Source organism: Achromobacter sp. 1011791174 (assembly GCF_059760925.1).
Window position 1 is genome coordinate 55471 of the sequence record NZ_JCBANH010000011.1, and the last position, 46474, is coordinate 101944.

Genomic DNA, 46474 nt, shown 5'->3' on the forward strand with positions numbered 1-46474 from the left:
GCAGGATCCCTGCCGTGGCCAGCGCCTTCGAGCATGCTGCCGCCGAGGCGAGGTGCCTGGAGCTTGGCAAGTCCGACGAAGCCAGTATCGACAGGGAAATTCGTGCTGCACTGAAGGGGCAGGAAACCTGGGTGCTGATCGGCGGCCCGCCCTGCCAGGCGTATTCGCTGGCGGGGCGCTCCAGACGCGCCAACGACAAGGACTTTCACAAGGATGAAAAGCACTTCCTCTACAGGGAGTACCTGAGAATCATCCAGGTGCACAAGCCCACCATCTTCGTGATGGAGAATGTCAAGGGTCTGCTTTCCTCAAAGCACTCCGGCGACCCGATGTTCGAGAAGATCATTGCGGATCTTTCGATGCCGACCGAGGGGCTCGAATATGAGATCCGATCCTTCACCAAGAAGGGCGACGGCAGTTCGCTGGAACCCACCGACTACCTTATCCATTCTGAGCGCCATGGGATCCCGCAAAGCAGGCATCGCGTGATTCTGCTCGGAGTGAGAAAGGGGCTGGACATGCCTCAACACCAGTTGCTGGCACCAGTAGCAAGGCCTGTCACGGTCAAACAGGCCATTGACGATCTTCCCCGAATCCGCAGCAAGCTGTCGCGTGGCGATTCAGTGGAGGCATGGCGCAAGGCTGTTCAGGCTGCCCCCTCTTACGTCAAGGGATGGAGGACAGAAAACGAGTCCGTCATGATCGGGACAATGCGTGCCTTTGCCGCTGCGGCAACCAGCACCACGACCGGTGGCGCCTTCATTTCACGAGGCTATAGAAGGCCGAAGAAGCCGACCGAGCTTCAGCAATGGCTTCACGACCGAAGCCTGGGTGGTGTCTGTCAGCATGAAGCGCGCGCGCACATGGCATCCGATCTTGCTCGCTATCTTTTCTCGGCCAGCTTCGCTCATTTATGGGGATATTGCCCACGGCTGGATGTGTTCCCTCCCAAGCTGCTTCCCGATCACATCAATGTGCATGTCGATCGGGAATCCGAAGCGATCCCGTTCAAGGATCGGTTCCGCGTGCAGTGCAGGAACGAACCGTCCACCACGGTGGTGGCTCACATTGCCAAGGACGGGCACTACTACATCCACTACGACCCCTCCCAATGCAGAAGTCTCACGGTCAGGGAAGCAGCACGGCTCCAGACGTTTCCCGACAACTACGTCTTCGCGGGCAACCGCACGGAGCAGTACACCCAGGTCGGCAATGCGGTGCCTCCGTTGCTTGCCCACAAACTGGCCAAGATCGTTCGTAGTCTTCTGAACGAGATGAGCAGGAGGAGGCGGAGGCAGGCTGGTGATGCCGTACAGAAGAGGCCGGCGGGAAGCGTGCCGCGAAACCTGCCAGAACAGCTTCCGGTGCTTGCCGAAGCGGGCTAGTCAATGCTCTGACCAATCACCAGGACATCTTCATCGCCATGCAGCCACTCCTCAACCGCTTGCGCAGTCTCCTCGACCGAGTGCTTCAAGGCGCACTCCCAGACGACCGCCACGCGCCAGCCGAGAGCATGGAGCATCTCCGCATGGCGCCTGTCGCGAGCGACATTTCCCTGGAATTTCTGCCGCCAGAAATCTTCATTGGTCCTGGGAGTGGTTGTGTAGCGGCAGCCTTCATGTCGGTGCCAGAAGCAGCCATGGACGAACACCACTGCTCTGCGCTTCGGGAACACAAGGTCGGGGGAGCCGGGCAGCCCCCGCACATGAAGTCGATATCGAAAACCCCTGGCGAAAAGGAGGGAGCGAAGTATCCGTTCCGGCCGGGTGTTCTTTCCGCGAATGCTCGACATCATGCGGCTGCGCTGCGGAGTGGTAGGAACGCGCATGGTCTTGAGCATCTTCCGCCTGAATGTCTGCAGAAATGGCAGCTCCGCGCTTCCGCTTGGCAATGCGAACGGATGAAGACGACACCCGAAGCAGCAATTCGGAGCTTACCATGCACGTGACTCACGAGAAGACGCAAGAGGAAGCCGATGGCTCGTGATCGCAGTCATCCGCCGAGCGCGGCCTGCCTTTCCGAATCGATGCGGGACCTTGGGTACTCGCTCGAAACTGCGATTGCCGATCTGATCGACAACAGCATTTCCGCTGGCGCGGACACCATCGACATCATTTGCGATGTGTCCGGTGAGCATCCTGTGATGGTCATCCTCGACAACGGCAGGGGGATGACGGAAGACGAGCTGCTCGATGCGATGCGTCATGGGACCGGCAACCCCAGGCAGCATCGGTCGCCGAAGGATCTTGGGCGCTTCGGCCTTGGCCTGAAGACAGCCTCGTTTTCCCAATGTCGCTCGCTGACCGTTGTGAGCACGCGCGATGGAACTGTCTGCGGAGCCGAATGGAATCTGGATCGCATCGATGCTGCCGACGACTGGATTCTTTCCATCCTGGACGATGCGGACATCCATGGGTTGCCTTATGTCGAACGGCTCGGCGCCCGGGGCACGGCCGTTATCTGGCGAGAGCTCGACCGATTGATGGAGGACGAGGCCGGGGATCGTCGAGACGAGATCGTCAATGAGAAGCTTGAGGCGGTGGGCAGACATCTGTCACTTGTCTTCCACCGGTTTCTCTCGGGTGAGATCAAGGGACATGCCAGGATTTCTCTCACCGTCAATGGTCGTCCGATTACGGCATTCGACCCCTTCTGCAGGAAGAATCCTGCCACCCAGGTGCTTCCGGAGGAGATCGTCCGCATCGGCGAGGCCGAGGTGCGCCTGCAGCCTTACGTGCTTCCACACCACAGTCGTCTGTCCGCGTCCGAGTACGACTACTACCAGGATCGCAGTGACTTCATCTCCAATCAGGGGGGCTACGTCTATCGAAACGGCCGCCTGATGGCCTGGGGCGACTGGTTCAGACTCGTGCCGAAGGGTGAGGCCACCAAGTTGGCGCGGGTACAGATCGACTTTCCCAACAGTCTGGACGAAGCCTGGACCATCGACATCAAGAAATCGCGTGCCCGCCCGCCGCATGCGGTGCGGGAGCGCCTGCGTCAGATCATCAACAGGATCACTGCCCGCAGCGTGACGGTGCATCGGGGACGCGGGCAGAGGCTTTTTCAGGAAAGCCAGGCCCCGTTCTGGGAGCGCTACGCCGATCACGGCGGCATCCGTTTCGCAATCAACGAGCAGCACCCGCTCATCGCATCCCTGGGCACAAGACTCTCGCCCGAGAATGCGGATCTGCTTCGTGTCCTGCTGGATTCGATTGCCGCCTCCCTGCCGGTGGAGATGATCTATTCCGATTACTCGACCCATCCGCGCGAGTTCAACCAGAGGGCGGTGGATGAAAGTCAGACTTTGGAGCGCCTGAAGAGTCTCAGGAAGGTGCTCTACGGCGACGGGCCGGGCGATCCGAATGCCTTTCTCCAGATCGTGCGCTCGACGCACCTTTTCGATGGCCAGATCGAACTGGCCGAAAAATTCATCAGCGAGACCTTTGCATGAGCCTCACAGTCATCACGGAAGAACGGAACATCGCCAACGCGCTCATCTCGGGCCTTGCCAACATGGCCGAGACGCCGACGCGCGAGCAGGTGGAGGAGAAGGCGAGACAGATCGCCGCGATCTTCGGCTATACGGGTGATCTCCGCAATATCGTCACCGAGGCGATGATCTCGGTCGACACGCGCATGGGTGCCGGTGTTTCGCTGGTGGATGTCACTGCGAAGCATGATGATCAGTGGGTCCACAAGCGTGAGGATGTCGCCTGGACCTATGCGGAATCCTATGGAAACTTTCTTCTCAAGGAAGGTTGGCCACCGCAGATGGTCCAGTCGCTGAGCGATGTGACGACCCGCATTCTCGGCCACCTGCAGGACCCGTTGAGCGAGGGCACAACTTGGAACCGTCGCGGACTTGTCATCGGTCATGTGCAGTCGGGCAAGACGGCCAACTACACCGGCCTGATAGCACGCGCCGCCGACGCTGGCTACAAGTTCATCATCGTCGTCGCCGGCATTCACAACAATCTGCGCAAGCAGACGCAGCAGCGCATCGATGAGGCTTTCATCGGCCGATCCAGCGATCCCGAGGATCGTCGCAACATCGGTGTCGGCCTCGCGCCGGGCTATCCGCATCCGGCCACCCTCACCAACATCAACGAGGACTTCAACAAGAACACGGCGGAAAAGAGCGGCTGGAAGATCAACGACTTCAGCAAGCCGATCATTCTGGTCATCAAGAAGAACGTCACGACGCTCACGGCTCTTCACAAGTGGCTGAAGGAGCTGAACGCCGAGGGCGATGGCCGGATTTCCGACGTGCCGATGCTGCTGATTGACGACGAGGCCGACAACGCGTCGATCAACACGAACAAGGAGGATCTGGATCCGACCCGAACGAATGCGATGATCCGGCGCATCCTCGGGCTGTTCGCGAAATCGTGCTATGTCGGCTACACGGCGACACCGTTCGCCAACATCTTCATCAACCCCGACGCCTATGGCGATGATGTGCGTGAGGAGCTGTTCCCGCGCGACTTCATCTATTGCCTGGACGCGCCAACGACGTACTTCGGTGCCGAGAAGGTGTTCCTCGACGAGGCGACCAGTCAATCGATCGTGAGGCCGATCGACGATTGCGAGGATCTCATCCCGTACGCCCACAAGCGTGACGATCCCGTCCACGAGTTGCCCCCCAGCCTCTATCGCGCACTCGACGAATTCATCGTCGCCCGCGCCATCCGGAACCTGCGTGGGCAGACCAGCAAGCATTGCTCAATGATGGTCAATGTGTCGCGCTTCGTGCCCGTTCAGAAGGCCGTGCGTGACTTCCTGAGTCTCAGGGAGAAGAAGATCAGGGAAGCGGTTCTCGCCAACTACGCGATGCCGGAAGAGGTTTCCTCAAGAAACGCGTACATGCAGGGCCTGAAGCATGCCTTCGATGCCGAGTATGCCGATGCTGGGTTTACCTGGGCGGAAGTGAAGACTGCCCTCAGCGGCGTCTTCGAGCACCTCCACCTCTATGTCATCAACAGCAAGAGTGACGAGGTGCTCGACTACGCCCGCTACGCGAAGGAAGGAGTCGGGTTGACCGCGGTCGCGGTCGGTGGTCTGAGCCTCTCCCGAGGCTTGACCATCGAGGGGTTGACCGTCAGCTACATGTACCGCAATACGAAGATGTACGACACCCTCATGCAGATGGGCCGCTGGTTCGGCTACCGGCCGGGCTTCGAGGACCTCTGCCGCGTCCATCTCTCGCGCGACTCGATCAACTGGTACTCCCACATCGCCGATGCCGCCGAAGAGCTTGTACAGCAGGTCAAGCGCATGCGGCGCGATCGCCTCAGCCCGAAGGATTTTGGCCTGTACGTCCGCTCGCATCCGGACAGCCTGCTGATCACGGCGGCGAACAAGATGCGATCGGGCCAGGAGGTCACGGTCGAGCAGAGTTTCAGTGGACGACTGCGGGAGAGCTACATTGTCTCCACCGACCCTGACGTGAATGCCAGGAACCTTGCGCTGATCGGCGATCACTGGCGAAGTGGATTCGGCGGGCGACCGGAGGAGTCCACCGAAAAGGGCGTCATCTTCAGGGACGTGCCTGTCGAGGTGATCGACGACTTCCTCACCCGGTTCGAATGCCATTCGACCTTTGCCGGACAGAAGTCGGACGTGGTGAGCTATCTCGAACGGATTGCGACGAAGCGCCCGCTGGCCGATGTTCTGCTGATTTCCCCTTCGGGTGGCTCAGGCGGTGAAAACCCGTTCACCCTGAGGAATCAGGTGCGCGTCGTCGGGAAGGATCAGCCGAACGGCACTTCGTGGCGCCTGAACAAGGACAGGGTTGCCTCGCGTGGCGACGAGAAGCTCGGGCTCAGCGACGTACAACGCAATGAGGCCAGGACGCTGGCTGGCGGCGAAGATGGCTCAGGAGCGGTATCCGACACACATTACCGTATGGTCCGGAACAAGCCGCTCCTCATGATTCACAGCCTGGAGCCCAAGGGCGAGGCCGTGACGGGACCGATCGCCGCCTTCGGCGTCAGTTTTCCCTACGGGGACTATTCGACGACCATCAATGTCGTCGTGAACAAGGTCTGGCTCCAGCAGATGCAGGGTTACGCCGACGATCCTGACGAGGAGGATGACTACGATGCCTGAGTCCTCTCCGTGGGATGACATCGCCGTTCCGGGAGCGGACTTCAATGTCCGCCAGGTTGCGGTGGGAACGGCCGTGCCCTGTTTCTGGGGACGCGATGCCAGTGGCGCCTGCCTGTTCATCGTGGAGCTTCAGGGCGACCACGCAGCCCAGTACCGGAAGAACGCGGTCACGGTGAACGGCATCGATGTCGATCTTCGTGCCGGAGATCAGGGACAGCAGCACTTGGTCCTCGCCCTTGAAAGGCAGGTCGACCGCGATCTCTTCGAAGGACTGTGCCGCACCCTTGCATCCTCGCTGGAGCACGCCACCGACTCGGCGAGTTCTCTCGCGATCTCTCTGGCACACATCCGCCGTTGGAAGACCTTCCTGTCAGGCCGGAGTCAGCACCTGTCCATCGAGGAAGTCCGCGGTCTCTTCGCCGAAATCGTCTTTCTGACGGAACTGATCGATCGGCAGATGTCGAGCAGTGACGCCGTCGAGGCCTGGCTCGGTCCGGAACGATCACATCAGGATTTCATCTTTGGCAACACAGCCGTCGAGGTCAAATCGCTCTCTGGCGCAGAGCGGAGCAGCGTCCGCATTTCATCGGAAGACCAGCTCGAATCCCTGAACGATGCGCTGTTCCTGCGCGTGTACCGGCTGAGCAGTCTGGCCGACGCGGCAGGAGCTCGATCGCTCAACGAGATCGTCACTGCAGTCCAGGCACGGCTCGGCGAGGCGGACGCCGTCGAGGCCTTTGACCGGAAGCTGGTTGCGCACGGCTACGCGCCGCTCCCTGACTACGATGAGCCTCGCTTTGTCGTCAGCGACGTGCGCAGCTATCGTGTTGGTGACGGATTTCCGCGTCTGATGCGGTCGCAACTGCCGCCAGGGATTGCCAACGTGGCCTACGACATCAGGCTGGAAACGATTGCTCCGTACAAGTGTGACGAAGCATCCATCTTCGGGGAGGATTGATGGAGCAGACCGACGAAGAGTTCTTCCACGACTTCCGACAGGAACTTTTGGCGGGCGCCGAGGCCAATGGCAGCTTCCAGCTCTCCGAATTCATGGAGGCCATCGCGAACGACCTTGTCGAGACAGGCTTCACGGAAGGGTTCGAACTCTGCCATTTCCGGGCGCAGCGTGGTATGCGCGTGGACGGCTACTGGTTCAATGACGAAGGAGTTCTGGACCTCTTCATCGCGGACTTCGACTCCCGAAACGAGCTAGCATCGCTCACCAGAACGGAAGTGGCCGCGGCATTCAAGCGTGTTGCCAACTTCTTCGAGGCCAGCGCCAACAAGGGCCTGGCCGGCGAACTGGAGGTCACATCGCCGGAGTACGGCCTTGCCAGGCAGATTGCGGATCGCAAGGACGCCATTCGGCAGGTCAACCTGGTTCTCTTCTCCGAGCGCACGCTCAGCGAGAAAATCCAGGCCCTTCCCGATACGGAAGTGGCAGGTGTTCCGGTTGCTCACCACATCTGGGACATCTCACGACTTCATCGTCAGCGAAGCTCCCGCAGCCACAAGGAGCCACTCGACCTCGACTTCGAGCAGATGTTCGGCAAGGGCATCGCCTGCCTTCCCGCACACCTGGGGACCGATGCCTATCAATCCTATCTCATGGTCATGCCTGCCGAGGTGCTGGCGACCCTGTACGAAAGATTCGGAGCGCGGTTGCTTGAGCAGAACGTCCGTACGTTCCTGCAGGCGCGCGGCAATGTGAACCAGGGAATAAGGGCGACGATCCTGAACGAACCTGGGATGTTCTTTGCCTACAACAACGGGATTACGGCTACTGCACAGAGTGTCGAGACAGGGATGACGGATTCCGGTCTGGCGATCACGAGGGTTGTCGATCTCCAGATCGTCAATGGTGGCCAGACCACGGCATCGCTGTTCCACACACGGAAGCGGGACAAGGCCGATCTTTCCCAGATATTCGTCCAGTTGAAGCTGTCCGTCATCGACAGCCTGCAGAGCGAAACGGTCGTTCCAAGGATATCGGAGTATGCGAACACCCAGAATCGGGTGAATGCCGCCGACTTCTTCTCGAACCACCCGTTCCATGTGCGGATGGAAGGGTTTTCCCGACGGATCTGGGCACCCGCGCAGAAGGGCGCCCCGCGCGAGACGAGGTGGTTCTATGAGCGCGCGCGCGGCCAGTATGCCGATGCACAGTCGAAGCTCACACCCGCGGAGCAGCGTCGCTTCAAGGCGGAGCATCCCAAGCCACAGATGTTCACGAAGACGGACCTCGCGAAGTTCGAGAATGTCTGGGATGACCACCCCAGGTGGGTGAATCTTGGCTCCCAGAAGAACTTTGCGCGCTACGCCGCCCGAATCGGCAGCGAGTGGGAGAAATCATCCGACGCGTTCAACGAGTTCTATTTCAAGAGGGCTGTCGCACGTGGTCTGATCTTCCGCGCCACGGAGCGCATCGTTTCTGCGCAGCCTTGGTACAACGGCGGGTACCGAGCAAACATCGTGGCCTACACGCTGGCGGTACTCGGTGACATCACGAAGCGCAGGAAGGAGAGCATCGACTTTCTGGGCATCTGGAATGCACAGAAGGTCGATCCGGTGCTCGAAAGTGCCATCGCTGTCGTGTCGGGGGTCGTGAACGACGACATCATCAGACCACCGCAAGGCATTTCCAACATTTCCGAGTGGTGCAAGAAGGAGGCGTGCTGGACGAGGATACAGGCTCGTACCGACGCCATTGCCAATCTCCTCCCGCCCGAGTTCTACGATCGACTTGTTCCGCAGGATGATCAGGCAGCGATCGTGAAGACTGCGAAGCAGACGCAGAGGATCGACAACGGCATCGAGGCGCAGCGAAAAGTGCTGGCTGTTCCCGCTGCGGAATGGGCTCGCATCCATCAGTCGCTGCTTGAGAAGGATCTGCTCACGCCGAAGGAAGACGGCGTGCTTAGGGTCGCCATGCAGATTCCCTCCAAGCTCCCGACAGAAAAGCAGAGTGTGGTGTTGCTGGATATTCTCGACAAGGGGCGTCTCGAAGGCGTGGTTGTGAGCGAACCCTGAGCGCCCAAGATTGGCGGTCACAAGTTCTTGAAGCGCCCCGCCGAGAAGTTCGATTCGGACACCGAGCGGCGCTTTGCCATCATCCTGGAGCGCGACGGAGGAACAAGAAATGCAGAAACCCGCCGCACAGCAAAAGACCGTCCTGGAAACGATTCTGGACTGGTCAAAGGATCGTCCACTCTGGCAGCGTGACGCCCTGCGCCGCATCATCGCAAACGGCCGTCTGACGGACGCCGATATCGGCGAACTCGTGGACCTTTGCAAACAGGGCAAAGGTGCCCCCGTAGGCGCGCTGAAAGCGGTACCGCTGGAGAAGGCCCACCTTCCGGCCAACCCCGGTCAGACCGCCGCGGTATCGCTTCTGTCGATCGCCGACGTGACCGGCGTGAACAACCTTGCCGCCGGTCAGACCCTCGGCTTCGAGCCGAATGGAATAACGATCATCTACGGCGACAACGGTGCGGGCAAGTCCGGCTACGCACGCATCCTGAAGCGCGCATGTCGTGCAAGGCATGCCGGAAAAATCGAACCCAATGTGTATGCCGATCAGCCCCCGAAGCGCGTCGGCGCGAACATCGCGTACGGGGTCGGCGGTGTGCCGCAGCCGGTCGAGCAGTGGCAGAACGGCGCAAATCCGCATGCAACGCTGTCTGCAGTGAGCGTGTTCGATAGCGACTGCGCCTCCGTGCATATCCGCGAGAAGAACGAAGTTGCATTCCGGCCCTTTGGTCTGGACGTACCGGATGAGCTTGCTGCAGCCTGTCAGGCGGTGAAGGATGCCCTCGCAGCTGAACAGAAGCAGCTTGAGAAGGCCCGCAATCCGATCTTTGCGGCGCCGACCTGGAAGGCCACCACGGCCGTGGGGAAGACGCTTGCCGCGCTGAACGCCAATACTGACGCAAAGAAGATCGAAACCCTGGCGGCGCTCTCGGCAGACGAAAGCGCCCGTCTTGAGCGTCTGCGGGCAGACCTGTCGAAGAATCCGACCAAGGCAGCGGCGGAACAGACCGTCAAAGCCGACAACGTCATGCGGCTGATTACCGCGGTGAACAGCGTTGTAGCCAGAACCACCGATGAGGAACTGCTGGCAGCCGCTGCCCTCGCCAGGGACGCACGGTCGAAACGGGACGCCGCACGTCTTGCCGCGGAGAAGGCCTTCACGGGGGAACCCCTTGCCGGCGTCGGCGGCGAGACATGGCGGGCGCTTTGGGATTCCGCCCGACGCTACTCGACGGAGATCGCATACCCCGGACAGCCGTTTCCGCCGTCGGCCGAAGACGCGCATTGCATGCTTTGCCAGCAGCCATTGGAAGCTGAGGCACGTGCACGGATGGCACGCTTCGAGGACTTCATCCAGAAGGATACGGAACAGTTGGCACGCGAGGCAGAGAAGGCAGCTCAGACCGCACGGCAGACCATAGCTGTCGGGGCAATCGGCACGCGGGCGGTGAAGGCCAGTCTTGACGAGCTGGGCCTCCAGAATGAAGCGCTGCAGCAGCAGACGCGCCGCTTCATCGCCGCAGCCCGGCTGCGGCGCCACGTTCTGCTCAAAGCCCTGGGCGGAAACGGCGAGCTACAGCTTCCGCCCGTTCCACCGTCGCCGCTGCCTGATCTCGGCCAGCTTCAGACCACGATCCGCAACTACGCCGCCGAGCTGCGCAAGTCCGCTGACGCGGATGAACGCAAGAAGCTCGAAGCCGATTTCGCCGAGCTGAGCGACCGGGCGCTGCTCGCCGGCATGCTGCCGGTCGTCACTGACGAAATCCAGCGGCTGAAGACAATCCAGTTTCTGACCGAGTGTGCGGGCGACACGGCGACGAACACCATCACCAAGATGGGCAACGACATTGCCGACACCGTGATTACGCCTCGGCTGCGCGACAGATTTCAGGAAGAGATTGTCAGGCTTGCGGCCTCCAAGGTTCGCGTCGAAATCGTGCGCTCCGGCGGCAAGTACGGCTCACCGCAATATCAGGTACGCCTCTTCGCCAAGCCGGATGCCAAGGTCCACGAAATCCTGAGCGAAGGGGAAAAGACCTGCGTGGCGCTGGCCGCCTTCATGACCGAGCTTGCCACCGCGATGCACCGCTCTGCTCTGGTCTTCGATGACCCGGTGTCCTCGTTGGACCATCGCTGGCGTGGGCGGGTGGCCAAGCGTCTCGTGGAAGAAGCGGAGAACCGTCAGGTCATCGTCTTCACGCATGATCTGGTGTTCGTGAACGATCTGAATGACCACGCGACGAAGACCGGGCGGGCAGTGCGGCTTACGACGCTCAGTCGTGGCGCCGCGGGAGCCGGTATGGTGGCCGACGGCCTGCCCTGGAAGGCCCAGAGCGTCGAAGATCGCATCGACAAGTTGGAGAAGGCAGCGCGTGCGGCAAAGCTGCTGCATGACAACAACCAGGAAGACGAGTACGCGGTCGAGGTGGCAAAGCTCTACAACGCGCTGCGCGCCACATGGGAGCGCGGCCTGGAGGACATCGCTTTCGTCCGCGTTATTCAACGCCACAGGGACTACATCAACGCCAAGGACCTGAAGAAGGTCAGTGCGCTCACCGAGGCTGACTGCGATGCTTTCGCCGCCGGATTCAAGAAGTGCTGCGACATTGTTGACGCACACGATCCATCCAGCGGCAGGAATGCCGCGCCGCCACCACCTGCTGATCTCTTTCAGGACATTCAGGCTTTGAAGGACTGGGCCGCGTCTCTGCGAGACAGGCAAAAGAAGATTGCTTGAAACGTATTTGCCATGGCTTCGTTCATCTGACCTGGCGCAGGGCAGCTACAGATACTTCTTGAACGTCGCCGCCGCAATGCACACCGCCACGCCGAGCAACGCGGCGCTGGGCAGCAGGATCAGCAGCGGGTTCACGCTGACCGGCAGTGCCAGGTAAGTCACCCACGGCAGCACGGCCAGCGGGATCAGGCTGGCCCTGGCGCGGTGATAGATGAACCCCGACTCGCGTCCCGCGCCGAAGCGGCGGATGTCCCGGCGCACCAGCCCGTCCACGAGTCCGACGAAGGCGGCCATCAGGAACAGCGGCAGGGTCAGGCAAAGCACCAGCAGCCGCACGAGGAAGACCAGCGTCGTGTAGGCCGCCGCGATCAGGTAGCTCTCCACGTTCACGTAGACCAAGCCAAGGTAGTAGTGGAAATCCCTGGTCGGGCGATGGCTGCCGGCGCTGGCCTGCGCCGAGGCGTCGCGTATCCAGTCCAGCAGACCGCTTTTCACGAACAGCCAGTCGTAGCCCTGCTCGACCAGCCGGTGCGCGGTGCGCCCCGGCTCCTGCACCAGCGCGCTGCGGGTGAAATGCGTGGAGAGCTGATCCAGCTCGTAGTGCAGCATGCCCTGCGCGTGGCGCCAGCCCTGCTCGGGCCAGAAGAAGTGCATGCCGACGCATTCGATCAGGATGCACAGCAGCAGCGCGCCGCACAGCACGCCGAAGAAGCGGAACGGCAGCGTGACCAGGCTGGCGATCAGGCCCTGCTGTCGTTGCTGCTGGCGCTGTGCCGCGACGGCCGGATCGCTCATGCTTCGGCCTCTTCAGCCGCGGCCATCTGCTTGAAGTCGTCCAGCAGGTCGTCGGGCAGCGCCTTGTCCTGCAGGCCGGGGATGCCTTGGTTCTCCCACCAGTCTCCTGCCTCGACGTAGTGCTGTCGCATGTAGCCGGCCAGCTCCTGCAGATCCTTCGGCATGGCTTCGTCGGGGTCGGGTGCCGGCAGCGGCATGCGGACTTTCCAGAGGTTGCCGCCCTCGGTCAGCGCGAAGCACTGCCCCTTGGGCAGCGCCACCACATGCGCCGGCTCGATCAACGGCACGCTGTTGCTGCTGATGCGGTCCTGGGTGTTGGACGTGAACGCGGTATTGCCGTGCGGATCGGAGCTGTCGGTGGCGCCGCTCATCAGCGCCGTGGCGTACACCTCGACCTTGGGCAGTTGTCGCGTCAGCAGCTCGGCGGTGGCGGTCTCGCGCACGCGCAGCATGAACAGGTTGTTGAAGTTGCCGACCACCTGGCCGGCCTTGGCACGATTGCCGATGCGGGCCTCGATGTCGCTCAAGGTCTGCGTGTAGGCCGTCACCTGCACGCCGGCACCGCCGCCCTTGTTGACCATCGGAATGAACTCGTCGCCCATGAGTTCGTTGAATTCGTCGGCGTGGACGTTGATCGGAATCTTGGTGCCCGCCGCGGCGCCGGGTAGCCCGTCGTCGATGCCGAACTTGTAGATGTGGCCGGCGACCGAGACCAGATCGCTGAACATCGAGTTGCCCACCGCCGCCGCGACTTCGGCGTCGGACAGCGCATCCAGCCCCACGTAGACCACCGCGCGTTTGCGGATGACCTGCATCCAGTCGAAGATCGGTCGCGGGTCGGACAGGTCGGAATAGTTCGGTGCGAGCAGTTGCGCGATCTTGCCGGTGGTGAGCTTCTCCAGCAGCGGCAGCAGCGAAGCGACGATCTTGTCGAAGTAGGTCCGGTCGTAGCGCACGGCGCTGCGCAGGCCGTCGAGCACCGGGTCATAGATGCGCACTTGGGACAGGTACTGTTCGAGGGCCACCACGCGCTTCTCGCGCCCGATCATGTTGCGCGGGATGTTCTTCTCGTTCAGCTTCGCTTCGAGCTGGACGATGACCTCCCAGGCCTTCGGCTCGTTCTTGGCGAAGTAGTGCTGGGCGTACTCGATGAACAGCGCGTCGATGTTGATGACGTGGCGCTGGATCAGCAGGTAGTCCGGCCGCTGCCCCAGCTCGACCAGGGCGCGCGCGATGATGTTGACGAAGCGCCAGGCGAATTCGCGGAACGCGGCGCTGTTGCCTTCGCCCGAGAGCTGTCCGGCGATGCGCGTGGCCACCTCGGAGATCCGCCCGAACCGGCCGACGGCGTTGTAGCGCGCCGAGATGTCCGGCCAGCCCAGATGGAACACGTAGAACTCGCCTTCGCGCCCGGCGCGCTTGGCCTCGACGTACATGCGCTTCAACAGGTCCGCATCGCCCTTGGGGTCGAAGACGATCACTACCTCGTGCTCGCCGCGGACCTTGCGGCGGATGTCCTGGGTGATGAACAACTCGGCCAGCCGCGTCTTGCCCACGCGCGTGGTGCCCAGCACCAGGGTGTGGCCGACACGCTCGCCCAGCGGCAGGGTGACGTCGACCTCGTGCGGCTCGATGCCATGCAGGCGCGGCAGTCCGCCGACCGGCGGCAGCGGCCGCGCCGGGTTGAGCGGGCTGTCCCAGGCCAGCGCGCGCGCCAGCGTCGAGACGGGAAACGGCGCGAACTCAAGCCGCTCCTCCAGCCGCCGGGCGGCCCGGTAGGTCGCCGTCGGCTCGACATAGCGGCGGAACTCCGGCCGGTAGGTCTGCATCAGCCGGTGCGTGTGCCGCTGCTCCCAGCGAAAGCCCCGGCCGACGAACAGCCGTTGCTGACTCACCGGCACGTCGCGACTTGTCATCACGTAGCGCGGCAGGCGGCGGATGTTGCGGCGATAGCGCAGGATCGCCCAGGCATCGCGCAGGCGAATCGCGCCGAAGGTCAGGAAGGCCAGCGCCGAGCCCAGGCCGAGCAGCGGGTTCAGCGCGAGCGACCACGGTGCCACCAGGCACAGAATCGCGGCGCCGGTGCAGACCGCCACGGTATAAAGCTCCACCGCTGGCCGCAGCAAGACCTCGACCGCATGCGGTTGGGCCATTTGCGCACCTACTGCTCGACACCGGTGGCCGTGATGAGCACCGGGTAGTGGCGCAGGCCCAGGCGCTGGGCCAGGTCATCGCCGGAGGCCGGCGACAGGATCAGGCCGGGCGCCAGCCTGCGCAGCGCCGTCAGCGCAGCCATCGACTCCACGTTGACCACCAGGCCCACGGCCTGCAGCTCTCGCAGCGCCGCCTGCCGCTGCCGCAGCCAGGCGCGCGACCGCTCGTCGTCGCCGATCAGGAACAGCGCCGTCAGGCCCGGCGCCCGGATGACGCGGCGCTGCACCTCGCCCGGCGACAGTTGCGCCGAGCGCACCGGCAGCATGGCGGCTTCGGCGTCGGCTGCGTTACCCACGCGAGGGGCCGGCATCGGGGCCGGCGGTGTGGCCTGATCCGGCTGAGGATTCAGCGACCGGTAGTACGGCAGCGCGGAGTCGCCGCCGCGGTCTTCGACGACGATCAACGGCGCGGAGGCGGTCTGCGCGAAGACGGTGGTCGTGGGCAGCAGCCCGATGGCGGCGATAAGGACGATGTGGTTCATGGCGTGGTGGCCTGGAGGGTTGGAACGGGAACGCCGGCGTCGAGCACGCGGGTCAGGTGCCGATGCACACTGCGCCGGTAGCGCGCCGCGGGTGCTCCGCCGGCGGGCCGGTGATAGCGGCCGATGGCAAGCAGCCAGTCCTCGCCCGGCGTGTGCTGTTCGCGCAGGATTTCCGCAGCGATGGCGAGGTTGCGGTACGGGTCCAGCAGCTCGCAGGGCTGCGTGTAGCGATGCGTGTGGTAGCCGAGATTGACCTGGCCGAGGCCGGCGTCGATGCGATTGGCCGGCGTGTGGGCGAGCGCACGGTGCAGCCCCGCGCAGGCCTCGACGCGGGTGGCGTAGCGCTGTGGCGAGCCAGCGACGTTGAGCGTCCACGGCCAGGGGATCAGGCGCCCGCGCAGCATGGCGCCGCTCTCCTGCAAGGCCACCGCGTACAGCACGGCCGCCGGCACGTCTGCACGATGCGCCGCCAGTTGATAGGCCGGCGGCGGCACTTCCCGCGCCAGGGCGGCCAGCGCCCAGCCGCCGGTGGTGAGCAGCATGGCGCTGGCGCAGCGGATGGCGATGCGGGACGGCCGACGCTCCCGGCCCGGAGCACCTATTGCCGCTGCCATTGGCCGTTCACCTCGCGCACCACGGCTGGCAGCTCGCCGGGCAGGCCCAGCGACAGCCAGCGCCCGGCATCGTGGTTGAGCGTGATGGTGCGGGCGCGCACCCTGGCCGGGTCGATGCCCGCCTGGGTGGCCCACTGCCGGATGCGCGCGTCGTCCTGACGGCTGCCGACCATGTAGAGATCGAAGGCCGTGCCGGCCGCCTGCAACTGCTGCACGCGCTGCGCGCACGGTGCGCAGTCGGCCTTGACGAAGACCGCCAGGCGCCCGGAGCCGGTGTTGCCGGCACCCTGCGCCTTGGCGCCGGGCAGGCTCACGCGCGGCTGGCCGGGAAACAGGCGCTGCCACGCCGCGTCGTAGGCCCGCTGGTAGGCCAGCGTCTTGCCGACGCGCTGGGCCTCGGCCTGCACCTGCAACTCCGCGTAGCGCCTGCGCTCCTCGTCGCTGCGGGCCTCGATGCCGAGCGCCGTGAGCGGATCGAGCTGGGGCGAATAGACCCCGAGCGGCCCCTGCATCAGTTGCCGGTAACGCGCCCACTCCTCGGAGCGAAGCCCCCACTCCCGCGCCTGCCTCTCGTCGAGCGCGGCATCAGCGCCCGGCTGCACTTGAGCGGGCACCATGCGCGAGTTCGTCACCGGGGCCGGTTGGGCGGATGCGCCGAAAGTGGCGAACAGGACGACGGCAGCGAGCAACGGCCGCAGGTTCATGGCGACCTCCTACGGCACCGCAACGCGCTGCGTCTGGCCGTTCACCTGGAACACGCCCGCCTGCGCCTCGATGGACTGCAGTTGCCAGCCGCCCTCGGCGTCGCCCTCGCGCAGCAGCCGGGCGCCCGCGAGCGAGGCCGCGGCGGTGGAGGTGATCGACAGAAAGCGCTCGCCTCCCCGCAGCTCCACGCCGAGCACCCGGAACGGCGGCTCCGGCACCTTGGGCTTCGTCGCAACCGGAGTGCGCGGGCGAGCGGCGGATGCCACCTGCCGGGTTTTCTCCAGGCGGGTTTCGATTGCGTTCACGCGCGCCAGCAGCGTCTGCAGGTCGACGGCCAAGGCCCTCGCCTCATCGGCCTCTTCGAGGCGCGTCATCCGTTCGTCCAGCGCCTGCCGCGCGTTGGCGAATTCGGCCTGGCTGATCGGCACCGGCCGGCGCTTGTCCGCATTGGCCTGGTGTTCGAGATCGGCCACGCGCAGGCCCAGCGCCTTGACCTGCGCATCCTGTGCGGTGCTCTGGGTCTGTTCGGCGAGCCGCGACAAGCCGACGCTGTTGATGAGTGCCACGGCACTGATGAGCAGCAGCCAGAAGGCCGCGGCGATCTTGAACCAGCGCGTGCGGGAATTGCGCTCGGATGGCGCCTGGGGAAAGGTCATGGCTGCATCTCCTCGGGCCGGTCGGCGTCCGGCACGGGCGTGGCGGTGCCGGGCGGGTTGGCGGAAAGGAAGGTGGGAGCACCGTGCCGGCTGAAGCAGACCTGGCGGGTCAAGTCATCGACCGACAGCTCCCAGGCGGGGCCGGCAAGGGTCAGCAAGGCATCGCGCAGCATCAGCGGGCCCAGGCGCAGGTGCGCGGCAGGCAGCGGCAGCGCGTAGAGCGTAGCGGCCTCGGCCGCATCGCAGAGCCGGTAGCCCGAGCGCAGCAACACATGGCGCATGGCATCGCCCACGCTGGCATCGAGCATGGGCGGAATCGAGACCTCCACCGCCTGCTGCAAGAGATCACGCTGCGCAGGTTCCGGCACCAGCTCGACCAGGGTGTAGCGGCCGTAGCGGGCCACCGGAACGAAACCCGGCTCCGGCGCGACGGCGGTTGGCGATGCGGCCGGCACCGCTGGCGCAGACGGCGCAGCGGTCGTGGCGCAGCCGGCGGCCAACAGGCTGCCGGCCAGCAAGCCAGCGACGAGGGCCAGGCGGTGAACAGCGCGGATGGATGGTTGCATGGAGGGCGCTTCCCTGGAACACGGAGCGCTCACCATCGCCGCCGCTTGGCCTGCGGGCAGCAAACAAAACGCACTGGCGCCCGCCCGAATACATGGCGGGGCGGCGCCATGGACTGCCATACGCCCAAGAAAAACGGCCCCGAAGGGCCGTGGAAAGAAGCCGGCGACCCCGAGGGGCCGCCGGCATGGGCACATGGATCAGACCGTGACAAGCTGCCGCGCCAGTGCGACCTCGACGGAATCACCATCCTGGTTCAGAACATCCAGGCCCGACTCGGGTACGTCTCCCGACGTGCTTTGCGAGACCATGATCTTCCTGGCCATCAACCCCAGGCAGGTCATCTGCGAGGAGTTGGCGTAGCCGAGGTAGATCACGCGCACCGGCTGCTTCTGGCCGATGCGCCATGAGCGCCGGGCGGCCTGCTGCAACGAATACACGTTGTAGCCGGACTGGAGGAACACGATGGTCGGGAACTCCAGCAAGTCCAGGCCGGTTTTCACCAGCTCGGGATTGGTGATGAGCACGTCGATGCCGCGGTCCAACTGCTCGGCGATCCAGTCTTCGCGGCGGGAGGCATCCACGCTCGCGCGCAGTACCGCCACCTTGAAGCCTTCCTGCTCCAGCAGCACCTTCAAACGCGACGTGGTGTCGCGCGTGCCGGTGTAGACCGAATAGACCAGGGTCTTGCGCCCTTCTGCCTTCTCCTGCTTGCAGATCTCGATCAGCTCGCGTTCCTTGGGCATCACCTCCAGCTCGTTGAACTGAGCCGGAACGAACGCCAAGGTGTTGCGCGTGCGCGGATGCACCACGGTTTCCGACCGGAAGCAGCAGTCCGGCCAGGCCAGCAGCACGTTGAGGACTACACCGAGCAGCGTCGTGTCGCGCTTCGCCAGGGCCTGCTTCAGCTCCTGGGTCAGCCGACCCGCCAGATCGCGGTAGGCCGCGGCCTGCGCCGTGTCCATCGCGACTTCGCGGAACTCCTCGTCGTAGGGCGGCAGCACGTTGCCACCGATGTCCTTCAACTTGAGGAAGACCGTGAACGGCAGGACGCAACGCAGCACGCCCTTCGGACCGAAGCCCGGCGCCTTGACCGTGCGCACCGATACCTTGGTGCCCTTGGCCGTCTTGTGCGCCGTGCCAGTGCTCTCGGAATAGATGTCCTTCAAGACACCGTGATCGCGCATGAACGCCATCGCGGCCGACGTCATGCTGCCGCTCTTCGTCGGCCGGTAGCCGTCTTCGATCATCCGCCCCGGCAGGGCTCGGAACAGCAGGTGGAACAGGTCGTCGCCGTAGCCGCCCATCAGCGTGCCGGTGAGCAGCAGCGTCTTGCGCGCCTTGGCCGACAACACCCCCATGGCCTGGCCCTGTGCGGAACCGCCGTTCTTGTACTCATGCGCCTCGTCGGCGATGAGCAGGTCGAACGTGCCTTGGGGAAGCTGCCTCTTGATGAACTCGGACGGCTGGTAGCCGCCCTCGCCGAAGCCGAACTCCATGTTGGCCATCGCACGTTCCATGCGATGGGCTTGCCGGTCCGAGAAGACCAGCTCGCCGTTGCCATCCATCAGGTTGATGAACTCGTGGATGTTGTCCCCGAGCATCGACGCGAGGAAGGCGTCACCGAACTTTTGCATCAGCTTCTGCGCGGTGACTTCCCCGATGGTTGGAATACGCTTCAGTGCCTTGAGCACGGTCGAGGACTGGTCGCTGGCGGACAGGCCTCTCGGACGGATCAACGACCACAGCGGTGCACGGCAGTGGCTGCACTTGCGGCGGGACTCCTCGGCTTCGAGTTCGACCGGGTTGATCGGCTCGCCGTCGAGGTCGGTGATGACATGCCCGCAATCTGGGCAGGCCCCCACGTCGCCGTGAGGCGTGCGCCGGCGAACGAAGACAGGTTTCCAGTGGAACCCCATCCGCATCCGCACGCGGCCCAGGACGAAGAACTCCTGGCCCTGCGCCGGCACGCCCAACTGCTCGCGCAGTTTCAGCAGCTTGACCAGCGTGTCCGGGCCATTGAGCACCCAGACCTTGGCGCCGGCCACCGTCTCCTGGATTTCGCGCCGCCACTTGTAGACCAGGTGCGGCGGAGACAGAACCAAGGTACGGCGGTAGCCTTCGGCATTGAGTACGGCGGCGGTGGCAATACCCACCGTCGTCTTGCCGCAGCCCATCTCGCCATTGACGATCGCGGCGCGTTCGCCACGATCGACCAACAGCTCGGTGACGGCATGGACCACATCGGCTTGCGCCGGGAACAGCTTGCGCTTGAGCGCGGCGAGGATCAGTTGCCGATGCACCCGCACCTGGCCGGTGTAGACCGGAGGATTGGCGCGGTTGAGCGAATCGAGCAGTTCGTCGCCGAACTCCGATACGAAGTCCTGCAGGCTGAGCGTGAGGGGTGAAGCGGCCGCTTCGAGCAGGTCGCCCTGCACAGGCGCGTCATCAGCGGTAGAGGGAACGGTTTCGAGAACGATGGACATGGTGATGCTCCAAAGAAATGGGGCATGTACCTCCCCCACGGGGCGGTGACATGCCCCGGGGTGGGAAGAATGAAGCGGCGCGAGACCGCTGGATGCGGATCAGTATTCGCTGGGCAGCAGCAGCGTCGTGACGCTGCGATCCCATTCGGTGATGATCCAGAGCTTCAGGTCGCGCGTGACCTGGTAGGACGAGAACAGACGATCCTCGCCGGACTTCAGCGCGGCGTCGTTCTGCCGCCGATCGCTGTCGCTCAGGTCGCCCCATTCGCCATGAAGATGGCGGCGCAGGTACGGCGTGGGGTTGAGCCGGCCTTGTCGGACCAGCTCGTCGACGCCGGCGGTCATGACCACCTGCCCGGGCGAAAAGCGTGCTTGGGACGCGAGGTTGAGGACTGCGAGTGCCATGGTGGTATCTCCTTCTGGAAGATGGGGCCACGGCACCCCATCGGGGCAACGTGACCCCGGTGGGTGGATGAAAGCGACGGTGAACCGTCAGGGAACAGCGATCAGCGGATAGTCAGCACTTCGCCCCACGTGGGCGAGCCCAGCGTCAAGTCCCATGCACGAATGACCGGCACGAACTTGTCGGTGAGGATGCGCGTCTCGGCCACGGAGCCGTCGTCGCGCTCGGTGTACTCCGTCTGGAGGGTCTTCTCCTTGTGGGTATCACCTTTGACGACGAGCACGCGCCCGCTCTTGGACGTCACCACGCCGGAGATCGCGCCTGCGGCCAAGGCCAGGGCGAGATGCCAGTGCGACAAGGCCCGCGCGGGCGGACGCAGCGATTGCTGCGCGGCGCCCAGGTGGGTATCGAGCGCCGGCCAGAGTCCTTGCAGCCGGCCGACTTCATCGGCGAACTGCTCGGGCTCCATCGTCACGCGATAGAAGTGCTCCGGCTCGGCCGGGCTGGCAGGGACGGTGTACGGCAGGAACGGCCATTCGAGCGGCAGCTCCTCGGCTTCGGCGTCGCCCTGTCCGATCTGCAGCAGCAGACCGCGGGTGGCCTTGACCGAATCCGATGCCTGGTCGCGTTGACGAATCCTGCGACCGAAGATCACCACCTGCTTGAACTGCGTTTCGACCGCACGGTAGATGCGCAGGTCGGCAAAGTGGCGCGTCAGCCATCCGACCAGCTCGGCGTCGAGCACGTAGGACGGCACGACGAAGATCAGCACGCCGCCGTACTGCAGCAGCGGCAGCGCGCGCTGATAGAACAGCTTTTCCAGCCGCGCACGGCCCTGGCCCTGATAGCCGATGTTGCCGTTCACGTCCTTGCTCAGGTCGCCATACGGCGGGTTCAGCCACAACAGCCCGAAGGACTGGCGCGAGATCAGCATGTCCATCAAGTCGCCGTGGATGCAGCGATCGACCAGTTGCCGTGCGTGACGGGCCCGCTCGGCGTCGTACTCGACGGCGAAGGCCTGGACCTGCTCGCGCCCGAGGGCGTGGGCCGCTTCGGCAATCGCCACGCCTTCGCCGGCGCAGGGATCGAGGATGGACATGGAGCCGGGAGACGGCGCCAGTGCGGACAAGGCCCGCTCCAGCGTCGGCTCGTCGGTGGGGAAGTAGCCGTTACGGATGAAATTGCGCGCCAGGCGCGGAAACATGAGTGCCATGGATTTCTCCTGATGATGGATGAGGGAAGGCGGGCACGCGCGGCGCGCATGCCCGTGGGGATGGCTCACGCCACACGCCGAAGCGGTGCGTTCGCGGCCAGTTCGTACTGCGTGGCACCGAGGGTGCCGTTGCGGATCAGCTCGCCCAGCGCCTTCGTCAGTGCCGGGACATCGAGGGCCAGCCGATGGCCTTCCAGCGGCCCGAGGGCCAAGGGAAGACCGGTCAGCATCCGCCGTGTCTGCAACAGCTCCAGCACGGTGTCGCGCCAGTGGTCGAGCAGTGGCAGCGGGCAGGTGTCCTGCACCAGCGTCCACAGCCGGTCGAGCCGGTGAGCGGAATCCCTGGGCAGAAGCGCCAGCGCGCTGGCGTTGGCCTTGTCTGGCTTCACGCAGCGACGATCGAACAGCCACACATTCGTCAGCGAACCGAACAGCGTTCGCCGATAGGCGCGGGTGATGCGCTTTTCCAGGTTCTCGACGTTGCCGACGAAGACCGGGATGGATGCGCCCTGCTCGGTGATGACGTGGAACTGATCCAGTCCCTGTTCATCCCGGCCGAGGGTCAGGCGGGCGAGGAACTCCTGAACGGCGGTGTCGCGCGCCCAGATCGAGAGAAAGACGAGATTGCCCTGCTCGTCACCGACGCAACCGTCGGCCATGAGGTCGGGGCATTCGTCGATGCGGTACAGCGGTTTCGCGGAAGAAGGTGCAGGCATGGTGATGTCCTCTTGGAAAAGAAGGAGCAACCACAGCCCGCGGGGCCGTGCTCGCCCCGGTTGGGTGAAGGAAGATGCGTGCCGCTAGACAGCGCGTCCCGCGTGAAAGCGGTGAACCCGCTCGCGCCACTCGGAGCTTTGCACCGGCGCCATGTCGAGATAGCGCAGCGGGCACGAGTAGTAGTACGGATGCACGGACTCATCGAGGGACTTGTAGCCCCAATCGCCGCCCGAGCTTTCCAGCAGATGGCAGCCGATGTAGCAGACGGACTCACCGGCCGCGAGGCCCATGACGCCCGCCTGCCTGGCGGTGACGCGAACCACGGTCCACAGAACGTCGCCGTCCAGTGTGTGGTCGATGACTTCGCAGCAAGCGCGTTCGGACGCCTGCGGAGCGAGCAGCTCGCGGATCAACTGATCGCGCGTCTGACGAACGAAGGTCCAGCCCATGAGGGTCTCCTTGAAGCAAAGGCCGGAGCCCTCCCCGTCGGGGGAGAACCCCGGCGGGTGGCGGAATGCCGCGTAAGGCGGCGGATGGATCAGGCAGCTTTGAGGTGCCAGTCCTGGGACAACGGAGCGAACTCGTAGCCGAGCTTGTCGAGACGGTCGCGCTGCTGACGCAGCACACGACGATCCACGGTCGCATCGAGCTTCACGGTCTCGCCCAGGGGCCACAAGGCACCAAACAGCACCGCGTCGTCTGCCTCGGCCGAGGCCGCAGCGGACACGGGAGCCAATTCGCTGCCGAACGGCGTGGTATCGACCAGGGGATCACGCGGACTGCGCGACTTCGCCTTCGGCTTGGCCGGGGGCGTTGCCGGCGCGGGCGTCTGCGCTTCCTCGTCGATCGGATCGACTTCCTGCGGACTCAGCCGGCGGGCCTCGTCGCGGCTCAGGGCGTCGATGTTGGACAGTGTCATCCCGCCCAGATGGGCGCGGATCTCGATGACCATGCGGCCGTTGGCGTTGTACGTGGAGGGGCGAATCTCGACGATGACGAAATCACCGTCGTACTTGCCCTCGCGGTACTGATCGAGTTCGGCGTTCTTCACGACGAACTCGCCGATCGAGGTCGCCAGGCGGCCGACGTTGAAGTCGCCGTTCCTGCCGTGGATGGTCTTGATGGCCAGTTGGCCGGGGATGGTGATCATGAAGGTCTCCTGCTGACGAAGAGAAGACAAGGCCCCGGGGATGGGGCCTTGCGGATCAGAACGACTCGGCAACGGCCAATGCGGGGGCATCGGCAGCGTCGTCGGCAGCATCGGCGACGGGCCTGGAAGGCTCCGGTGCCGAGGCTTGCTGCGCGGCGGGCGCGTCGGACGTCACAGGGACTTCCGGGTCGCGCTCGTCGGTCTCGGTCGGCTTGGGTTCGGCCTTGTAGACGAGCTTGCCGTCGACCTTGATCCAACTGACGAACAGCAGACGGGCCTTGAGGCTCACACCCTGCTCGCCGGCACGCTTCCCCTTGGAGTAGGTGAAGGTGTCGGTCCACAGGTCGCCCAAGCGGAAGCCGATCATCACCTTCTTCTCGGCGTCGACCGCCTGAATGCAGCGGCGCACCAGGTGCTGCGCTTCCGATCCCGATACGCGCGTGTCGAAACGCACATACGAGACGTCGTCGCTGGGACCGTTCAGAGCCGCGATGTCGCAGGCCAGGAACGCATCGCCCTTCTTGGGCTTCACTTCGCGGATGCGATTGAGATACCCGAGGCCGGTGATGTGCAGATCGAAGTAGGACTTTTCGGTGGAAGTGGTCATGGTGAATCTCCTGGGAACAATGAGGCGGAGACACACCCGACCCAAGGCGGGGAAGGTGTGGAACCCCCGCGTGGGTTGATGGAACAGCTTGGAGGCATCGCCATCGAGAACCGATGGCCGTTCGCGCATGGATGCCGGTGCGAACTGGAGTGATCAACGCGGTCGGAACCGCGTCGCAGCCTTGAAGATCGTGGCTGCCTGGGCATGTCGCTGACGGACGTCAGCGGAACATGGCCGGAAGCGTGGCGCCAGGACGGCGCGCAGGCGAGCGGCAATCGGCACTCGCGGCTGTCCGCATTGCCGGGAAGAAAGAGGCCCCCGGAGCGGGGGCCAGGGATGGGCGGTCAGTTACCGCTGGGCGTGGGAGGAACCGCCTGCAGCGATAGGTGTGTCGCGGAGGCGGACACGTCGAGGTCGTCCTCGCTGCGCAGGATGCGCGCAAACACGCCCTCCTGCGGATCGAAGAACTCGCCGAAGTCGTCGCCACCGAACTCGGCGCGCGCCAGCTCCCACCAGTCATCGAAGGCATCGACATCCGGGTTGCAGCCAGCGGCATAGGCGATGGTCTTCTGGCGACCATCGGGTCGGCGCTCGCCGCACTCGGCCAGGAAGTACACGCCCTGATCCTTGACCAGGATGACGCGGCATTGATTCGCCACCGCTTCGGCGAGCACGGGCCGCAGCTCCGTGCCTTTGAATCGAACAGTCATGGGTGTGATCTCCAGGGGGCAGGAAAAGAGGCTTCCCGCCGCGAGGGCGGGAAGCTGCTGTGAGATCAGTGCCGGATAGCCTTACGACACGACAGGCACTGCACGCGGATGCGCCGCCAACTCCCGTCGTCGATCAGCCGTTCCAGCGTCTCGCCGAGGGTGTCGAAGAACACCTCATCGACCCGTTCGACCAGCTCGCCGTCGCGGTGCAGCTCCACCGCGTAGAGGTCGAGGCCACGCTCATACAGCACGGTGACGCGACCCTGGAACTTCTTCGTGGCGACGGTGAAGCCGATGGCCGGCGGCGTGCGGATGATGTCGGCGGGCAGCGGATCGACCCAGGTGATGTCCCGCGCGCCGGCATCCACCAGCATGTGGGTGACGCGCCGGAAACCGTCGGGAGCGGGCAACTGCTCCAGTTGGTCGACCAGTTCCTGCAGCTCGGGGCAGCGCGGCTCGGGGATCGGCAGCTTCGCCGGTGCGGCCCCGAGCACGAACCGCTTCACCGTGTAGGGCTGGCCGTCGGCGGTGAACTCGGTCTGCTCCTCGGGCGTGTCCGCCCGCTGACCGTCGAAGCGGCGTCTGACATAGGGTTCGACCTGCACCTTGGCGCCCTCGTCGGGCACTTCGGTCACGAGCGTGCGATCGAGCACCGCGAACTCGGCTCGTCCCGTCTTGACGACGATGGCCTCGTCGGTGGTGGCGATGACCTTGCCCTCGAAAGGCTTCGGGTCGATGTGAAAGCCCAGCGTCGAAACCTTGGGCTGGCCGTCGAAGATGTTGAATTTGAACGAACGGACGTTGGAAGGCACATGACCGACAACGAGCGTCGGCATCTGTGCGCGGATGGCTTGGGTATCCATGGGGAGACTCCTTGTGGCAACCAAGGGACTCCCGCCCGCAAGGGAGGTCTGTCCCTTGAGGGTGAGGTGGATGGACGCGGGTGCGCCCGGAGAACGAAGCAACCAGCACGGCGAACCGCGCCGCAGTCTTGAAGGTCTCGACTGCCTGGGCATGCTGCCGGCAACGCCAGCGAACATGCGGCCAGCGTGCGGCACATGGCGGCGACCGTCCGTTGGGAATCGGCAATGCGCCGGCACCGCGTTCCGCGAATCGGGATAGGGGCGGTCAGCTTATCTGACCGTTCCCCTCCCACACCACCCGGCATGCGGGTCCGCACCGGGCGGTTCGAGTTGTTGAGGTTATGAGAGCCGAGGCACGCCGAGTCGGTCGAAGTAGGCGATCGGCATTACTCGGTTCAGCGCGAAGCGGCTGTTACGCCACCACCTGCGGCTGTTCGTTGCAATCCGATAGGCGTCGGTATCCGACGCACCCATCGCTTTCAATTCCCGATACATCGTCGTGCCTCGCCGCCAGTGCTTGAGCTGCACGGCACGCAGCCGGTGTCTGATCCACTCGTCGAGTTCGCGGAACACCTTGGGTGTCTGCGCAAGCTGGAAGTAGGCCTTCCAACCGGGCATGTAGGCCCGCAGCCGTTCGGCGATCTCGGACAGGTTGCGCCCGCCCGAGCGACGTGTGAGTTGCCGGATACGTTGCCTGAAGGTCGCCAGGGCCTTTCGGGCCACAGCACACTTGATCCGGTCACCCGCACTGCGCCACAGCTCGTAGCCCAGAAACTTGCGACCGGTCGCAGGCGCTACCGCCGTCTTGACCTCGTTGACCTTCAGATGGAGTCGTTCGTAGAGCTTCGTCAGGCCCGCCAGCACCCGTTCGCCCACCCGGCGGCTGCGCACATATACGTTGCAGTCGTCCGCGTAACGAACAAAGCGGTGGCCCCGTCGCTCCAGTTCCCGATCCACCTCGTCGAGCAGCACGTTGGCCAAGAGCGGCGACAGCGGTCCGCCTTGCGGCGTCCCCTCGTAGCGCGCCATGACCACGCCGCCATCCATGATCCCGGCCACAAGGTAACGACGGATCAGCCGTAGCACGGCCTTGTCGTCGATTCGCCTCGCCAGGCGTTCCATCAGGATGTCGTGATTGACCCGGTCGAAGAACCTCTCCAGATCCACATCGACCACCACCCGGTAACCGTCCTGCACGTAGCGCTGTGCATCGAGCACCGCGTCGTGCGCACGGCGTCCCGGACGAAAGCCGTAGCTGTGTTCGGAGAACGTCGGATCAATGATGCGCTGCAAGACTTGCAGCAGGGCTTGCTGGATCAGCCGATCCGTCACCGTCGGAATCCCCAGTTCGCGCACCCCGCCTTCGGGCTTCGGGATCTGGACGCGGCGCACCGGCAGGGGCCGGTAGTTGCCATCCAGCAAGGATTCCCGAATCCGGGGCCAGTGCGTTCTCAGGTGCTCCGCCGTCTCGGCGATCGACAACCCATCCACCCCAGCACTGCCGCGATTGGATTTGACGCGTTTCCACGCCGCCTCCATGTTCGCTTTCGCGAGCGCCTGCGCAAGCAGGCCGTCTCGCCCTGGGCTTCCGGTTGCATGCCGCGCCGTCCGTGCTTCATCACGCACTGCTTCGGGCTCGGCTTCACCTCGCCCTCCCGCGTTGCGCCCCGGTTCCCCAGGCTTCTGATGCACTGCACGTCCGAGCGACACGGCTTTCGGCCCTCCTACTCGTTCGGCCCTTCGCCCCAAACCAGCGGCTACTACGGCCTCTGCTGACTTCTCGCTCCGGCTCAACACCGTCGCCCTTTCAAGCACAAGGCGAGATCTCCCCAGGTAAGAACGCACTCCTTCGCTGCACAACCGCCGGATTTACGCCACTTCGCCTTGATCACGAGAGCTTCGCGGCTTCTTGCCCGCTCGCCCTGCTCGGCAGCGCCTTCTATCCGGTTCTTGTCCATCGGCTCGCAGCTTCGCTCCACGCTTCCTTCCCACGCTCGGTCGCCCTCACGCAGTTGCGCTTCGCTTCGTTCGCTGTGATCAACTTACGGCGGGACTTGCACCCGCAGGAGTGCGCCCATGCTGGGCGCACAAAAGAAGAGCCCCGACGTGGGGGCTCGAATGGGTTGCGGGTTACTCGTCGTCGTAGAGCGTCAGCCCGTCCAGCACTGGCGCGTCGGCATCGAACACCAACATGCGAACGTCGGCGAGCGCAGCCAGGTGCAACACTTCCACGAGGGACTCCGGCACGCCCTTGGCCCGGTGCTCCTGCCGCAGCTCTTCGGCGGTGATGCCCTCGACATGCTGCAGGTTCGCATCCGTCCAGGGCGTGGCGATCAGCTTCACGCCGACCGCCGGGCTGTAGGGAATGCGGAAGGCCACGAACAGAAAACCGCTCGGCGTGGCGATGTCCGCCAGTTCGGCGAGGAAGCGACCGGCCTCCTCGGTGATGTGCGCCGAACTGATTTCCCAGGCACGGCTGTAGAACCCGGTCTCGAAGCGCAGGCGGCGTACCACCTCGCGCGCGGCTTCCTCGGAGTAGGTATCGCCGACGTGCAGCGGCTGGCCGGCTTCTTCGGCCATGACGGCGTAGACGAGGTTTCGGGCGATACCGTGGCTGGGGCACTGCGCGTCCAGCTCGGGCGGCACGTTCTGGCCCTCGGTGATCAGCGCGAAGTCGTCGCAGAAGACGCAGGCATGGCGCTCGACCTGGCTGTCCGGCAGGTGCGACTGCGAGACGTGCAGCGGCAGGTAGCTCAGCGGGCAGTCGTCGTCGTAGGAAATCGCCAGCAGCCGCTGCACGGACAGGCCATCGTAGCCGCGGGCGAAGGGATTGTTGGAATGGGACATGGGATTCCTCCAGCAGAGGATGGCCGAGGCAATCCCCTGCCGGGGATTGAACCCCAGCGAGTGGATGAAGTGGCAACCGGTCAGCCGGCCGCGGCGTCGGGCCGCCCTGGTGGCGGGCGGTGCAGGTCAGTGGAAGATGGTGATTCGGGACATGGCCGCTCCTGCGAAAAGAAGGAGGGACATGGCCCCGAACGAGGACGCATGTCCCTCGTGGGGTGGGATGAAAAGACGGTGGGTTGCCAGGCGCGGCTCACCAGCCGTTGTAGTGCAGCGTGAGGTCAGCGATGACCTGGCGCCGTTCCAGATCGAGGCCGCCGAAGTCGGACAGCCCCTCGAAGCCGCAACGCTTGAGCATCGCGCCGCCCTCGCGGGAGTTGTAGAAGCTCACCATCGCGGACAGGAACATGCGTTGACCGCTGCTCAGCACGCCCAGGGCGTCGTTGAGCATCAGCATGTTGGGCCGCAGGTCCCACTTGGTGGTGGCACGCTGCAGACCTTCGCGTGTGCCGTCGCCGAACCACTCGTGGCCGGCGATCTGCGCGCCGCGCTTCCAGGCCTCGAAGAAGGCCTGCGGTGCAGCGTCGAAGTGCGCCTGTTCCAGCGCCATCTGATCGAGCACGTCTTCGGGTAAAGACAGATTCATGAGAGAACTCCTTGAAGGGTGGGAATCAGGGGTGAGCGCGCTGTGTCCAGGCATGGGTATCCAGGGCGCGCTGTGCTGCGAGGTGGGTCGGGAAATACTCGACGGACTCCCGCGATACCGGTCCTTCGTCGTCTTGTGTGCCGATGTAGTGGCCGGCCGCGCTGCGCAGCACCTGTAGCGGCAAACGCTTGCCGGTCCAGGTCAGCGCCAGCGCCAGCGCACCACTGCGCACTGCGGTTGCAGAGGAAGATGCGGAAGGTTCAGACATGCCGTGCTCCTTGGTGGGTCGGGGAGCACGCATCCCGCAGGGGATGGGGTTCCCCTCGGGTGGTTGAGAAAAGTGCATCGTCGCCAGGCCGGCGAGCGTCCGCGGTGGGCGATGCGAAGCGGACTGGATCGGTCGACGCGGCGAACCGCGTTGCAGTCTTGAAGACCGAGACTGCCAGGGCATGCCGCTGACGACTGTCAGCAACGCATGGCGTGAGGATGGGCGCGAAGCATGGCTGCCGTCGCAGGGAAAACCGAATCGCGGACGGCCCGCTTTAGGGCAATGGCCCGCGTCACGGGACAAGGCAAAGACCAGGGCGCCGAAGGCCACACGGGCCTTCGGCTGAAGAGAAAGGAAAACCACCTGTGGGCTGCGTCAGCGCAGGCCGTCGTCAAAGCCGTTCGCTGCGTCAGCAATCGCACCCGGCCCGTTTCGTGGCTGGGGCCGGAAACCTCTGGCGTGCATCCACACACAAAGGGAGCCCGTTGTTCCGCCGGCGGGCACCGGCACGGAATACCCTCGGCCCAAGTGGCCTCCTCACGGCTCGCGCGGCGGCAAGGCGTCAGGAAGCCCCTCGTGGCCGAGGCAAGGCACACCGATCAAGGGAATGGCGGCGGGCGCGATTCGTGGAGCAATGACCTTCTCGCCCCGTCGCCCGATGCCGGGCAGACGGGGCGCGCACACCGTTGCAGAAGGAGACGCGCGCTTTGGAGTCCCGCGCGGTGCGGGACGTTTGCCTCGCCGCCAGTGAAGTGGCCGGCGCGGCAGGGGAAAAGCGAGGATCAGGACGCCTTGGAGGCAGCGCGCCGCTTGCGCGGTGCGCTGCGCCGGCCCGTCGGGGACTCGATCGGCAGCGTGCCCTTGCAGTCCGGGTAGCGCGAGCAGGACCAGAACGCGCCGCTCTTGCCCGTGCGCTGCTGCATCGGTGTGCCGCACTGCGGGCAGGCCGGCGCCGGCGGCAGCTTGAGCGAGAGCGTTGCGCCGCGGTACTGCTGCACGAGCTGGCCGACCCACACGGACTGCTTCTCGATGAAGGTGTCCAGCGCCATCTGGCCGGCCTCGATCATGTCGAGTGCCTGCTCCCACACCGCCGTGGTGCCGGGGTCGGCAATGGCCGAGGGCACCGCGTCGATGAGCGTGAATGCCGCGTCGGAAGCGCGGACGGCGCGGCCTTTCTTGACCAGGTAGCCGCGACCGATCAGACCGTTGATGATGTTGGCGCGTGTCGCCTCGGTGCCGATGCCGGTGGTATCTCGCAGCTTCTGTTTCAGCCGCGGGTCGGTCACGAACTTGGCGACGGTCTTCATGGCCTTGATCAGCTCGCCCTGCGTGTAGGGTTTGGGCGGCAGCGTCTTCAGCGCCTTGAGATCCACCTTGCCGACCGGGCAGGACAGGCCCGCATGCAGCGCCGGCAGCACCTGGCTGCGCTGCGCATCCTCGCCGTCGGCATCGTCCGGCCCCGGCGTCGCCAGCACCTCGCGCCAGCCGGTGACGGCGATCTGCTTGCCCACGGCCGCCAGCGACTGACTGCCGCACGAGAACTGCGCTACCGTCCGGTCGAACTCATGGTGCGGGAGGAACTGCGCGAGGTAATGAGCGCGGATCAGCCGGTAGACGGCCAGTTCCTTCTCGTTCATGGCCGACAGGTTGGCGGGCTCCAGCGTCGGGATGATGCCGTGGTGAGCCGTCACCTTGCCGTCGTTCCAGGCGCGCGAACGCTGGTTGCGGTCGAGCTGGCCGATCAAGGGCCGCAGGCTGGGATCGGTGGCGAGCAGTGCATCGAGCACCGCCGGCACTTCCGCGAGCATGCTTTCGGGCAGGTATCCCGAGTCGCTGCGCGGATAGGTCGTCGCCTTGTGCGTCTCGTACAGCGTCTGCGCGATGTCCAGCGTCTCCTGCACGTCGAGGCCCAACTGCTTGGAGCACACCTCCTGCAGCGTGCCCAGGTCGAACGGCAGCGGCGGTGCCTCGCGCACGCGCTCGGTGTCCACCGACACGACCTGCGCATCGCGTGCGGCGCGAATGCAATCCGCAGCCTGCTGCGCCACCGGCTGCTGAAGGCAGCGACCCGCTGCATCGGTGCTGCCTTCGGGCGGTATCCAGCTCGCGGTGAAGGACCGGCCGGCATGGGATAGCAGCACGTCCACGGCCCAATACGGCACAGAGACGAAGCGCGCGATCTCGCGATCACGATCCACCACCAACTTCAGCGTCGGCGTCTGCACGCGCCCCACCGACAGCACGCCGGTGTAGCCGGCCTGCCGACCTAGAAGCGTAAACAGCCGGCTCAGGTTCATGCCGATCAGCCAGTCGGCACGCGAGCGGGCCAGGGCCGAGTAGTACAGCGGCAGCGTCTCGGCGGACGGCTTGAGCGCACCCAGCGCCTTGCGGATCGACGCATCGTTGAGCGCCGACAGCCACAGGCGCTGAATCGGCCCGCGGTAGCCGCATAGGTCGATGATCTCGCGGGCGATCATCTCGCCCTCGCGGTCGGCGTCGGTCGCAATCACCAGCTCGCCCGCCTTGGCGACGAGCTGCTGCACGACTTTGAATTGCGCTGCGGTCGCCGCCTTGGGCTCGACACGCCAACGCTCAGGAAGAATGGGCAGTTGCTCGATGGCCCAGCGCTTGTATTGCTCGCCGTAGCCTTCGGGCGGAACCGCCTCCACCAGATGACCGATGCACCAGGTCACAACGACACCCGCGCCGCTGTAGCAGCCGTTGCCGCGTTGACCGGCACCCAGCACACGGGCGATGTCCTTGCCCTGGGACGGCTTCTCGCACAGGAACACGCGCATGAAGCCTCCTTGGAAATGTGCGGTTCATCGGATGGGCGTCAGCTTGGCGGGGCCAGGAGATGCCGGCAGCAAGGAAGTCGATTGATGCAGACACCGCTTTGTGATTGGCAGGCGGTTCGTTGCCGCAGCGGTGTGCATAGATCGTAGGAGCTGGCACAGCAAGAGCGTCGTTTCGGGAGGGCGGCTGGAACTCCGTGGACGACCTTGGAGCTATCCCCTGGGGATAGCTCGCTGGTGCATCGCGGGCGTATGACGGTTGCTACAGCCGCCCTCGGGGGAACGGCGATGGGCGAATTACTGTCCGCCGGCCGGCTTGGCGCTGAGCGCCACCGACTCGATGCGGTACGGCAGGATGCCCACGCGCCGCGCCTCGACCTTGAACGTCACGCGCTCGTTCTCGTCGGCGTCCTCCCATTCGTCGCGCACGGTGCGGCCCTCGACCAGCACCCGCATACCTTTCTGGTACAGCGTCTTCCAGTGCTCGGCGTCGCGGTGCCACAGCTCCACGGGCGCCCAGAAGCCGCCGCGATCTTCGTACTCGCCGTCCTTCTTCGGGATCGGGTTGTCGAAGTAGACGTTCAGGCGAAGCAGCCGGCGCGGCTCGTCGTTGCCGTTCGGAAATTCGCGGTAGTCCGGCGCAGAACCGATGTTGCCCTCGCCGACGAAGTGCGTGCTCATGGTGACTCCTTGGTGGTGGGTGGAACGGACGCGGTATGCCCGTGGACGCGCCGCAGGTAAGCCGCTTCGGCCTGCGCGGCCTTGTTGGCGCATTCCAGGGCTTGGCGAGCGATGCTGTGGGTCAGACTGATCTGCATGTTCAGCACGATGCGCTGCAGTTCGATCGCGTACAGCTCGTCGATCAGCGAGGCCGGCGTCGCGGGGTTGGCCAGCAGGGCCTCCCACAACGCCACGCCCATGGAGGAACGGTCGAGGTTGCGCCAGCGCAGGAAGGTCGTCCCTGCGCCAGTGGCCTGCTGGGCCAGTTGCACGTCGAGCAGACTGAATGGATAGGCGCGCGCCTGGGGCAGCACGCGCCGCTGCGCCAGGCCAATCACGTCGTCGCGCAGCGCTGCGCACTGGCTGGCCCAGGTCTCCAGACTCCCCTTACCCTTAAAAGGCTGTAAAAGGCCTTTTAGGTAGCCTGCGTGTTCCAGCCGCTGGAAGTCCGCCTGTTCCAGCGCCACGAAGCGCGTGGAGTGGCTGATAGGGGGCGATGCTGTCATGCGCCAACACCCTCATCGCCCGCCGCACCATCGGCTGCGCCACCCGTGGAAGCCTGCGCATCGGGCACGATGGCAGGCGCAGCAGGCGGCGTGCCGGGCTTGTTCGTCCGCCGCGCGATGGGTGGCGCGAAGCGCGAGCGGCGCGTGCCTTCCAGCACGTCCTGCGGCAACTCGCCGAACTTCTCCAGCGCCGCTCGCGCCGCCGCGTTCTTCGCCGCGAAGTCGTCGCGCGTCGTGCCCGAGTAGCGGTACTGCTGGGCCAGCGAGAACAGGCTGCGCAGCGCGTGCGCACCATCATTGAGCCAGCGCTCCAAGGTGCTGCGGTCGATCAGCGCCGTGTGGTGCGCCAGGATGAGTTTGCGTGCCAGGTCGTCGTAGTCGGCCAGCAGATACACCGCCATGAAGCCGAGCTGGGCGTTCACGAACAGCGGCAGCTTCACCGGCTGCACGTTCATGTTCTCGCCCAGCGACAGCGCCGATGGCACGTCGGCCAAGGCCTGATCCACCTGGTCGCGCAGGGTCTGCAGACGGGTCTTGGTGTCGGCGAGCTTGTCCTCGATCCGCAACATCCACCAGTCCGAGTACGGGTCGTCCTGCTCGGCGCCGCGCTTCATCTTGTTCATGGCGCCGATGAAGCCGTTGAGACCGATGATGCCTGGGCGCCCCTCGGTCGGCGCGCGGCCGTGCCAGATGCGCGAAGCGTGGTGCGTGTGCAGCGTCAGCGACATCGCGCTGCGCAGCGATCCGAGATTCAGTTGCAGGGGTTCTGTGCGTTCGTTGGCCATGGGAGCGACTCGCGGTGAATTGGCGAGTCGCCAGCATCGGCATCGGCCGGAAGGCTGTCAGTCAACAAACCGCAGCCCATGCGCGCCCGGTTTGTTCCGCGCGGAAGGCTGTGTGTGCCGGCTATCCCCTGGGGATAGCTCGGCGGATGTGTTCGCGGCTCGCGCGGAGGTGAGACCGCGTTGCGGGGCTATGCTTCGCGAGGTCTGTACCAGGCGGCCCGTTGCCCCTCCACCTCACGGTAGCGAAGCTCGAACAGGCGGCACTCATGCACCACCTGCCGCCAACTGCTGCAGCCGTACTTGGCTGGAAGCTGCTCGGGATGCCGGTCCGCGATCCAGCGGCCAGCGGCGGCGATGGGTGTCCAGCCCTCGACGGCCAACTGCGCGGCGGCCTCGCGCAGCGCGCGGACGATGCCGGCGGCCGGCCAGTCCACCGTGCCGTCCGGCGCGATGCCATTGACCACCAGGTCGTGGAACACATCCGACTGGACGAACTCCGCTGCCAGGCGCCGCGCCTGATCCATGTGTTCGGCCCAGCCGCGCAGCTGCTCGAAGTGTTGATCGATGCGCGTGTAGGCGGAACCGAGTTCGTCCTGTGCAACGCGGCACCCGTCCACGGTCCATAGATCGTGCTGATCGATGAAGTGGTGCACCAGAGTGTTGCGCAGCGATACCAGGTCTTTGAGGTCGGCCTGGGTGTTGGCGTAGTCCTGCGCAGACAGGCTCAGTTGCACGCGCGTGCGAAAGGAAATCACGTCGCCGGGAAGATCGTCGTCGCGTTCCTCGCCGCCATTTCCATCGGTGACGACATACGAACCAAACAGTTGTCCGACCAACGTGCCCAGGGTCTTGGTCGCGGCATCTTCAATCCGCGCTGCGCGAATGGCCTCCAGCGAATGCGCCGGGCCTGAAATCTCGTGGTGGGCCACGATGGCTTTCATGAGGCGCTCGTATTGTTGAAGGCGCAACAGGCATCTGCCCAGCAAGCGCTGAACGTCTTGCTGTAGTGGTTGCAGTGCGTTTGTGGCGGGGGAAGTCGTCGTGTCCATCGTCGGCCGGGCTCGTGCGTGGCTGTCCTCGTCTGATTCACAGGCGACAGTTTCGCCTGTCATTCGGCGGGCGACAATCGAGCGCGGCGGAAAGATGTCTGTTCCAGCTATCCCCTGGGGATAGTCAACATCAGCGATCACGCAAGGCTTCTCGGAGCTGAGCCAGGTAGGCACGTGCGACCTCGGGGTCAGCCGCACGGGATGCCGGCGGTGACGAGGGCGCAGGTGACGGGGGCGCTGGCGGTGCCGATGCACTTTCTCCGGCCCAGGCCTTGAACTCCCCGCGGATCGCCTTCTGGATGATGCCAAACAGGTAGCCGGCCGGGTTGCGTACCGCGCTGTTGTGGCAGCGTGCCGCCCACTCGTCGAGAACGGCCTGCCTCAGCGCCTCGTCCACCTGCTGCAGCGCCACCAGCGCGCCGGCCTGCTGCTCGTCCTTCAAGCGCAGGAAACGGTCCGGCAGCCGCAGGTTCTGCAAGGCCCTCGCGCGCGGTACTGTACGTACTTCATTTATACGATCATTACGTACTGTACGGTCCTCCTTCGGAATCCGAAGAGAGCCGTCCGGCGCGGGTTTCGGCCCTGCTTCGGATTCCGAAGACGGGCGCGCAGCATTCCGAAGAAGGGCTTCCTGGCCTTCTTCGGATTCGTGGTCCGCACCCTCCTGTGGATAACCTGGCGTCGTCCAGCCATGCAGCGCCATGCGCTGCGCCAGCACCTGCAGGCGGGTCGGCAGCGTGCGGCCGCTGAGCAGCGGGTCTTCGGCAATCTCCTTGAGCGTGTTCATGCCCACGATCTGCACCGCCTTGGCGGCATGGGTCAGCGCCTGGCTGACCAGACCGAGGTAGTCGGCATCGAGCTGCATCGCCTCGAAGGGTGACAGCGGTTCGTCGTGCAGCACGTAGAGGTTGCCTTGGATACGGCCGGTCTTCGGGTCGCGCCGTCGTCGCACCAGGCTCAGCCAGCGCGTCAGCCGCAGCAGCGTCAGGGCGCGCGCCACGGTCTCGTGCGATGCCTGCGCCGCGCAGGGCATCGAGGCCAGGTAGGGGCGCAATTGGTCGTAGGTGGGAAAGGCGGTCACGCCGTCGTCGTTGAGCTGCAGGCGGAACACCTGCCAGGCGTTGCGCTCCAGCGGCGTCAGGCGTCGGTCGAGGAACAGTCGGCGCGGCACGCTCTCATGGCGGTTGCCGCTGTAGAGGAAACCGTCGGCGGCCGGCGCCGTGCCCTGCGCCGGTTCCTTCGGCTCAAGGTACCGCAGCGCCTCGTCGAACAACGCCGACAGCGCAACGGGGCCTTCGCGCCGTGGTGCGCCGCCCGTGGTCATGGCTACACCAGCCCCTGGTCGATCCAGTTGCGTATCGCCGACCAGATCACCGACATGGGCAGGGTCATGGCCTCGGCCAGGTCCATGGTCAGCGCCAGCATCGCCATGTCGTCGGTCAGGGCGACATGGCGCTCGGCGACGCCGGCCTTCCAGCGCTCCCACAAGGCCACGTCCTGCGCCTCGTCGAGTACCGGATGCCGGCCCTTGCGCTTGGGCAGCCCGAGGATGTCGCGGCGCAGCGCCACTTCCTGATGCGTGAGGCCGTAGAACTTGCTGACCATCTCCGTGCTCGCCCCCAAGCGCAGCATGCGGTCCACCGTGGCGATCTCCCGCTCCACGTCGTGCACCTGGCTCAGCAGCCGCTTCAACACTTCCCGGTTCACCGATACCGAACACCACGACACCGTGGCATTCACCAGCATGCTCACGAGCTCGGGGTGTTTCAGCGCATCCAGCTCCTCCTCGCCGAAGCCCATGGCCTTGCAGCGGCGCAACTGGCCGTTGCGCAGGTCATGCAGGGCCTGGGCGATCACGGCCTGGTTGAGCGGGTGCGGTGCCGACATACGGGAGCCTCCTGCGCTCAGGAATCCTGGCTCGCTACGCCGGCTTCCAGATCCAGCAGCCGGCGCGCCAGGCGCAGCAGACGGAACAGCTTCACCAGCGCAGCATCGCTCAGGCGTGTGGCCGAGCCGCCATGGCCATGGAGCAGCGCCGCCAGCTCATCGGCCAGCCGCGCGCGGTCCAATCCGTTCGCGGCGGGCGGCGCTGCACTCAGCGCATGCAGCAGGGTCAGCACCGCCCGCGCGAACACCGGCAGCGCCTTCGCCTGGCCCACGGCCGGCGCCACGCAGACGAAGCCGATGCCGCCGTCGCTGGCCTCGATGTGGTCGGCTACCGCTGCGTCCCCGGCGATCTCGCGCGCGAATTGCGCGATGTGCACGCGCAGGCGATCCGGCACGTCCAAGCTCGGCTCGATGTACCAGACGTCCGAGATGGGATAGAGTCCGCCCGCCTGCACGGGGATCGCACGCAGCGCATCGGCCTCGAAGTCGGGCAGCTTGTCGCCGAGCTGGTCCGCGACCATCCGTTGGATGGACTGCAGGCGCTCGGTGGTCGGCGCCGGCGTCACGATGTGCCCTTGCAGGCGCTCGTCGCGCTGCCCGTGCTGCTCCTCCGGCGCCTCGGGCGGTGCAGGCGGTGTTGCTGCTGGCGCCGGAGGCGCGGCTGGCGTGGTGTCGCGCGGCACAGACGAGGCGGGTGGCTGCTGAGGCGCGGAGACCGGCGGGGGAGGTGCAGCAGGCACGACAGGCGCTGCCGCTGGCGTCGGCGCCGCCGGTTCGCTGGTCAGCGCACGCTGGCGGCTTTCGCTGTCGTTGATCTCCAGCGCCAGCGTGTCGTAGTCCGCCTCCAGCAGCTCGGCCATCTGGCCCACCAGCTCGTCCTGTACTCGCTGCGGCGAGAAGTCGTCCGGCTGTGTGTCGAACTGCGTCAGCACGTCCTGAAACAAGGTGGCGAAGTCCACGGCCACAGTGCGGCCCAGCGCCCGCCGCTCCCAGGTGCGCTCGCACGCCTTGCGCAGCACTGCGAGCCGGTCCACCTGATGCCGGCCCAATCCGCCGTACAGCAGCGTCGGGATCGCCGGCAGCAGATAGCGCACCGCATCGTTCATGCGGCTGATGTGTGACTGCGGCACCGGATAGCCGTCGGCCGTCAGCCGCCGCGCGAGTTCGCTCTGTGACAGCGCCTGGCCGCTTTCCTGCTCGTAGAACTCGCGCGCCTTCTCGATGCCCAATGCCCGCTCGATGAAGGTCAGCCCGCCGCGCAGCTCGTTCTCGGCCAGATGCCCGGTCAGCGCCACGATTTCGCCGCGCGCCGGCCACGGGCGGAACAGGCACGCAATGCGGAAGAAGCGTTCCTCCTTGGTCTCGCTCCACAACTCGCGCAGGATCGCCAGCCGCGTGTTGCCGCCGTTGCGAATGATGTAGTGCGCCTCGCCCGGCCTGCGCGTGATCGCGGGGGGCGCGTCCAGCCCGCGTTCGCGGATGGACGCCTTGATCTCCGCATAGGCCGGGTTGCGCGTCACGCGCGGGTCGTGGTCGTAGGGCCGCAACTGGTCCAGCGTCACCACCATCGGCGTGTCGGCGATGGGGTCGCTCAAGGTCGCGGCCGAAGGGCCGCTGCGCTCGAAGCCGGTGGCCAGAAGCTTGGCAGCCATGTCCTGCGGCGTCAGCTCAGCCACGGCCGTTCTCCTGCGCCTGCCGGTCGGCGCGGCGAAGTTGCGCGCGGGCATTGCGGTCGGCACGGTGGTCGCTCGCCGTCGAACTGGTGTAGATCGACGCGCAGCCTTGCTTCGTGAATTTCAGGTGCCCGCCGGACGTGCGCACCACGCGCCAGCCTTCGCCCAGCGCGAACTCGATCAGCGCGCGCAGCCGTTCACGGCCGCGCGCCAGTTCATGTGCGCTCGCCATGGCTGGCCCCTCCCGCATCGGCCCGGCCGGTGACCAGCGCGAAGCACTCCCGCCACGCGGGGAACAGCTCGCCGGCCAGCGTGCGCATGGTCTCCAGCGCCGCGGGCGCCGTGCGCCCAGCCGGCTGCCGGTACTCCACCCGGTGCACTGGCAATCCTCGTGTCGCAGCGCGCGGATAGGCTTCGATGGCCGGCACGTCGGTGCCCAGCACCTGCACGCCGGCCTGTTCCTGGAACACCTGTCGCAGCGCCTGCTGGACCAGCCGCGCGTTCGACGACACCGGATGCACACGGTTGATGAGCAGGCGCAGCGGCGGCGGCTCGATGCCCAGGTGCCGATACGGCGCGATGTCCTCGATCAGTTGCAGCGTGCCGCGCCGCAGCTCGCGCGCCGCGAGGATTTCCGGCGTCACCGGCGACAGCGCCAGGTCGGACGCCAGCACAGCCATCTCCAGCAGCACGCTGCGCGCGCCCTGGGTGTCGATCAACAGCAGGTCATAGTGCGTGCGGAAGACGGGCAGCAAATGGCGCAGTCGCAGGCGCCCATCCGGAGCGTGCAGCAGCAGCGTGTTCAGTTCACCGCGGTCGTCGTTGGAGAGCACCAGGTCCAGGCCCGCGATCGCGGTGCGTGACACCAGTTGCTCGATGCGCCGCTCGTTGAAGGCCAGCATCTCGTAGATGCCGCCGGGCGCGCGCGCGTCCAGCGTGAAGTAGCTCGACAGCGTGGGCTGCACGTCCAGGTCCAGCAGCAGCACGCGCAGCCCGGCATCGGCGATAAAGCCGCCCAGGTTGGCCGCCGTCGTGGTCTTGCCCACGCCGCCCTTGGTCGAAATGATGGACACCACCTGCATGGGCTTCTCCTCGTCGAATGGCATGAACCGAGAAGAAGCGTCAGGCGCGTTCTTTGAGGCGATCGGCGATCCACTGTTCGATCTCCACCGAGTCCCAGCCCACCGCGCGCACGCCCAGGCGCAGCGCCTTGGGGAACTTGCCTTCCTTCATCAGGCTGTAGATGTGCGCGCGCTTGAAGCCGGTCTTGGCTTCGACCTCGGCGCGGCGCAGGATGCGGTGCTCGGTCGGTGCCGCCGTGGCGGTGGTCTGCGAAGACATGAGGGTCACTCCTTAACGCTCAGTGGCGCTGATTGGCGTGACTCGCATTAAGAACGCCGCGCTGAGGAAAGACACCGCAAATGCGGCATCCGCGACCGCAGATACGGTCTGGCATCGCTCAGGAATTTGTGCTCTGCAGATTGCGCCGAGCCAGTGCGAACTTGGCCTGCAGCGTGCGCTCGGTGATGCCCATCGCGTTGCCGTGGTGCGCCACCATCGCGCTGATGATGGCTTCCTGCGTCAGGAAGCTGGAATACGGCATGCCGCTGGGCGACTTGCCCAGCAGTAGCGTCAGTAACCCGCCAACGATGTTCAGGTAGGTCGATTCGCTGCGCGGCCCAGGCGTGCTCGTACGCTCCGCGTCGGCCGTGTAGGCGGCGTGCGTCTTCAGCAGCGCCTCGTGCTCGGCGCGCAGCGTCTCGTGCACGCCCAAGTGTTCCGCCAGCCGCGCCTTGATCGCTTCCCGCTCGGCCATCAATGCGCCCACTGTGTCCAGGCTGATCGCCGGGTGAAGCGCACGCTCGATCTCATCGAACAGAAACGCCGGTTTCTCGCCGGGGTAGTAGTGCGCCATCCAGGCTTTCAGATCGACGTGCCGCACGGTCAGCGACGGGTCGTCCATCGTCAGGCCCTGCGTGTCCCGCGCCAAGCCGTCCTTGCCATACGGCAGCTCGCCGTGAGCCAGCGCATCGAAGATTCTTTCGGCGTTCAACCGCAGCATCGGCCAGCGCGGAAACTCCGTTGCCTCCGGCAGAGGCCGCTGTCCCAAGGTCGCCAGGATGCGCCGCTCGAAGCGCAGCAATCCGCTCCAGCGGATTGCCGCCTCGATCGGGCGGTAGTAGGTCTTGGCGCCATCGGCCAGGCTGCTCGACTTCGGCATATCACGCGCCTCCATTCGTCATCGCACCGAGTCCACACACACGCACCCGCCGTACAGGCGACGTGCGTGGCTGTCCAGAAATCTCCGGGCGAAACGAGCAAGTGGCGAAGCGGCGAAGACCGTGGCATCGACGATGCCGCCGGTTTCGTTGCGAGATGTGCGTCTTGCCGCGCATGGCGCCATCACTCACAATTCGCAAGCCGCGAAACATGCTGTCACCAGCATCATTCGCGGGCACCATGCCTGACCCGGATAACCAGGCCAAAGTCTTTGCAGGGGAAAAGGCCCAGTAAAGCGCGATCAGCTCAACACGCCAGAGCCGATGCGCATACGGCAAGCACTGTTGCGCCGCGCGTCTTCGCTGTGACGCGACGCGATGGGCATGCAAGTCTCATCGCAGGATGCCAACCGCAAGCGCGAGCAGCCTGAGTGCAGCACGCCCGTGCACCGCGTCAATGGAACCCCGCTATGACAAAACGGGTCTGGCACCTTGACCAAAATGGCATCGCCCCAACCCGCCTGAAGCAGCCTCATGCGAGCCGTTGCGTATCCAACGGCATATGGCCGACACGCTGAGCACGGTCGATGAAGTGGCGCAGCGGCTCCGACATCGCGCCCTCGGGATGTAGCAGGTAGGTCGTCAACGCCGCCGAGTCCTCGTCCAGCGGCCGGACGATCACGTCCGCCTGCCGGCATGCCACCGCGTGCGCCGCGGTGGAAAATCCCACGCCATAGCCGGCCGCCACCAGGGCCAGCATCAACGAGTGGGTCGTCACGTACTCGGCCACGACCGGCGGTGTCTCCACCAGGCGCAGCAGGCGCTCGCATTGCCGGCTGCACTCCTGACAAACCTGCGGGTGACACAGCACCAGCGGGTAGCCCACCACCTCGTCCAGCGGTACCCGCTTGTGCGCCAGCAAGGGGTGCCGCGCGGGTATGGCCACCACCAGTGGATCTTGCCACACCGGCCTGGCGACCACCCCGGCCGCCATCTCGCCGGCCATCGCAAAGGCCGCGTCGTACAGGTCGTTGCCCAGGCCGCCCACCACCTGCGACAGCGGCGCCTCGAACAGCCGGATGCCCACTTCCGGCGCCTCCTCGCGGCACAGCGCGAGCAGCGCCGACAGCCGGGTCCGCCCGACGCCGCCGGCCAGGGCGATGCGCAGGGTGCCCCGGTGTCCCACCGCCACCGCCCGCGTCTTGGTCTGGGCTTGCTCAAGGGTCAGCAGCACGCGCCGGGCCTCCTCCAGAAACACCTGCCCGGCCGGGGTCAGGCGCACGCCGCGCGGCGTGCGCTCCAGCAGCGCCACGCCCAGGTCGGCCTCCAGTTGGCGGATCGTGCGCGACAGGGGCGACTGCTCCACATGCAGCCGCCGCGCCGCCCGGCCAAAGTGCAACTCTTCGGCCACGGCGATGAAACAGCGAAGATGGCGTAAGTTCATGTAATTCCCCCCAGAAAGTGGAGTCCATTCCTCTGGCCGTAGGGAACCGCATGAGTGCTTCCCGGTGGCGATGCCGGTCACAGAGGCTTTCCAGTTGCCGCCATCCGGCCTCAGTCGCCGGCACGAGGCGGCGAGTGTCCAGGCGAGGCCGGGTGATTCCATCGGTGTTGCCATATCACATAAAACCACGGACAATCAATAATAATTCTCATTAGTATCTGTGTCTGAATGGAGTGAAGCCGATCAAGCCCGACGCGGCGAACCTGTCCGTCACCACCCACGGCAGCGTGTCCTGGAACGACGAACGCATGGGCGATGGGCAGCTCGCGCAGCGGCTGCAGGCCTCCGCGCCGCGTCAACCGCAGCCCGAGGACTTCATCCGCGGCGACCGCTTGGTGGGCCCGCCAGCGCGTCGCCCAGGTGTTGGCGGCTACGCAGAAGTCCGGGTGTTGAAACTGAGCTTCGTGACCGACCCGGGCAGCGACCGGGGTGAGCCGAAAGACACCCTTATGAAACTGCATCGGCACGCCCGCCCTGACGCCGGCGTGTCGTCGTCGGCTGCACTGATCGCGGACACGAGCCACACGCGCGCACCTGCGCGCGGTGCCCGGCGCACCGCTGCCCGCCCTGGCATGGCAGCAGCAGGCGCTGACCATCAGCATTCAGCCCGGGCTGTGCGCCGGCCTGCTCCGCGCGTGTCGGCGACGGGCCTGCTCCCGACAGGCATGGGTGCTTCGACGCGATGCCATCGAAGGAGGTGCTGACGGGATGCGGATGTAGATGCTGGCGCCCGAGAGGCCGAACCAGTAGAAGACAAACAGGAGGTGGCCTTGGATTTCAGATTGCTGCGTTACTTCATCGCAGTTGCGGAAGAACTGCATCTGGCCCATGCAGCCGAGCGTCTGGGCATCGAGCAATCGCCTGTGTCGCGTGCGATGCGCGACCTGGAAAGCCAGCTTGGCGTGCAGTTGTTCGACCGCAGCACACGCCTGACGCGGCTGACCTGGGCCGGCCAGGTGTTCCTCGGCGAATGCCGGCGCGTGCAGGCCACCGTGGAGCAGGCAGTCAAGAGCGCCAAGGCGGCGGCACAGGGCTACCAGGGCCATCTGCGCATCGCGATCTGCGACAGCCTGGCGCAACCCCGCATCGCCACCTTGCTGGCACGCAGCCGCGAGGATGAGCCCGAGCTGGAGATTCGCGTCTTCGAGCTGCCGTTCGCGCAGCAGCTCAAGATGCTGCACAACGATCTGCTGGACATCGGCTTTGGCTTGTCAAACGCGGTGCATGATGGCCTCGTCGCCGAGCCGGTGTGGACCGATCCGCTGTCGGTGATCGTGCCCGCACGCCACCCCTTGCTGGCACACGTGCAGGTGCCGCTGCCCGAAGCCTTGAAGTTTCCGCTGGTTCTGTGCCACCCCGAGGCGGGCTCCGGTTGCCGCCACCAGATTCAGGCGGTGCTGCAGGACACGAACATGCCGCTCAAGCTGGTGGACGAAGTGACCAGCCTGGGCGTGATGCTGACCCTGGTCGGCGCCGGCTACGGCATCGGCTTCGCCATCGCCTCGCAGGTGCAGACGCTACAGCGCCCGGACATCTCCATTCGTCCCCTGGCCGGCATCCCACCGATGCTCTCCACCTACCTGCTGCGCCGCCGGGGCGAACCCTCGGAGCCCATGAGGCGGTTCATCGAGCGGGTGAAAGACGGGGCCGCGCCGGTCGATGATGAGCCGGTCCTTTGAGGACGCAGCTCGCCTGTCCGTTGCGGCCTGTGGCGTTATGTGCCGGTGGACAGATAGACTTCGGAATGAAATCCGATGCTCTGGCTGTTGATGGATGTGCTTGGCTCGCTTTGGATCACCCGCAACGGCCTGCGTTGACCAGGCCGAAGACTTGAGTCCACAATCGAGTCCATTCCGTGACGCCTGGATCGGAAAAAACGTTCGTAATAAATGAGTTAGCAGGCCGTTGAAGAACCCTGAATGAACGCGCGTTCCGCCATCGCTGGATGTTCTGGCAAGTTCATACAGTCCTCGGGTTCCACCCGGAAGGCCGCGGCGCGTGTGTTTCACCGGCATTCATGCATCCGCAAGAGGGCATTTCGACCTCTTCGCAGCTCATTGGACGCACCCCGGGCATGGCTGCGCCAGGTTGCGCAGTCGTGTGAGGTTGTAGGCTGTCATCGTCAGGGTCAGAAGCTGGTCCACCTTGTCCAGTCCTTGCACCATCACCTGACGGATCGGCCCGATGAGCTTGCCCCACCCGAAGCACTGCTCGATGCGCTTCCTCTTGCGCTGGCTGACAGCGTAGCCAGAATGTCTCGTGGTGCGCCCGTCAATGGCGCTGCCGCCATTGCGGCTCGTGTTCTGCGCAACGTGCGGCGTCACTCCGATCTCCCGGCACACCTTGACGAACCCCTTGGTGTCATATGCCTTGTCGGCACCCACCGTCACGCGCTTGCCCGGTCTTGCAACGTCGCCCAGCATCTGCGCGGCGACCTCGCGCTCGGCCGTGCCGTCCGCGGTGCTGGCCTGCACGTTGACCACCAGGCCATGGCGGTTGTCGGTCAGCACATGCCCCAGGTAGCTCGGCAGCGCAGGTGCGGCGTTGCTCTTGTGGTACAGCCGCGCGTCGGGATCCGACGTCGATTCGTGCGTGTCGTTGCTGCGGGGCTGGCCTTTCCAGTCCTCGGGTGGGCGCCCGTCGTCCGAACCGTCCTTGCGCCGCATGCTCTTGTGGCTGGCCCAGGCCTGGATCAAGGTCCCGTCCACGCTGAAGTGTTCGCCCGACAGCAGCCCGCGCTGGTGCGCCATCTCCACCGTGGCGTTGAAAAGCTCGGTCACCACATCGTGCTCGATCAGCCGGTCGCGGTTCTTGCTGAACACCGAGTGGTTCCACACCTCGTCGTCGATGGACAGCCCGACGAACCAGCGGAACAGCAGGTTGTAGCGAATCTGCTCGACGAGCTGGCGTTCGCTGCGCACGCTGTAGAGCACCTGCAGCAGCATCGCGCGGATGAGCTTCTCGGGCGCGATGCTCGGGCGACCGCCCTTGACGTCGGCTGCGTACATGGCCGCGAACGTATCGCCCATCTTGCCCAGCGCGTCGTTGACCCAGACGCGAATCGGCCGCAACGGATGCTCGGCCGGCACGAAGTCCTCCAGCCGTATCGTGCTGAACAGAGCCTCGTTGTAGCTGTCCGCTCCTCGCATCGTCGCCTCACCGTTCGTCGATCGATGGCCTCATCTTCCTGCTTTGCAGGTGAGGCGTCGATAGGTATTTCAACGGCCTGTTAGCGACCGGGTGCTGTTCCCTTCACCTCCACTGCATCGTTCCAGGGAATTCTGAGAATGTCCAAGAAGCATCGTACGTCGTTGATTCTGGTTGAGTTTTCGACACCTCGATGTTCCAGTGGGCTCCACGGAAATCCACCTTAAGCCACGACGTTTATGTCCATTTTTGTGTCCATTTTTGCGGGCACGACGGCTTCCGGATTGTTGCTAGCAGGCTGGTGAGAAACCCCGACCGCTGCTCCGGGCGCGGGTTTTGAGGCAGACTCCTGCCTCGAATCGTCTTTCTGCTTTT

At 65.2% G+C, this 46474-nt stretch carries 43 protein-coding genes (1 of these 43 cut by a window edge); 8 read left to right on the plus strand and 35 right to left on the minus strand.

All coding sequences use genetic code 11. The annotated features are described in order from the left end of the window. Positions 1-1385, plus strand: partial view of a DNA cytosine methyltransferase gene (locus AC6LJ5_RS06305; RefSeq protein WP_019484547.1) — the 3' portion only. The gene continues 235 nt to the left of window position 1, outside the view; 1385 of the gene's 1620 nt are visible here — the last part of the coding sequence; its start codon lies beyond the left edge, outside the window; its stop codon occupies positions 1383-1385. Here the strand turns inward: AC6LJ5_RS06305 and AC6LJ5_RS06310 are convergent. Beyond that, entirely contained in the window at positions 1382-1840 is a 459-nt protein-coding gene (locus AC6LJ5_RS06310; RefSeq protein WP_009397211.1) for a very short patch repair endonuclease, read from the minus strand. The genes AC6LJ5_RS06305 and AC6LJ5_RS06310 overlap by 4 nt on opposite strands. Before the next feature lie 135 nt (positions 1841-1975). Here AC6LJ5_RS06310 and AC6LJ5_RS06315 point away from each other — a divergent pair, with 135 nt between their 5' ends. From AC6LJ5_RS06315 to AC6LJ5_RS06335, 5 genes are all read left to right on the plus strand, one after another. Continuing rightward, positions 1976-3454, plus strand: coding sequence for an ATP-binding protein (locus AC6LJ5_RS06315; RefSeq protein ID WP_019484546.1), 1479 nt, complete (start codon positions 1976-1978; stop codon positions 3452-3454). Next, positions 3451-6111: a Z1 domain-containing protein gene (locus AC6LJ5_RS06320; RefSeq protein WP_498140069.1), complete on the plus strand. Its 2661-nt coding sequence runs from the start codon at positions 3451-3453 to the stop codon at positions 6109-6111. Before AC6LJ5_RS06315 ends, AC6LJ5_RS06320 begins: the two co-directional genes overlap by 4 nt. After that, positions 6104-7069, plus strand: a complete 966-nt coding sequence (locus AC6LJ5_RS06325; protein ID WP_019484544.1) for a PD-(D/E)XK motif protein — start codon at positions 6104-6106, stop codon at positions 7067-7069. Before AC6LJ5_RS06320 ends, AC6LJ5_RS06325 begins: the two co-directional genes overlap by 8 nt. After that, positions 7069-9141, plus strand: coding sequence for an AIPR family protein (locus AC6LJ5_RS06330; RefSeq protein ID WP_023101508.1), 2073 nt, complete (start codon positions 7069-7071; stop codon positions 9139-9141). Before AC6LJ5_RS06325 ends, AC6LJ5_RS06330 begins: the two co-directional genes overlap by 1 nt. A 109-nt stretch (positions 9142-9250) precedes the next feature. Continuing rightward, positions 9251-11878, plus strand: a complete 2628-nt coding sequence (locus AC6LJ5_RS06335) for an AAA family ATPase (RefSeq protein ID WP_019484542.1) — start codon at positions 9251-9253, stop codon at positions 11876-11878. Positions 11879-11923: 45 nt separating this feature from the next. Here AC6LJ5_RS06335 and AC6LJ5_RS06340 read toward each other — a convergent pair whose 3' ends face one another. From AC6LJ5_RS06340 to AC6LJ5_RS06500, 33 genes are all read right to left on the minus strand, one after another. After that, on the minus strand, positions 11924-12673 hold the full coding sequence (locus tag AC6LJ5_RS06340; RefSeq protein WP_023083169.1) for a TIGR03747 family integrating conjugative element membrane protein: 750 nt from the start codon (positions 12671-12673) through the stop codon (positions 11924-11926). After that, positions 12670-14826, minus strand: coding sequence for a type IV conjugative transfer system coupling protein TraD (traD, locus tag AC6LJ5_RS06345; RefSeq protein ID WP_023083170.1), 2157 nt, complete (start codon positions 14824-14826; stop codon positions 12670-12672). The genes AC6LJ5_RS06340 and traD overlap by 4 nt, the downstream gene beginning before the upstream one ends. 8 nt (positions 14827-14834) lie before the next feature. After that, on the minus strand, positions 14835-15368 hold the full coding sequence (locus tag AC6LJ5_RS06350) for an integrating conjugative element protein (RefSeq protein WP_023083171.1): 534 nt from the start codon (positions 15366-15368) through the stop codon (positions 14835-14837). Next, entirely contained in the window at positions 15365-15982 is a 618-nt protein-coding gene (locus tag AC6LJ5_RS06355; RefSeq protein WP_023083172.1) for a lysozyme family protein, read from the minus strand. The genes AC6LJ5_RS06350 and AC6LJ5_RS06355 overlap by 4 nt, the downstream gene beginning before the upstream one ends. Next, the gene (locus AC6LJ5_RS06360; RefSeq protein WP_019485290.1) at positions 15967-16686 is read right to left on the minus strand and encodes a TIGR03759 family integrating conjugative element protein; all 720 of its coding nucleotides are present in this window, start codon (positions 16684-16686) and stop codon (positions 15967-15969) included. Before AC6LJ5_RS06360 ends, AC6LJ5_RS06355 begins: the two co-directional genes overlap by 16 nt. A 9-nt stretch (positions 16687-16695) precedes the next feature. Beyond that, a complete protein-coding gene (locus tag AC6LJ5_RS06365) occupies positions 16696-17343 on the minus strand; it encodes a hypothetical protein (protein WP_019484603.1) in 648 nt (215 codons plus the stop codon). Further along, positions 17340-17909 carry a PFGI-1 class ICE element type IV pilus protein PilL2 gene (gene pilL2, locus AC6LJ5_RS06370; protein WP_019484602.1) on the minus strand — a complete coding sequence of 190 codons (570 nt, stop codon included), beginning with the start codon at positions 17907-17909 and terminating at the stop codon, positions 17340-17342. Before pilL2 ends, AC6LJ5_RS06365 begins: the two co-directional genes overlap by 4 nt. A gap of 198 nt (positions 17910-18107) precedes the next feature. Continuing rightward, a complete protein-coding gene (locus AC6LJ5_RS06375; protein WP_023121155.1) occupies positions 18108-20393 on the minus strand; it encodes a helicase-related protein in 2286 nt (761 codons plus the stop codon). A 99-nt stretch (positions 20394-20492) separates the two neighbouring features. Continuing rightward, positions 20493-20798, minus strand: a complete 306-nt coding sequence (locus tag AC6LJ5_RS06380; RefSeq protein ID WP_016851994.1) for a hypothetical protein — start codon at positions 20796-20798, stop codon at positions 20493-20495. A gap of 101 nt (positions 20799-20899) precedes the next feature. Next, positions 20900-22009, minus strand: a complete 1110-nt coding sequence (locus tag AC6LJ5_RS06385; RefSeq protein ID WP_023101511.1) for a DUF6094 domain-containing protein — start codon at positions 22007-22009, stop codon at positions 20900-20902. Between the two features lie 65 nt (positions 22010-22074). Next, on the minus strand, positions 22075-22725 hold the full coding sequence (locus AC6LJ5_RS06390; RefSeq protein WP_003141029.1) for a hypothetical protein: 651 nt from the start codon (positions 22723-22725) through the stop codon (positions 22075-22077). A gap of 84 nt (positions 22726-22809) precedes the next feature. After that, positions 22810-23175, minus strand: coding sequence for a hypothetical protein (locus tag AC6LJ5_RS06395; protein ID WP_013982123.1), 366 nt, complete (start codon positions 23173-23175; stop codon positions 22810-22812). A gap of 89 nt (positions 23176-23264) precedes the next feature. Continuing rightward, positions 23265-23876, minus strand: coding sequence for a DUF3275 family protein (locus AC6LJ5_RS06400; RefSeq protein ID WP_023101512.1), 612 nt, complete (start codon positions 23874-23876; stop codon positions 23265-23267). A gap of 55 nt (positions 23877-23931) precedes the next feature. Then, positions 23932-24483, minus strand: a complete 552-nt coding sequence (locus tag AC6LJ5_RS06405) for an STY4534 family ICE replication protein (RefSeq protein ID WP_010792166.1) — start codon at positions 24481-24483, stop codon at positions 23932-23934. Positions 24484-24827: 344 nt separating this feature from the next. Continuing rightward, the gene (locus AC6LJ5_RS06410) at positions 24828-25193 is read right to left on the minus strand and encodes a DUF3085 domain-containing protein (protein ID WP_010792167.1); all 366 of its coding nucleotides are present in this window, start codon (positions 25191-25193) and stop codon (positions 24828-24830) included. A gap of 65 nt (positions 25194-25258) precedes the next feature. Beyond that, positions 25259-26056 carry a hypothetical protein gene (locus AC6LJ5_RS06415; protein ID WP_023083178.1) on the minus strand — a complete coding sequence of 266 codons (798 nt, stop codon included), beginning with the start codon at positions 26054-26056 and terminating at the stop codon, positions 25259-25261. 339 nt (positions 26057-26395) lie between these two features. After that, positions 26396-27766 carry a group II intron reverse transcriptase/maturase gene (gene ltrA / locus AC6LJ5_RS06420; RefSeq protein ID WP_031632014.1) on the minus strand — a complete coding sequence of 457 codons (1371 nt, stop codon included), beginning with the start codon at positions 27764-27766 and terminating at the stop codon, positions 26396-26398. Positions 27767-28186: 420 nt separating this feature from the next. Next, a complete protein-coding gene (locus tag AC6LJ5_RS06425) occupies positions 28187-28903 on the minus strand; it encodes a DUF5983 family protein (RefSeq protein ID WP_016446172.1) in 717 nt (238 codons plus the stop codon). 250 nt (positions 28904-29153) lie between these two features. After that, positions 29154-29546 carry a hypothetical protein gene (locus AC6LJ5_RS06430; protein ID WP_003141051.1) on the minus strand — a complete coding sequence of 131 codons (393 nt, stop codon included), beginning with the start codon at positions 29544-29546 and terminating at the stop codon, positions 29154-29156. 25 nt (positions 29547-29571) lie between these two features. Continuing rightward, positions 29572-29814 carry a hypothetical protein gene (locus AC6LJ5_RS06435; protein ID WP_023101514.1) on the minus strand — a complete coding sequence of 81 codons (243 nt, stop codon included), beginning with the start codon at positions 29812-29814 and terminating at the stop codon, positions 29572-29574. A 782-nt stretch (positions 29815-30596) separates the two neighbouring features. Then, the gene (locus AC6LJ5_RS06440; protein WP_023101516.1) at positions 30597-32612 is read right to left on the minus strand and encodes a DNA topoisomerase III; all 2016 of its coding nucleotides are present in this window, start codon (positions 32610-32612) and stop codon (positions 30597-30599) included. Positions 32613-32906: 294 nt separating this feature from the next. Continuing rightward, positions 32907-33290 carry a single-stranded DNA-binding protein gene (locus AC6LJ5_RS06445; RefSeq protein WP_004362284.1) on the minus strand — a complete coding sequence of 128 codons (384 nt, stop codon included), beginning with the start codon at positions 33288-33290 and terminating at the stop codon, positions 32907-32909. Then, positions 33287-33835 carry a DUF3158 family protein gene (locus AC6LJ5_RS06450; RefSeq protein ID WP_004362273.1) on the minus strand — a complete coding sequence of 183 codons (549 nt, stop codon included), beginning with the start codon at positions 33833-33835 and terminating at the stop codon, positions 33287-33289. Before AC6LJ5_RS06450 ends, AC6LJ5_RS06445 begins: the two co-directional genes overlap by 4 nt. Beyond that, a complete protein-coding gene (locus AC6LJ5_RS06455) occupies positions 33832-34620 on the minus strand; it encodes a PFL_4669 family integrating conjugative element protein (protein ID WP_023101517.1) in 789 nt (262 codons plus the stop codon). The genes AC6LJ5_RS06450 and AC6LJ5_RS06455 overlap by 4 nt, the downstream gene beginning before the upstream one ends. A 188-nt stretch (positions 34621-34808) precedes the next feature. Continuing rightward, a complete protein-coding gene (locus AC6LJ5_RS06460) occupies positions 34809-35561 on the minus strand; it encodes an OST-HTH/LOTUS domain-containing protein (RefSeq protein WP_023101518.1) in 753 nt (250 codons plus the stop codon). Positions 35562-35799: 238 nt separating this feature from the next. Continuing rightward, a complete protein-coding gene (locus AC6LJ5_RS06465) occupies positions 35800-36993 on the minus strand; it encodes an STY4528 family pathogenicity island replication protein (RefSeq protein WP_023101519.1) in 1194 nt (397 codons plus the stop codon). Positions 36994-36995: 2 nt separating this feature from the next. Further along, positions 36996-37556 (minus strand): DUF2857 domain-containing protein, encoded by a 561-nt coding sequence (locus AC6LJ5_RS06470; protein WP_016446180.1) that lies wholly within the window; start codon positions 37554-37556, stop codon positions 36996-36998. 17 nt (positions 37557-37573) lie between these two features. Beyond that, complete coding sequence (locus AC6LJ5_RS06475) at positions 37574-39232, minus strand: ParB family protein (protein WP_023093164.1); 1659 nt, start codon at positions 39230-39232, stop codon at positions 37574-37576. Then, positions 39225-39461, minus strand: a complete 237-nt coding sequence (locus AC6LJ5_RS06480; protein ID WP_012584779.1) for a hypothetical protein — start codon at positions 39459-39461, stop codon at positions 39225-39227. Before AC6LJ5_RS06480 ends, AC6LJ5_RS06475 begins: the two co-directional genes overlap by 8 nt. Then, positions 39445-40311, minus strand: coding sequence for a ParA family protein (locus AC6LJ5_RS06485; RefSeq protein ID WP_023093165.1), 867 nt, complete (start codon positions 40309-40311; stop codon positions 39445-39447). The genes AC6LJ5_RS06480 and AC6LJ5_RS06485 overlap by 17 nt, the downstream gene beginning before the upstream one ends. Positions 40312-40351: 40 nt before the next feature. Then, positions 40352-40570, minus strand: coding sequence for an AlpA family transcriptional regulator (locus AC6LJ5_RS06490; protein ID WP_016446183.1), 219 nt, complete (start codon positions 40568-40570; stop codon positions 40352-40354). A gap of 118 nt (positions 40571-40688) precedes the next feature. Then, positions 40689-41450 carry an ATP-binding protein gene (locus AC6LJ5_RS06495; RefSeq protein WP_498140070.1) on the minus strand — a complete coding sequence of 254 codons (762 nt, stop codon included), beginning with the start codon at positions 41448-41450 and terminating at the stop codon, positions 40689-40691. A gap of 530 nt (positions 41451-41980) precedes the next feature. Next, positions 41981-42892, minus strand: a complete 912-nt coding sequence (locus AC6LJ5_RS06500; protein ID WP_023115025.1) for a LysR family transcriptional regulator — start codon at positions 42890-42892, stop codon at positions 41981-41983. Positions 42893-43125: 233 nt separating this feature from the next. Here AC6LJ5_RS06500 and AC6LJ5_RS06505 point away from each other — a divergent pair, with 233 nt between their 5' ends. Continuing rightward, on the plus strand, positions 43126-43656 hold the full coding sequence (locus AC6LJ5_RS06505; RefSeq protein ID WP_071534106.1) for an ExbD/TolR family protein: 531 nt from the start codon (positions 43126-43128) through the stop codon (positions 43654-43656). A 66-nt stretch (positions 43657-43722) separates the two neighbouring features. Beyond that, positions 43723-44631: a LysR family transcriptional regulator gene (locus tag AC6LJ5_RS06510; RefSeq protein WP_023101522.1), complete on the plus strand. Its 909-nt coding sequence runs from the start codon at positions 43723-43725 to the stop codon at positions 44629-44631. A gap of 375 nt (positions 44632-45006) precedes the next feature. On the opposite strand, the gene AC6LJ5_RS06515 is transcribed toward AC6LJ5_RS06510, so the two are convergent. Beyond that, the gene (locus AC6LJ5_RS06515; RefSeq protein WP_023101523.1) at positions 45007-46101 is read right to left on the minus strand and encodes an IS5 family transposase; all 1095 of its coding nucleotides are present in this window, start codon (positions 46099-46101) and stop codon (positions 45007-45009) included. Positions 46102-46474: the final 373 nt, after the last annotated feature.

Excerpts from the sequence above, each read along its gene's own strand:
- AC6LJ5_RS06310 (WP_009397211.1), bottom strand. The coding sequence starts at position 1,840 with ATGCTCAAGACCATGCGCGTTCCTACCACTCCGCAGCGCAGCCGCATG.
- AC6LJ5_RS06315 (WP_019484546.1), top strand. The coding sequence starts at position 1,976 with ATGGCTCGTGATCGCAGTCATCCGCCGAGCGCGGCCTGCCTTTCCGAA.
- AC6LJ5_RS06320 (WP_498140069.1), top strand. The coding sequence starts at position 3,451 with ATGAGCCTCACAGTCATCACGGAAGAACGGAACATCGCCAACGCGCTC.
- AC6LJ5_RS06325 (WP_019484544.1), top strand. The coding sequence starts at position 6,104 with ATGCCTGAGTCCTCTCCGTGGGATGACATCGCCGTTCCGGGAGCGGAC.
- AC6LJ5_RS06330 (WP_023101508.1), top strand. The coding sequence starts at position 7,069 with ATGGAGCAGACCGACGAAGAGTTCTTCCACGACTTCCGACAGGAACTT.
- AC6LJ5_RS06335 (WP_019484542.1), top strand. The coding sequence starts at position 9,251 with ATGCAGAAACCCGCCGCACAGCAAAAGACCGTCCTGGAAACGATTCTG.
- AC6LJ5_RS06340 (WP_023083169.1), bottom strand. The coding sequence starts at position 12,673 with ATGAGCGATCCGGCCGTCGCGGCACAGCGCCAGCAGCAACGACAGCAG.
- traD (WP_023083170.1), bottom strand. The coding sequence starts at position 14,826 with ATGGCCCAACCGCATGCGGTCGAGGTCTTGCTGCGGCCAGCGGTGGAG.
- AC6LJ5_RS06350 (WP_023083171.1), bottom strand. The coding sequence starts at position 15,368 with ATGAACCACATCGTCCTTATCGCCGCCATCGGGCTGCTGCCCACGACC.
- AC6LJ5_RS06355 (WP_023083172.1), bottom strand. The coding sequence starts at position 15,982 with ATGGCAGCGGCAATAGGTGCTCCGGGCCGGGAGCGTCGGCCGTCCCGC.
- AC6LJ5_RS06360 (WP_019485290.1), bottom strand. The coding sequence starts at position 16,686 with ATGAACCTGCGGCCGTTGCTCGCTGCCGTCGTCCTGTTCGCCACTTTC.
- AC6LJ5_RS06365 (WP_019484603.1), bottom strand. The coding sequence starts at position 17,343 with ATGACCTTTCCCCAGGCGCCATCCGAGCGCAATTCCCGCACGCGCTGG.
- pilL2 (WP_019484602.1), bottom strand. The coding sequence starts at position 17,909 with ATGCAACCATCCATCCGCGCTGTTCACCGCCTGGCCCTCGTCGCTGGC.
- AC6LJ5_RS06375 (WP_023121155.1), bottom strand. The coding sequence starts at position 20,393 with ATGTCCATCGTTCTCGAAACCGTTCCCTCTACCGCTGATGACGCGCCT.
- AC6LJ5_RS06380 (WP_016851994.1), bottom strand. The coding sequence starts at position 20,798 with ATGGCACTCGCAGTCCTCAACCTCGCGTCCCAAGCACGCTTTTCGCCC.
- AC6LJ5_RS06385 (WP_023101511.1), bottom strand. The coding sequence starts at position 22,009 with ATGGCACTCATGTTTCCGCGCCTGGCGCGCAATTTCATCCGTAACGGC.
- AC6LJ5_RS06390 (WP_003141029.1), bottom strand. The coding sequence starts at position 22,725 with ATGCCTGCACCTTCTTCCGCGAAACCGCTGTACCGCATCGACGAATGC.
- AC6LJ5_RS06395 (WP_013982123.1), bottom strand. The coding sequence starts at position 23,175 with ATGGGCTGGACCTTCGTTCGTCAGACGCGCGATCAGTTGATCCGCGAG.
- AC6LJ5_RS06400 (WP_023101512.1), bottom strand. The coding sequence starts at position 23,876 with ATGATCACCATCCCCGGCCAACTGGCCATCAAGACCATCCACGGCAGG.
- AC6LJ5_RS06405 (WP_010792166.1), bottom strand. The coding sequence starts at position 24,483 with ATGACCACTTCCACCGAAAAGTCCTACTTCGATCTGCACATCACCGGC.
- AC6LJ5_RS06410 (WP_010792167.1), bottom strand. The coding sequence starts at position 25,193 with ATGACTGTTCGATTCAAAGGCACGGAGCTGCGGCCCGTGCTCGCCGAA.
- AC6LJ5_RS06415 (WP_023083178.1), bottom strand. The coding sequence starts at position 26,056 with ATGGATACCCAAGCCATCCGCGCACAGATGCCGACGCTCGTTGTCGGT.
- AC6LJ5_RS06425 (WP_016446172.1), bottom strand. The coding sequence starts at position 28,903 with ATGTCCCATTCCAACAATCCCTTCGCCCGCGGCTACGATGGCCTGTCC.
- AC6LJ5_RS06430 (WP_003141051.1), bottom strand. The coding sequence starts at position 29,546 with ATGAATCTGTCTTTACCCGAAGACGTGCTCGATCAGATGGCGCTGGAA.
- AC6LJ5_RS06435 (WP_023101514.1), bottom strand. The coding sequence starts at position 29,814 with ATGTCTGAACCTTCCGCATCTTCCTCTGCAACCGCAGTGCGCAGTGGT.
- AC6LJ5_RS06440 (WP_023101516.1), bottom strand. The coding sequence starts at position 32,612 with ATGCGCGTGTTCCTGTGCGAGAAGCCGTCCCAGGGCAAGGACATCGCC.
- AC6LJ5_RS06445 (WP_004362284.1), bottom strand. The coding sequence starts at position 33,290 with ATGAGCACGCACTTCGTCGGCGAGGGCAACATCGGTTCTGCGCCGGAC.
- AC6LJ5_RS06450 (WP_004362273.1), bottom strand. The coding sequence starts at position 33,835 with ATGACAGCATCGCCCCCTATCAGCCACTCCACGCGCTTCGTGGCGCTG.
- AC6LJ5_RS06455 (WP_023101517.1), bottom strand. The coding sequence starts at position 34,620 with ATGGCCAACGAACGCACAGAACCCCTGCAACTGAATCTCGGATCGCTG.
- AC6LJ5_RS06460 (WP_023101518.1), bottom strand. The coding sequence starts at position 35,561 with ATGAAAGCCATCGTGGCCCACCACGAGATTTCAGGCCCGGCGCATTCG.
- AC6LJ5_RS06465 (WP_023101519.1), bottom strand. The coding sequence starts at position 36,993 with ATGACCACGGGCGGCGCACCACGGCGCGAAGGCCCCGTTGCGCTGTCG.
- AC6LJ5_RS06470 (WP_016446180.1), bottom strand. The coding sequence starts at position 37,556 with ATGTCGGCACCGCACCCGCTCAACCAGGCCGTGATCGCCCAGGCCCTG.
- AC6LJ5_RS06480 (WP_012584779.1), bottom strand. The coding sequence starts at position 39,461 with ATGGCGAGCGCACATGAACTGGCGCGCGGCCGTGAACGGCTGCGCGCG.
- AC6LJ5_RS06485 (WP_023093165.1), bottom strand. The coding sequence starts at position 40,311 with ATGCAGGTGGTGTCCATCATTTCGACCAAGGGCGGCGTGGGCAAGACC.
- AC6LJ5_RS06490 (WP_016446183.1), bottom strand. The coding sequence starts at position 40,570 with ATGTCTTCGCAGACCACCGCCACGGCGGCACCGACCGAGCACCGCATC.
- AC6LJ5_RS06495 (WP_498140070.1), bottom strand. The coding sequence starts at position 41,450 with ATGCCGAAGTCGAGCAGCCTGGCCGATGGCGCCAAGACCTACTACCGC.
- AC6LJ5_RS06500 (WP_023115025.1), bottom strand. The coding sequence starts at position 42,892 with ATGAACTTACGCCATCTTCGCTGTTTCATCGCCGTGGCCGAAGAGTTG.
- AC6LJ5_RS06515 (WP_023101523.1), bottom strand. The coding sequence starts at position 46,101 with ATGCGAGGAGCGGACAGCTACAACGAGGCTCTGTTCAGCACGATACGG.